Source organism: Caballeronia temeraria, assembly GCF_001544795.2.
In the GTDB taxonomy this organism is placed as follows: domain Bacteria; phylum Pseudomonadota; class Gammaproteobacteria; order Burkholderiales; family Burkholderiaceae; genus Caballeronia; species Caballeronia temeraria.
The window spans coordinates 1-57,460 of record NZ_FCOI02000028.1; the positions used below are offsets into that span (position 1 = coordinate 1).

Sequence of the window (57,460 nt, forward strand, 5' to 3'; positions counted from 1 at the left end):
TTATGCCCCCAAGTCGTTGATTTGCTAATAGTACTCCTCAACGTCACTATGAGCTGGGGTTTTGCAGAGGTTCCTTAGCAGGGTTGTGACTTTCTCGAGGCCGCGTAGGGTACCCAACTCAAACTCGCGACATCGGAAGTGCGCTTCCATCAACCGACAAATTGATTCCCATTCTGCTGTCGAGACTCGCGAATGAATGCCTCGGTCTGCGATGATTTCAACGTCGCGGTCCGCCAATAAGACATAGATGAGAACCCCGTTGTTGTGCTCCGTGTCCCACACCCGAAGCAGAGAAAACACGTCAATTGCGCGTTCGCGCGCAGTCAATCCATCGAAAAGGGCGACACTGTGCAGCGCGCCTTCGACAACGAACCTAACCTGGCCAACATGGGCATCGTGACTCTCTCGAATGGCTTTTTCGATGGCCGATAGGATACGAGGTGGGAATGCCGCCTTGACCCGCCAATGGGTCATCATCAGATGCCGAACGATGCGCTTCAGGTTCACAGCTACCATCTCCCCGAGGCGCCACCGCCACCAAAGCCGCCTCCACCACCTCTGAAAATATCGCTATTCGAGCGGCCGCCAGGCCCGCCTGAACGGCCTCCGATGTATCGCCCACCCGCGAATGCCCCCAAGCCGCCGCCTACAAGGGTGAATACGAGGGCGATTCCTCCTGCGACGATGGCAACGAAGATGGCGCCAGAGAGCACCCACGCCAGAATGCCGATGATTCCGCCGGTCACAACGGCGCCGGTCAACCGACCGAGCAAGACGCGCAACAATCCTCCAGCAACGATTGCCATCACGAACAACACCGGCAGTAGCCGCCCAATGCCATCGGATTCGCCTCGACTTCGTGATGGTGCGGGGAGCGGTTCTCCGTTGGCGACACGGATAATACTGTCAACGCCAGCGGAAACGCCGCCATAGAAGTCACCCTGCTTGAACCTGGGGACAATCACTTCACGGATAATCCGGCTACTGGTCGCATCGTTCAGTGCGCCTTCGAGACCGTATCCGACCTCGATGCGCAGCGTGCGGTCGTTCTTCGCGACAATCAGCAGCGCCCCGTCATCAATCTTTTGCCGCCCGAGCTTCCATTGGTCCACCACGCGCATCGAATACTGCTCGATTGTCTCGGGCTGTGTGGTGGGGACAATTAGCACCGAAATCTGCGTCCCCTTGCGAGCCTCGAAGTCCTTGAGAGTTTGCTCGAGTGCAGAACGCTGCTCGCTCGTTAGTGTTCCAGTCTCGTCCGTCACGCGGGCGGTCAATGACGGGATGGGTGCTTCGGCACGTACGCCGCCATTGGCGAAGGCAAACGCCGCCACGAGCAACGCGAACAGTCGGCGCATGAAGGTCAATTGTTTGCTCCGCCCGCCGATGCAGGTGCCGCGCCAAAATCGACTCGCGGCGGCTTCGAAATCTCCTCTTCATTGGCAACTGAGAAGTTCGGCTTTTCCTGATAGCCAAACGCCTTTGCCGTCAGATTGCTCGGGAACGACCTGACCGTGGAGTTGTACTGCTGCACGGCTCTGATGTAGCGAGTGCGCGCGACCGCAATGCGGTTCTCCGTGCCTTCGAGTTGGGCCTGCAAATCCCTGAAGTTCGCGTCGGACTTCAGCTGCGGGTAGTTTTCCGATACCACGAGCAGACGGGAAAGGGACGAGGTGAGCTGGCCCTGTGCCGATTCGAATTTAGCAAACGCCTGTGGGTCGGACAGCAGGTCCGGTGTCGCGCGGATGGCGCCAACCTGAGCTCTGGCCTCGGTCACCTTCAACAGAACTTCCTTTTCCTGATTAGCGTACCCCTTCACGGTATTGACGAGATTCGGCACAAGGTCGGCGCGACGCTGGTACTGGTTCAAGACTTCCGACCAGCTTGCCTTGACCTGCTCGTCCTCTGCCTGGATAGCGTTGTATCCGCAGCCAGTGAGTATCAGTGCGGTTACAAAGAGGAGGAACCCCGTGAGTATGCGAAGCGTTCTACCGCGCCCGTCAGTTGGCTGGTCATACATTCATGGCCTCCACGTCGCCCAGTACCTTTTTCCAAGTGATTTACCCAAAAGGCGCCTTCATGCTATCGCGCAGTTGCATCCCCTTATTGACGTAAGTCAACCCTGGTTGCGTTTGAAGCGCATACGTGCGCGACGAGCGATAGCTAACCACCTCGCCCGCAGGAGCTCGAGCCCTTTCTCTGCCCCGGTTGAGCTAGGTCAAGGAACACCGGTCCGCCGGCGATAAAGTTGGACATCACTCTCGCTTGAGCACCAGAGGAAACGATGATTTTGCTCAAAAGACTCGTAATCGCCACCGTAATTCTCGGCGTCTGCCGCGTTGGAACCGGTCTGGCTGCCGAGCAGACGACCGGCGACGCGGACCACAAGGCGCATCACCCGACTGCAACCAAGCCCGTCGCGAAATCCAGCAAGACACAACGACAAATCGACGAACAGATGAAGCAGATGCAGGCAATGCACGAAAAGATGATGGACGCCAAGACGCCCGAGCAACGTGCGGCACTGATGGACGAACAGATGAAATCCATGCAGAGCAGCATGCACATGATGGATATGATGAAGCGGGACTCGGAGGCTATGCCTATGTCGGCAGATGCTCACCAAATGATGGTGAAACGTATGGACATGATGCAGATGATGATGCAGGCAATGATGGACCGTCAGTCCGCGCAGGGCCAGACACCTGGCAAGTAACGAAAACGCTCAATGGAGACGGCGATGAATGACGCCCCGCTTGCTTCACGCCCATTCTGGAAATCTCGTTCAGCTGTTGGGATGCTGGTGTTCGCCGCAATCGCAGTGTTTCTGCTGTTCTCGGAGCATCGTGCACACTTTCTCGGCGTGTTGCCTTATCTGCTGCTGCTTTCCTGTCCGCTGATGCATCTCTTCATGCACCACCACGGTCACGGGCATAGACATAACCAACCAGAAAGCAGCGAGCAGTTGCCGAAATCAGGAGGCAATCGTGACTAACATGGGGCCCGGCTACGGGCTGTGGAGTTTGGCCGTCATCAACTCCCTGGTTTTTATTATCTTTGCGTTTAGCTTCTTCAAGCCTGCGACAAAGCGGGACTGGCGGACCTTCGGCGGCTTTTCAGCGTTTATCGTTGCGCTCTTCGCTGAGATGTATGGATTTCCCCTCACCATCTACCTGCTGTCCGGATGGCTGCAGAACCATTATCCACAGACGAACCTTTTCTCACACGATTCCGGCCACATCTGGTGGATGATGACTGGCCGGCACGGCGACCCGCATTTCGGCATGCCGCACATCTTGAGTATCGTCTTCATATTCGGCGGGTTCTACCTGCTGGCCACCGCCTGGCATGTCCTGTATGACGCCCAGCGAAACGGCCAACTTGCGACCACGGGCCCCTACGCAAAGGTTCGCCATCCGCAGTACGTCGGCTTCGTGGTCATCATGTTTGGCTTTCTGCTGCAATGGCCGACGCTTGTCACGCTCCTCATGTTCCCCGTGCTGGTGTATATGTACGTGCGACTCGCGAGACAGGAAGAGCGCGACTCTGAGGCACAGTTCGGCGACGCGTGGCGCGAGTACGCAGCACGTACGCCACGCTTCATTCCGCGACTCTCACAAGACGATACGATTCACGTCCATTGATACCGGTGGCCTGCTCCGATGGTTCAATCACACACGCACGCACACGACGGCGCCCCTCATGAGAACGAGGGTGCCGTCGTGGGGCGCAGTGCTCTCCGATTGAAGGACCCGGTTTGCGGCATGCAGGTCAAAAGCGACTCGGCTCATCGCCAGACCTATCAGGGAAAAACGTACTATTTCTGCAGCAACAATTGCCGGCAAAAGTTCCAGTCGGCCCCCGACGCATACCTGCGACCGAAGACCGAAACGAAGTCGAAGACGCCAGCGCCTGAAGCTGCTACTGGCATCATTTATACCTGCCCGATGCATCCGCAGATACGGGCCACCGCGCCAGGCGCATGCCCCATATGCGGCATGGCGCTAGAGCCACTCACCCCGGTCGTAACTGAGGAGCGAAACGTCGAGCTTGAGTCGATGTCGCGGCGCTTCTGGGTGGGGCTCGTCCTGTCGGTTCCGCTGCTGTTGATGACGATGGGCAAGATGATTTTGCCATTCGACCTCGATGCGGTATTGAACGGATTGTTTTCCGGATGGCCTCACTGGATGAAGGCTTCCTGGTCCCAGTGCATTCAAGGCGTGTTGGCGACACCGGTTGTCCTGTGGGGCGGCTGGCCGTTTCTGACGCGGGGTTGGAAATCGTTCATGACCCGGCGGTTGAACATGTTCAGCCTCATCGGACTGGGGGTAGCTGCAGCCTACATATTCAGCGTCTTCGCGCTGTTCTTTCCTGACGCGTTGCCACGCGCTTTCAGACAAGGCCATGAACTCCCGCTGTACTTCGAGGCAGCGGCAGTTATCGTTACTTTGGTACTGCTTGGCCAGGTGCTCGAACTGCGCGCGCGTTCACGCACATCAAGTGCGATTCGCGACCTGCTCAAGCTTGCACCTCATACGGCAATTCGCATTCGACACGACGGCAGCGAGGAGACGGTCCCTCTCGAAACGGTCGCCGTGGGCGATTCACTGCGCGTGAAGCCCGGCTCGAAAATCCCAGTCGACGGCGTGGTCGTCGATGGGCGTTCCAGTGTCGATGAGTCGATGATTACGGGCGAATCGATTCCCGCTGAGAAGATTACGGGGAGCAAGGTCACCGGTGCGACGGTCAATCAGACTGGAACCTTTGTGATGCGCGCGGAAAAAATCGGCGCTGACACGCTGCTCGCGCGGATTGTGCAAATGGTCGCCGAGGCTGGCCGTTCACGCGCCCCCATACAGAACCTGACTGACCAGGTCTCAGGATGGTTCGTGCTCGCGGTCATCAGCATAGCGGTCGGCGCTTTCATCGTTTGGGCCGTCGCAGGGCCCGCTCCTGCGCTCGCAAACGCGCTGGTCGTTGCCATCAGCGTCCTTATCATTGCGTGCCCTTGCGCACTCGGCCTCGCGACGCCCGTGTCGATTATCGTGGGCGTCGGTCGGGGCGCGCAGGAAGGCGTACTCATCAAGGATGCGGAAGCGCTCGAACTGATGGAGAAGGTCGACACAGTCGTTGTCGACAAGACCGGGACGCTCACAGAAGGCAAACCACGTGTTCAGCAGGTGCTCGCCCTCAAGCCTGCTCAGGATTCGGCAGTCATCGGCTACGCGGCGAGCCTAGAGGGTGCCAGCGAGCATCCCCTTGTGCAGGCAATCACGTCCTACGCTAAGGAATCCGGTGAGAAGACCTCGCAGGTTGAAGCATTCGACTCCGTTCCTGGGAAGGGTGTGACCGGAAGAATCGATGGACACACCGTGTCATTGGGTAACGCTCGACTGATGGCAGACCTGGGCATCGATTGCGCATCGGTCGGAAATGAGACGGACAGATTGCGGGAGGCCGGGCAAACTGTAATGTACGTCGTGATAGACGGCGAGCTGGCTGGCTATCTGGGCGTTGCTGACCCGGTCAAGGGCACAACGCCGGAGGCCGTGCGCAAACTGAAAGCGTCCGGCGTGAACATTGTGATGCTGACCGGCGACAATCAGATTACAGCGACGGCTGTTGCGAAGTCATTGGAACTCGACGATGTCAAGGCGGGCGTTCTGCCTGAGGACAAGTATCGGCACGTGCAGGAACTGCAACAACAGGGGCGCATCGTGGCGATGGCTGGCGACGGCGTCAATGATGCCCCCGCACTCGCGCAGGCGAACGTCGGCATCGCAATGGGGACCGGCACCGACGTCGCGATGAACAGCGCTCGGATAGTGCTGGTGAAAGGTGACCTGCGCGGTATCGCCCGCGCCCGCTCGCTCAGCGTTGCGACCATGAAGAACATCAGGCAGAACCTGTTCTTCGCATTCGCCTACAACGCCATCGGCATACCGCTTGCCGCTGGCGTCCTTTATCCGTGGCTCGGCATCTTGTTAAGCCCAATTATCGCAAGCGCCGCGATGGCCTTGAGCTCGGTCTCAGTCATCGGCAATGCGCTGCGGTTACGGACTGCGCGAACATAGTCACGCAGCCGCAGCAGTTGTCACAGGGATAGGCATAATCGATGGCGGAAGCAAGCAGCGACGCGGTCTCGCAAGAGAGAGCGATTACTTCGCCGCATGCTTAGCCTGCCACCGTTGCATGAAGGCAATCTCTTCTTTTTGCGCCTTGATGATGTTTTCGCCAGCTTCTTCAACTCGGGGTCTTTTCCGTACTTGAGTCGTACTTCCGCCATGTCAACCGCGCCCCGATTATGGGGAATCATGCGAGCGACAAAGTCTTTGTCGGCATTACCGGTATAAGGCGGTGCCTGCATCCGCTGCATCATCTTCTGGTCGGCACTTTTGAGCCCCCAACCGCCACCACCCATCGACCACAGCGGCGCGCACCAACCCCGAATACCCCGTACTCACCTTCCTACGTTTCAACGCGTCTTCGCAGCGTTCATCCTGATTTTTGAGTGATGCCCCTTGGTGAAGTTGAGCCCCGCCTTATCCTAAGCGAGGCCTTCAGACACGTTCCAAGCACCATTAAGATGCCCCTCGGAGCCAGCGTCGCCCGTCAGCCGTTCGCCTCAGGGCGCTAACTTCGCCACCCTGTCCGGTGTCTCAAGACTATCCCACAGTACCGGTTGTCCCGCGACCGCTGCCGTTGATGTCCGACCAGTCGCGCGGCTGCGCCGTGGAGCGGGCAGCACTATGTATACCGCGCAGCACGGATGATGATTTCGCATTGGAAGTGCGCACGCGGAAAACTGACCACAGGCTCTGGAGGTTTGCCTGCAAAAAACATTTCAGCAGACCGGCGATGAGCTCGCGAAGATGAGCGTCGAAGCGGAAAATGACAGACCGACGTGTGCCTGATGATTTTCCGAGAGAGCCGAACCTGGGTTCTGTAACCGGGTCCAACCAAAGCTTCTCGTTCGCGAAGTCGACGGACGTTATCAAAGCGGTCTCACTGACGAGCAACTGTGGGCACGCTATGACGCGTGTGAGGGCCTTGCTAGTCAGCTATCCGCGTATGCTTCGCGAAAAATTGCTAGCTCGCGTCTGTCGCAAGACGTGGCGTTGACCCGGGCCGAGAAAGGCGTGAGATTGAAAGTCGACGCTGGCGAGTGGGACCTCTCCCGACGGGAGGTTGCTTGGGTCATGAAGCGTACGCAGCAATTGCTACTGGCTGCGGCCGACGACTAGCGAGCATACCCGCGAAATAGCCGACGCAGCATCGCGCCCTAAATGACCCAACCGCCGCTAGCTCCAGACGTCCCTCGGTGATAGCGTCCAATCGAAAGGTCGTTAGGGCCGATGTGTGCGTGGCCGTGGAGCGTCATTGCCAACTTATGCGAGTAGTTCTTCGCTTGATGAGAGAGAGTTTGAAATAGGTGGACAGCGAGCGATTGAGCACTCAAGGCTACTTCGGACGGACGACATGCCAAACGGTATTGAGCCCATCGCCATGGGTATCACCAGGCTTCTTATCCATTGCGCCGTGGTAGAGGCGCTTACCTTGATAAGCCCATTGCCGCTCGCTGCTGTCAGTTGTAGATACTAGCGACAGCTTTCCCTCTGCCTTATCGTCCGGCTGAGCAATCGCCGGTGGGAAATTTCTAGCGCAATCACCTTCGCAGGATTTGGCGTCAGGTGTCCCCGTCCCGCCAAATACGTAGAGCGTCATACCGTGTTCGTCCACCAGAATTCCGTCATTCACATGAGGTGCGGTTGCGAACGCGCTAGCTGAAACGAGAAGCGGGATGACACAAACAAGAGTCTTCACGATAGTTCTCCTTGATGTCCTAGACCGCGACTCTGAGCATCGTGAAGTTGGAGCCCGTCAGCGTCGCTTCCGTTCGTTCGTGGTTGGGCTAATGGGTAATGTCTACGCGCCTGAACACTCGCAGCAGCGTGAGGTCATATGTAATCTTTAGCACTCCGCATGCCACCAACGGCGCGCCAACATATCCCGAAGCCATCATCACTCCGGCCAGCATTGGCGCGATTGCCGCAGCGAGACTTCTAGGCACCGCGGTGAAACTGGCTGCTGCGGGCCGCTCAGGCGGCGTTACCACGGACATCACGTACGCCGTTCGTGTCGGGACATCCATCTGCGAAAGAGCACTTCGTATCAGCAAAAGCGTCAGGGTTGCCCACATTGACGAGCAAAACGCTGCGCCAATCAGACATAGACTGGAGGGAATGTGGGTGAACACCATCGTATTGAGGAGGCCAACCTTGCGAGCGAGCGGAACGGCCACCAGCTGCGAGGCTGCGGACAGCAATCCCGTCCAGAAGAAAAACTGCGCGACGATGCCCAGCGAGAGGCCGAATCGCTGCAGTAGCCAAAGTGAAAGAAGCGAATTCACAACCAGACCTCCCGCGAAGGCGTCCACGCTGAAGAGCAGCGCGAGTCGAGTGACGACGCGCCGGGAGGGACCCAATGAAACGCGAGCAGAGCTGTGAGCGGGTGGGCGCTCGGGCAGGCCACGATAGGGCCAGCACAGCATCGCTCCAGCCAGGGCATAGGCAAAAAGCATGATTCGCAGCGCAGTCAGCATTTCGACTTCGGCTCGCGAAACGAGCCATGCGGGCACGGCTGCTGCAAATGCACCGACGGCCGCTGACAGCGCACCTGCGAGACTGTAACGCGCGAAAATCACCGTTCGCGCGTCCGCCGTGGCCAACTCGGCCAGACGTGATTGTTCCAGCGGCAAGAACAGGCTGACATCCCCTGAGCTCGGGTTGAGTGTTCCGACAAACGCGATGAGCATCAGGGGCCACCACGACGACAACGAGGCAAAACCCAGTCCCGTGGCGGTCATCAGGACGGCTGCCCAAATCAGCATCCGGCGAAGCGGGTACCGGGGCCCAATCGCGCCCACCGCAATAGTCGTTAATGCCGAGCCAAACAGGGTGGCGCTGCCAGTCAGGCCGACCTCCAGTTGCCCGTAGCCCAGTGCAAGCAAGTAGACCGGCAAAAGCACTGCCACGTATCCGTCGCAAAAGCCGGGCAATGACCGTGCCGCCAGAATTCGGCCGACTCCGCCGTCGGTCCCCGAAGGCGGCACGAGGCACGAAGCAAACTGTCGAATTTTTGCGCGCAGAAGCATTTCAGCCTTTCCATCGCCAAATTTCGTCAATCATTCTTGTTCGTCCTTACTCGCTTCATCCGTTGTGCTTGCTCCGATTCGCTATCGTGAGAGTGTCCTCGAGACATCGAAGCCATCTGGTGGGGCCTCCTTTTGTTATGGAGCGAGCCCGCGGGACCGCCCGACTTGGCTTCACGCTTGGAAGAAAGGCAACCCCGACCAGTGTTCCGCGCGATTCCGGTCGAGGAAGACATGTCCTAGCGAATCGGCGTCTGCCGCTGACCAGATGACTTTCCCAAGCCTTGGCAGCGGCGGAGAACTTCTTAGCAGATACCCAGGTTTTGGTTTGCTGGGTGTTTTCGAATCGACGCTTCGAGTCACACGCCGTCAGTTCCAAGCTCACTAGCGGAAGGCTGACCTACGGATGCGACCAGAAGACACGTAGCACTGGCTTACCAGCCACGTCCCTTAGCGGAAAATATGAAATGTGCGTGTCGCTGTCGACTGCCACGACATGCGCATTCGAACCGATATAGCCGTCGCCGATTTTGGACACTGCGTCCCGCCCGATGCGGTACATGGACACGACGCCAGCCTCGCCAGCAACATATAGGAGGCCGTGACGTTCATCGTACGCTAAGACATCAGGGTCCTTTCCCGTCCCGAACATGGCTTTCACCGCCCTCGTTCGCAGGTCGAGTACAACAAGCCGGTTGTTGTCTTCGCAGGCGATGAAGGCCAGGTGCTGTGCCGGGTCGATGAGTAACCCATGGTTTCCTTTCGCACCTGGCAACGGAATTCGGGCTATGACTTGGTCCCTTTCTGGGTCTACTTCCACCAACTCCGAATGCGTCTGTTCGTTGACGAAAATGTGTTTTGAAACAGAGTCATATTGCGCGTTACCAACCTCTCCCCCAAGTGGAATCGATGCAACCGGCCGATTTGAGCCGACGTCGATGACGGTCGCGGTGCCACCGTTTTTGTCCGACACATAGAGCTTGCGTGCTTCAGGTGCATAAGCCATTCCGTCGGGGTATGCGCCGGTTGGAACGCGCGCTGTCACTTGCAGCGTACCGATGTCGATAACGACGACTTCGTTCGCGCCCGTGGCTGTCGCATACACGCGCCCTAATTGGGAAATCGCAAGCACGCCATGAACAGATTCGATGTTTGGGATGCGGCCAACAACGCGAGAGGTGATGGTATTGAAAACAATTAACTCGCTGTCACCAAGGTGCGCAAGAAACAGCAAATGTCGGCCCGCATCCAGGCTCGCGTAGTCAAAACGGGTGGGGCGACCCCCCAGAGGGATGTCGGCTATCTTTTGCAATGGCAGACCTGATACCGAAGGAGAGGCCACTGGAGCCGAAAGGGAATCGGCGCTCGCACCGAGAATGAACACTGTCAAAGCAAGTGGACCGAGAAATCGCCAGTTCGCAACCAGCGTCAAGTACGTTGCTCTAGCGTTTGGCATGGCAAAACTTATTTCGCAGGCGGCCAGCTGTGCACTTCGCTCTGACAGTCGCGGCACCAGGCGTAGAGCGCGTCATACATCACCATGCCGTGTGAAAGTATCTCCTGGTCGTCGGGAAAGATTCGTGAAAGGCCAAGCGACAACGCCAGGAGCCCCGCCGCCTGCGGAGCGAGGTCGAGCCTCGCGGTATCTGCGCCTCGCACAATGATTGCAAGCCTGGCCAACACTGGGTCCGACAATTGATACTCGTTCAAGAAAGTATCGAAACTGCAAAGGTCGCCGTTATGCGAGAGTTTCACTCCCGGCACATCGAACGGCAAGGCACCATCGCGCTCGGCGACTGCCAGAACCTGGTCTGCAGGCACAAACAGGAACTCCGGCGAGGAATCCAGGAATCGGCGAACGAGCCAGGGACACGCGATGCGGTCGATTTTCGGACGTTCTCGGGTGACCCATTTCATGTCAACCTCCGTGTCGACTGTACGGTGCTGAACCGTTGCCCGGCATTCTCCCAATTCAGCAACGTGAATAGCTGGGTCAGATAGTCGTTGCGTTTGTTCTGGTATCTCAGGTAGTACGCGTGCTCGAAGACATCGAGGACGAGAATGGGCGGCACGCCCCACGCGGTCAGCTTCTGATGATTTTCACACTGCAACACCATCAGCTTGCCGGTCGCAGGATGGTATCCGACAACACCCCAACCTGAAGCCTCCACGTTCATCGAATTGGCGAACAGTTGCGCCTTGAACTTTGCATATGAGCCGAAATTCTTATCGATTGCTTTGGCTAGTTCGCCGCTTGGTTCAGCACCTTTACCAGAGATGCTCGTCCAGTAAATCGTATGCAGGATGTGGCTAGAGAGTTGGAAGGACAACTCTTTCTCATAAAATTTCACAAGCGCAAAGTCGTTGGAATCCCGAGCCTTCGTCAACGCCTCCTCTGCTTTGTTCGCCGCAACTACAGCCGGCTTGTGATGGAAGTTGTAGTGCACCTCGACGGTACGGGAATCAATAATCGGTTCCAAGGCATCGTATGCAAAGGGCAGCGGCGCCGCCCAGTATTTGCCGTCCGCGTCTACGAGCTTGTCACTGTAACCGGTCGGCTCAGCCGCCTGCAGTACGCTGCCAGTCGAAGCCAAAACAAGGCCCGCCCCCACCGTTGTCGCTTCGGTCAGAAACTGTCTTCGTGCAGTCACATGCGCCTCCCGTTTTTTGCCGGATAGCGAAACACGCCCACTTGAGGCGCACTGAACCTCCGCCTTTGCGATTCGAAACAGCCTTGTCCTGCGACGGATGGTAGGCACAAAAGACACGCAACGCAAAATTAATTTGTAACGCGCGTAACTGTGGAGTAGTGTACGCAACATGAATCATTTGACTCAATGGCTGCTTCTCGTGCTCACCCTTCCGACCGACAATGCCACCGCGCGTATGCGGTACTGGCGCGCGTTAAAAGCGAAAGGGTGTGCTGTACTGCGCGATGGGGTGTACCTGCTCCCGGACGAAGAGAGCGCGGGCGTCGAGATGACCGAGATGTCCGAAGGCATTAGTCAGGCAGGCGGGACGTCTTATCTATTGCGGTTCGGCAGTCGCGACAGCGCCCAAGATTCAGAATTCCAGTTGCTGTTCGACCGGAGTGACGACTACGGAACGTTACGCCGGTCATTGGATGAAACCCGCAAAACGCTCACAAGCCTCACACCTGCCGAAATCACCAAACTCCTGCGCAAGACCCGTAAAGAGTTTGAAGCGATTGCGGGGATTGATTTCTTTCCGAACGAGGCATCCGTTCGTGCGCAGTCTGCCTGGCAAGATTTTGTCGCGGCCGCCGATGCCGTGTTGTCCCCAGGTGAGCCACATCAGGCGGACGGCAGGATAAAGCTTGTAAAGCGAGCGGACTACCAGGGCAGGGTCTGGGCGACTCGGAGGAAGCTTTGGGTGGACCGCGTCGCCAGCGCGTGGCTCGTTCGGCGATTTATCGACGGCGAAGCGCGATTCCTGTGGCTCGCAACCCCGGAGGATTGTCCAGAAAACGCAGTGGGCTTCGATTTCGACGGCGCGACTTTCTCACACATCAACGACCGCGTTACGTTCGAGGTGTTGGCCGCCAGCTTCGGCATCGAAGATGAGCCAGGTATGGCTGGACTCTCTAGCATGGTTCATTCGCTCGACGTGGGCGGCGTCACAGTCCCTGAAGCTGCCGGGTTCGAAGCGGTGATGACGGGAGCGAGTCAGCGCGGCTTAAGCGACGACGCGCTGCTAACCGAGATGAGCCCGACGCTCGACTCACTCCTCGCTCACTTTGCTGCGCAAGAGAAAGCAGCAGCCAAGCGGCGGCGATGAGCGCACCCGCATGCGTTCTGATACTGAGTTAATGGGTCCGTTACGCGTGGTCGGTTCGCGGCTGCGATTTGGCCAGCCTTGGCTTGCAACGCGCGCTGAGTTGATTGCAGCGAAATACCGTGGCGTGGCCACTTGCCGACCATCCGTTACTACCGCCTGTGGAGTATCAAGTGCAACAGACTAAGATGGCGCAAGACAACGAAATACGCAACGAGCGAATCAATGCCGTCGAGGCCGTGAGCCTCGGTCAAGCACTGTGGTATTGGCTCAAGCTCGGCCTTATCAGCTTCGGAGGGCCAGCGGGTCAGATTGCCATCATGCATCAGGACCTGGTCGAGCGAAAACGCTGGATTTCCGAGAAGCGATTCCTGCACGCATTGAATTATTGCATGGTGCTCCCTGGACCGGAGGCGCAACAGCTCGCTACCTACATCGGTTGGCTAATGCATCGGACGTGGGGTGGTGTAATCGCAGGCGGCCTCTTTGTACTGCCGTCGCTTTTCATACTGATAGGGCTGTCTTGGGTCTACATGGCTTTCGGCAGTGTCCCAGCCGTTGCAGGCGTGCTTTACGGCATTAAGCCAGCGGTCACCGCCATTGTCGTCTTCGCGGCGTACAGAATTGGCTCTCGTGCATTGAAGAACGCCTGGCTGTGGTCTATTGCAGCGGCGGCGTTCCTCGCCATCTTCCTGGCCAATGTCCCGTTCCCTTTCATCGTCCTGGTAGCCGGCATCATCGGGCATTTTGGGGGTAAATATGCTCCGTCCAGATTCGTGGTCGGAGGCGGACACAAGTCGGGCGACAAGGGGTTTGGTCCCGCACTTCTTGACGACGACACGCCCACCCCACGGCATGCGCTCTTCACATGGAAGCGATTCGCCCTCGTGCTTGGGGTCTTCCTGCTGATATGGCTTGCGGCCATTGGAGCGCTTTCCCTCGTGTACGGCTGGAGTGGAACGCTTACGCAGATGGCCTGGTTCTTCACGAAAGCCGCGTTGCTCACTTTCGGGGGCGCGTATGCGGTGTTGCCGTATGTTTACCAAGGCGCCGTCGATAACTATCACTGGCTTACCGGGTTGGAAATGATAGATGGCCTGGCGCTCGGAGAGACGACGCCTGGACCACTTATCATGGTCGTTTCCTTCGTCGGGTTCGTAGGTGGCTGGACCAAGGCTGTGTTCGGACCAGATGCAATTCTCGCCTCGGCTGTCGCCGCATCCGTCGTCGTGACGTTCTTTACTTTCCTACCGTCCTTCCTGTTCATTCTGCTCGGCGGTCCCTTCATCGAAACGACCCACGGCAATCTCAAATTTACTGCGCCGTTGACAGCTATCACTTCCGCCGTGGTCGGCGTCATCGTCAACCTCGCCGTATTTTTTGCGCTTCACGTATTGTGGCCACATGGTATGCAAGGCGGATTCGAATGGCCCTCGCTGTTAATCGGTCTGGTCGCCGGTATTGCGCTGTTCCGGTTCAAGGTCGGGGTAATACCGGTCGTGCTTGCTTCTGGTGTAGTCGGACTCGCACTTAAACTGTTTGTCTCCTGAGATGCTTCGCACCCGCATCGGTCGCGGATGCCGCCAAAGCTACGACACGTCAGACGGCATTGTCCGTTTCTGTATGGCCGATGCGTCAATGGGTATGGCGGTGGTGAATATCAGGGAAATGCGCGTGCGTATGGCTAATCGGCGCGTGCTGATGGGGATGCGTATGCGGTTCCTCCCCGTCCCACTCAAAATCGTGCGTGTGTTGATGGTGCTCGTCGTGTCGGTGTCGATGGTTATGGTCTAGGACTTCGTGAGTGTGCGGATGCTCGTGCCGCTCACGGATATGGAGCCAGATTCCCAAAGCCATGAGCACAGCCGCAATCCAGAAAGACAGTGATGGCACCTCGGGCCAGAAGACTAGCGACAAGGCAACGCCGAATATCGGGGCGACAGAAAAGTACGCGCCGGTTCGGGCGGTGCCGAGATTTCGCAGGGCGACAACAAAAAGAACCAGGCTGACGCCGTAGCCAGCGAAGCCTGTGACCATCGCAGCCGCCATCTTCGCAACGCCGGGCAGATGTGCACCGAGCAGCAGCGCGATGCATAAGTTGACTGAGCCAGCGACAAGACCTTTCAGGCACGCAATGACCATTGCGTCGTTCGCCGACACCTTCCGCGTCAAATTATTATCGATAGCCCACGCACCGCAGGCTGCTGCCACGAGAAGCGCCCCAGGCGAGACACCAGCGGTGCCCGGCTGCCACGAAAGCACAACGCCGCCCAGCACTATCGCGACCATCCCTAGAAATATCTGCAGGTCTACATTTTCACGAAATACCACCCAAGCGATGACCGCCGTGAAAACGCCTTCGAGGTTCAATAGCAGGGAACTGGTTGCAGCAGGAGTCGAGCTGAGGCCGAGCATGAGCAGTGCAGGCCCGGCTACCCCGCCCGCTGCGATTGCCCCGAAAAGCCACGGCACTTCAGCAACCTGAATTCGGCTTTCGTTTTGTCTATCGCCGGTGGTACGCCGAAGACGTCGCACGAGAATTCCCACGGCGAGTCCCACACCGCTACCAAGGTAGAACAAGCCCGCGACCATGAAAGGTGAAAGGGACCCAAGCAGAGTCTTAGCGAGAGGCGTCGTTGCGCCGAACAATGCGGCTGCGAGCAGCGCGGTGAATGCGGCGTCGTGACTTGAGTTCATGGATTGACGGGCTACAAACATCAGTCGAGTTTGAGAAGTATCCGGCGAAATCCGCTAGAACGGAGAAGTTCATGTGCAAATATATACCCCCACCCCCTATGGTACACTTGAAGGATTATATACCCCATAGGGGTATCTGGAGAGCGCGATGAGTCATACGGTTCAGGAAAAACAAAAACTTCTTAACAGGGTTCGTCGTATCAAGGGGCAGGTCGAAGCAATCGAGCGCGCCCTCGAGGAAGAGCATGGTTGCTCGGATGTTTTGCAGCGAATTACGAGTTGTCGCGGGGCGATGAATGGCCTGCTGGCTGTCGTGCTGGAAGACCACATCAGAAACCACCTTGTCGATGCGGATAACGGTGAGGACCACGGTGGCAGCGCAACGGAACAACTCGTCGAAGTTGTTCACAGCTATTTCAAATAGAGTCAAAAAATGAGTGATTCCAAAAGCGCCGCGTTCGGCGCGGGACATGACCACATCTTTCTGGGTGCCGGTCATGAAAAGAACGAGCGCAAGACATGGGCTGTGATTGCGCTGTGCAGCGCGATGATGCTGATTGAAATCGTTGGCGGCAGTATGTTCGGCTCGCTTGCGCTTGTCGCCGACGGCCTGCATATGTCGACGCACGCTGGAGCAATGCTGATTGCAGCGCTGGCGTACACCTACGCGCGCAGGCATGCCACCGACTCCCGCTTCGTGTTCGGTACCGGCAAGCTCGGTGACCTTGCAGGGTTCACGAGTGCCATCGTGCTTGCGATGATTGCTTTGCTGATTGGGTACGAGGCGGTGTCTCGTTTTCTGTCGCCGGTACCCATTCACTTCGGCGAAGCGATTCCTATCGCTGTGGTCGGCTTGCTAGTCAACCTCGCAAGCGTGTGGCTGCTAAGCGGTGGCGACCACGGACACAGCCATGGTCATAGTTACGGCCACAGTCATGGTCACGGCCACAGTCATGGTCACGACGACCATGCTCACGAAGACGAGGTGCACAAGATTTTCGCGCCTTCCGGTGTGTTTGCCGTTTCCATCTTCGAGGATGGAGTGCCGCCCGTTTTCCGGATTGCGCCGACGACGGGCGGTTCAAGGCTGGACGCTTCTGGGACGTCCGTCACTACGGTCCGACCCGGCGGGACTCGACAGGTATTCGCGCTGGCTGACCGTGGCGACTATCTGGAATCGAAGGAATACATTCCTGAACCGCACGCCTTCAAAGCCATCGTGCGAGTGCCGGAAGGCGAGCACGAAGTCGAATTTGAAGAACATGAGCACCACGACGACGCGCATGAGGCAGCGACCCGAGACCACAACATCCGGTCGGCCTACATTCACGTGATGGCTGATGCGGCGGTCTCCGTGCTGGCTATCATCGGGCTGGTGCTGGCGCGCGCGTTCGGCTGGTTATGGATGGACCCCCTGGCCGGCGTGATTGGTGCGCTCGTGATTGCAAACTGGTCGTACGGCTTGATGCGGGACACCGGTGCAATTCTTCTCGACATGAATCCCGACCGGCGCATGGCAGAGAATGTCCGTGCTGCTATCGAGGACCATGGCGACAAGGTTATTGACCTGCATGTCTGGCGGGTGGGACCTGGCCACATGAGCGCGGTGGTGTCGGTCTCGAGCAGTGAGCCTGCACGAGATTCGCGCTTCTATCATGGGGTGCTCGAACGCTTCAAGCGACTGTCCCATGTCACGGTGGAAGTGCAACTGTCGCAGGCGGCCGCCTGACCGCTCCCAGTTAGCGCATCGTGTTCCGACATTTGCACATTTGATGGCAAGTCCAAAGTATGCGTTGGATGGTTTTGCGCACGCGGTACCCTTTGCGCAGGCGAGCCTGCCCACAGCGGAATTTCTCATCCCGCCCTTGCAGCGATAAAAGCAAGTTGCTCCTGCGTCCATCGCGGTGAGCCGTGAATCAACATTTCAAACGCGGAGGCGTTGTGCCAGGTCGATATGTGGAACAGCATCGTCTGGACTCCATTGGCTGGTTGCCGTCGCCGTCCGGGGCGCCAATGACGGGATTGTCTCCACGGCGAGTTTCGTCGCCCGTGTAGCCTCCGCGCACACTGCTCGCCACTGACGACATCCTCCAGTATGCCGAGAAAGAGCCGTACGCCGCCAATCACCCGCGCGCCACTCACGAGCAGGTTGCGGACCCCAATGCGCGCGTAGAGCGGACGCCAGGTCATGTTTTGCCGCTGCGTTTGATTGTACCGGTCGACAGCGCGAACAGCGTTGCAACGCAGAATCCCGCCCCGGCATAAAACGTAGCGCTTGCTCCGAATCGGTCCCAGAGTTCACCGGCCACGAAACTCGCGGCAAGCATCGCCAGCCCACTCATGAGATTGAAAAAGCCGAACGCGGTACCTTTCAAGTCGGGCGGTGCTGACTTCGCAACCATGGTCGCCAGCAGACCCTGCGTCAGCCCCATGTGCAGCCCCCAAAGGGCCACGCCGACTGTCACGACGGGCCATGAGCTGCCGTGAGCTAGCACAATGTCAGATGCGATAAGCACCATGAGGCCGGCAGACAGGAGCTTTGTATGGCTCATCGAGTCGGCGAGCTTCCCGAACGGATACGCCGAGACGGCGTACACGATGTTCATCGCCACCATGACAAGGGGGACGAGCGCAATCGGAACGCCTCCCTGCATCGCACGCAGTACAAGAAAGGCTTCGCTAAACCGTGAGAGCGTGAACACTGCCCCGACACATACGACCCACCAGTATGCCGCCGATAGTTTCTTCAGGTTGTCGAACGTGACTGGGTTGACGCGCTTCGTTCCCTGCTTCCGGTCGGGTTCCGTGATACCGAAGGCCAGTATTGCGACCGCGATGAGCCCGGGGACCACCGCCACCCAGAAAACCCTGCGAAAGTTGTCTGCCCAGAGCAGCATCAGCACAACCGCTAGCAGTGGTCCAAGAAACGCGCCGACAGTGTCGAGCGCTTGCCGTAGGCCGAAGGCCGCGCCACGCAGATGTGCGGGCGTGATGTCGGCTACGAGAGCGTCCCGTGGCGCACCCCGAATGCCTTTGCCAATACGGTCGATTACCCTTGCAGTCAAGACGAAGCCCGCTGCGGGCGCCAGTGCAAACAGCGGTTTGCTCAATGCCCCCATCCCATATCCGACGACCGCGAGCCACTTGCGGTTACCAAGGTAGTCACTCAGCGCCCCGGAGAACACCTTGACGATGGGCGAAGCGGCCTCGGCGACGCCTTCAATCAGGCCGACCATCGCGGCACTTGCACCGAGACTCGTCACAAGGAACATCGGCAGGAGGCTGTGGATGATTTCCGACGAGATGTCCATGAACATGCTCACGAAGCCGAGCATCCAGATGCCGCGAGGAATTTGACGGAGCGTGCCGGGGCGCTCGATGGGTGAATCAGTCTGCACGTGTCCTCGTTGCGGTGGAAAGTTAGCTCAAAGCTCTGCAATGTCGCGCTTTAATGCAACGGGACAATGAAGCGAACTGCAGCATGCCACGTGGTTCTATTGTAGTCCCGACCTATGATGCCTTCCGAAGTTGTCGCTCGCGCCGATATACCTAGAGCGCTGGCAGCAGGTTTGTGCTGAGCAAGCCACTCCATACGAGCCCACCAAGTAGCGTGTGTCCGCGGTACTTCTCAGTCTGCATATGCTGACCTCTACGATTTCTGCATTTACGCCTACAACCTGACCCGCCGAGTGTCGACGCCAACCGTCCTGAGCGCTGCGTCAATCATCTTCGGCCTCCTGGCCGAAGTCGAGCGCTCACTCCTCGTCATCGCACCGCACGGTCATGCCGTTGTGCAACGAGATGAGACGGCGCGCCGTGTAAGCATCGTTTCATGCAAAGACCCAGCGGCGTTCTGCAACGCATTTCTCTGTAGCAAACATCCTGTATTTCTGTGAATGCCCCTTGGTGAAGTTGAGCCCCGCCTTATCCTGAACGGGGCCTTCAGACACATACCGAAGCATCTTGAGATGCCCCTCGGAGCCAGCGTCGCCCGTCAGCCGTTCGCCTCAGGGCGCTAACTTCGCCACCCTGTCCGGTATCTCAAGGCTATCCCACAGAACCGGCTATCCCGCGACCGCTGCCGTTGATGTCCGACCAGTCGCGCGGCTGCACCGCGGAACGGGCAGCACTATGTATACCGCGCAACCGGGGTGATGATTTCGCATCGGAAGGACGCGCTCGGAAATCTGGCCGCGTGCGCGGGAAATTTGGCTGCAAAAAAATTCAGGCGGAGTCGCGGCGAGGAGGTGATGCAGGAAATCTCTACGGAAATCGAACAGGTGCCAGACCAGCGATAACAACAATATTTGCCATCCGGTCATGCAGCGCTTGTCTACGCGAATTGAACGGAACCCATAGAAATCCCGCTCCGCATGTAGCGAAGGTGAGCATGTAGCCGGCTGTGCGCAAGCAAGCTTGTTTGACCGTCATCGGCTGCCCCGCATCTGCACCCACGATTTGCAATCGCAAGGCGCGCTTACCGGGAGATGTGCCCCATACGGCCCAAAGAATGCCAGTCACGAGAATCGGGACGCACTGGCCAACCAGCAGCCAAAACACAACAGTCGAAGCAAAGGCGTCAGGCGCCAGCAGCAGGTCTTGAGTTGAAGGTCCGAGAGGCACGAAAAGCACGATGACGGTCCACCAAATCGAATCAATGAACAAGGCCCGAGCGCGCTGGGAATAGGTGGCGTAGCGCATGGTAATGTCGGATTGTCCGGGCGATTGCGGCATCAATCAGTTCCCCTCGTCGAGCGATTCATCTTAGCCTGAGCAGGCGCCGCGGATGCAATGTCCTCGTTGCCGGACCGATTGAGGCGTATGGTATTTGTAATATTATGATGGCGTCGTCAACACGAAAGCGTCTCCAGCCCCTTATTCAATGCCTCATTCTGTTGAAGTTTCTGCCGCCGTTATCTTTGCCCTTGCGCTCATTCACACGTTCGCCGTAGCACGCATTGAGAAGCTGTCGCACCGCTTCCCGCGGCATGCCGGCGTCTTCCACTTTCTCGCGGAGGTGGAGGTCGTCTTCGGATTCTGGGCGCTGATTCTGTGTCTCGTGATGTGGGTGCTCGTCGGGTCACACGCAACCATCGAGTACCTGGAGCATCGTGAGTTCACGGAGGCGCTGTTCGTCTTTGTCATTATGGTGGTCGCCGCGAGTCGACCCATTCTCGAACTGGTAACGACCATTGTGATGCGGCTCGCGCGGTTTCTGCCTGTTCGCACCGAGGTTGCCGTAATCTGGTTCTCCCTGTCCGCCGTTCCCCTTCTGGGCTCCGTCATCACAGAACCTGCGGCAATGACACTCGCCGCACTATTGCTGCGCGACACGCTGTTCTCCGCGCGAAGTTCGGAGCGGGTGAAGTATTTCGGGCTGGCGCTGCTCTTCGTGAATGTGTCCATCGGTGGGGTGATGACGGCGTACGCAGCACCGCCGGTGTTGATGGTCGCGAGTGCCTGGGGTTGGAGCACCGGCTTTATGGCAGCCACCTTCGGATGGAAAGCGGCGCTTGCAGTTGTTTTCAATGCGACGGCTTTCGTCGCCCTGATTGCCAAGAGCGTGCCGACGTCCCTAGGGAGCGAGGGTGATACAACCTCACCGTCCCAACATGTTCCGGTCGGCGTCACGCTAGTTCATCTCGGGTTTCTCGCGCTGGTCGTCATCAACTCGCATCACGCTGTCGTGTTCATCGGGGCGTTCCTCTTTTTCCTGGGCTACACACACGCTTACGAGCGTCACCAGTCGCCTCTCATGCTGCGCGAAAGCCTTCTGGTCGCCTTTTTCCTTGGTGGCCTGGTTGTGCTCGGCGGTCTACAACAATGGTGGCTTCAGCCGATTGTGCGTTCCATGGATGCGATGACACTGTATTTCGGCGCAACAGGCCTGACGGCAATCATGGACAACGCTGCCATCACGTATCTCGGGTCGCTCATACCTGGCTTATCAGATAGCGCAAAGTACCTGCTCGTGGCAGGAGCGGTGACGGGCGGAGGACTGACGGTGATTGCAAATGCTCCGAACCCGGCCGGCCTCGCGATACTTGGAAGCCGGTTTTCAGGAGGCGCAGTCAGTCCGATGAAGCTGCTTGGCGCTGCGCTCATGCCTACGATAATCGCAGGCTTAGCCTTTCTGGTTTTATAGGCAGGTCGAACTAAAAACGACTCTAGCGGCCGTAGCGTTCAGCTGTCCGCATGCCATGTGTGCGAACAGTCAGCAAGGAACCATCGGTGGTCACGCCACTGATGGTCGCTCATTGTGTGCAGACGTGGTTCTCCCCGAGCCCGGCAGGCCGCCGAAGACTGGGGCTACGGGAAAGGCAACACAAACTCCAAGCCCTTGTCCGTTGAGGCCGGAGTCGAATTTCATCTCGCTTCCACAGCGAGTGGCAATACGGGAAACGATAGAAAGGCCCAACCCACTACCGCTTGCTGTCGCGGACGAGCCCCTAAAGAATCGGTCTGCGAGGCGGTTCATCTCCTCGGCACTTACCCCGGGGCCATCATCGCGCACGGTCAAACGAACAGACCGTGAGTCCGTGTCGAGATTGAAGTCAACGGTCCCTCCGCTCCTTCCGTACTTAATCGCGTTGTCAAGGAGATTGTCGACCAGGACGCGCAAGAGAACTCGGTCCGCGTAGACTTCAGCGCCTCCGTCGCCCGTAATTTGCAGGCTTATCGACTTGTCATTGGCGATTTGTCGTCTGAACGCTATGGCCTCAGCAACAACATCGCGGAGTACGAACGTTGACAATTTGAGTCCTGCATCCTCATCGAGACGTGCGAGCAACAGCAATTGCTCGACGAGGTGAGCGCTCCGGTCCACGCCGAGGACGACCCGCTCAAGTGCCTGACGCTGTTGTCCGGCATCTTTCGAAGCCATGGCCACTTGTGCCTGCACTTTAATGGCAGCAAGCGGCGTTTTCAGTTCGTGCGCTGCATCTGCCGTGAAGGTCCGCTCTCGCGCGAGTGAGATGCGCAGGCGCTCGAGAAGGGCATTCGTGGCAGTCACGACTGCGCTAATTTCGCTTGGAGAGCGCGAAATTTCGATGGGGCGAAGGTTCTGACCGTCACGCGCCTGCACCGCTTTCAAAAACAACGCGAAGGGTCGTAGCCCAATCCCTATGCTGAACCAGACCAACGCCATCATGACGGGAAGGATGAAAAGAACAGGACGCGCAATACGTGCCGCTACGCCGCTCACGAGGTCGCTGTGCTCGTTGACGGGTTCCATAAGGCTAATGGTTCTCCCGCTTCGGGCATCGCGAGCGGTGTATAGCAGCCATTTTCCACCTTTCACGTCGACGTCGGTCACGGCGTTACGAGGGAAGGCGGCCGAGTCGATAGCTGGGAAGTCACTGCTTCTGGCGATTGTTCCGCCATCCCGGTCAATCACGTAGAAGTGCACAAAGCGGTCTCCGAAATCAGAGTCACGCTCCACGGAACGAGAATGATGAGGAATCTCGTTACGAGCATCGATGCCATGCTCTGCCAACTTCGCGAGGTCGCCGGCGTCGAGCCTGGAAAGAAGTGGAACAAGTTGAACAAGTCGAGTTTCGTCCCATTGGAAGACTTCATGGCGAGCAGCGTGGAAGCTCCATGCAAACATCGCAGCCCAAGATAGACCGACGCTCAGCAAAACGAGCCACATCAAGCGGTTTCGGATGGACGGCTCGGTCATGCTCACGGTTTCTCTATCACGTAACCCACTCCACGAATCGTTCGTATCGTATCGGCACCAATCTTCTTTCTGAGCGTAGAGACGTGGACCTCAATGGCATTACTTTCCACTTCCTCATCCCAACCGTAGATACTTTCCTCGATTTTGGCCTTTCGTTGCGGTTCGCCAGCATGCACGAGCAGATGAACCAAAATGCCAAACTCGCGTGTATTGAGTTGGAGCGGCACCTCACCCCTCGAAGCGGTCATCGTCGCGGGATTCACTGTCAGGTCGCGCCACACGAGTACCTCGGAGGCACGACTTTGCGAGCGTCTCATCAGGGCGCGACAGCGCGAGATGACCTCGCCGAGGTCGAAGGGCTTTCCAACATAGTCGTCGGCACCGGCATCCAATCCTGCTATTCGGTCTTCCGTGGTGTCCTTCGCCGTCAGCACGAGAATAGGAACGGGATTACCTTGTGCGCGCAAATGTTCGAGCAGACTTGTTCCCGAAAGACCAGGAAGCCCCAGGTCGAGCACAACCATGTCGTAGCGCGTGGTCGACAGCGCGAGCTTGGCGTGTTGTCCATTCTTCGCCCAATCCACCGCGAAAGACGCGTTGCGCAGGCCTGTCTCAAGGCCGCTTCCAATGAGGTCATCATCTTCAACCAATAGTATGCGCATGTGGCTTCCACCAGGTCTGCAACCAAGAATCGTGTCGGTAGTCTAAGCGGTTATTCTTGCAGTTGGGACATCTTCCGTTAAGGCTGTTTTCAGGTTTGACGCGCTACTATCGTTACCTCGTCTTTCTCCAGGAGCTGGACCAACGTGGTTGAGAATCATTCGCAGAGTTACGTGTACAGTCCATTCGCTCGTCTGCTTCATTGGCTTATTGCCGGCCTCATCTTTGCTCAGCTCATCATCGGTTGGACGATGCCCGATGTGCATCACGATACCTTGCCGACGGGCGAAATTGCGTGGCACTTGGGCGTGGGTGCAGCGATTGTCGCAGTGATGGCGATTCGAATCATCTGGCGGATGACTCACGCGCCGGAACCGGCTGAGCTCTCGCCGCAGTTAAGGTTCGCGTCAAACGCAACTCATTGGCTTTTATACACCCTGTTGCTGGTCGTACCGCTTGCTGGATGGGCGAACGCATCCGCACGGGGTTGGATGGTGAATCTCCTTGGCGTACTTCCGTACCCGGCCCTCGCGCCGAAAGGGTCATCCACCGGAATGGCGCTGGGCGACATTCACAGCGTGCTCGCGTGGGTGTTGCTCGCGGTGATTGCTCTGCACATCGCGGCTGCCTTGTTTCATCGCTTTGTCTTTCGTGACTCGGTGCTTAAACGTATGCTCTAAACTGCGTGTGAAGCGTGTCGTCGAAGTAGGTTGGACGACAAGCCAGGTCGTTGTCCGAATGGGTTTCTGTTTCCGGGCGACCAGTCGAACGACTGGCCGCCCGTTTTCACGCATGCGCTAGGGATAACTGTTGCAACACGCAGATTTAGAATTATTTCTATTCTCATCTAAGGCTTTGCGTCTTTTTTAGCGGTGAGCGGAAGGCGTCACGTCAACGAATTGCTGCAATGGATGATTAAATGGCTTCCGCGCAAGAGCTCCGAAAATTTCGAGCAAACCTCGCCGACGAACTTCACAGTGCAGCAATCTACGAGACGCTCGCACAGGTCGAGCGAGATGAATCCCGCAAGCAGGTGTTCAGTGAGCTCGCGGCGTCCGAGCGTATGCACGCACGAGTCTGGGCAGATAAGCTGAAAGCTCATGGCAGAACGGCGCCATCCGGCTTCAACGCCAAGACGTATCTGATGAAGGGCCTCGTGCATCTGCTCGGGCCGCGATTCGTCCTTCCGTCTCTCGCGGCCGCCGAGTTTGCAGACCGGAACAAGTACGCCGGCAACCCCGATACCGCACGCATGTCGGAGGACGAGCACGAACATGCGAACGTTGTCCAAGCCATGGCGAACGCCGGAAAGCCCGCCGCTGCTCAGGGCGCCGACATCGCCCAGGCAGAGTCGTGGCATCGCGGCGTCACGTCCGGTAACGACCTGCGTGCCGCCGTGCTTGGTGCCAATGACGGCTTAGTCTCGAACTTCTGTCTAATTATGGGCGTGGCAGGCGCTGGGACCGGCAACAAAGCTATTCTGCTGACGGCGCTCGCCGGACTCATTGCCGGCGCTTGCTCGATGGCGCTCGGTGAATGGCTATCGGTGACCAACGCGCGCGAGTTGGCGCAGGCTCAAGTCTCGAAGGAAGCGAACGAGCTTGAGCATAGCCCCGAATCCGAAGAGCACGAACTCGCGCTTATCTACAAGGCAAAGGGATTGAGCGCTGACGAAGCGAAGCGAGTCGCATCACAACTCATGCAGGACAAGGACAAAGCTCTGGACGCGCTCGTTCGCGAGGAACTGGGACTAGACCCAGCCGAGCTTGGCGGCAATCCGTGGTCCGCGGCGGGTGTATCCTTTTGCTTATTCGCGATTGGCGCAATCTTCCCTGCTATGCCGTTCCTATGGTCGTCGGGGATGCCTGCCATCGTGCAGTGCATTGGCTTCAGTGTGCTGGCCCTTGCCGCCATCGGCGTGTTCACATCGCTGTTCAATGGTCGCAGTGCGGGCTTTTCGGCTGTTCGACAGGTACTCGTTGGACTTGCCGCCGCTGCGTTCACGTTCGGCGTTGGCCGGGTCCTAGGAGTGGCGACTTCGTAGAATTTGCGACTTTCTCGCGAGACCGCGTGACGCAAACCGGAGTGTGACGCAGCGGGCCCGTACAAAGTGATTCCCCAAAGCTTCGATAGCGCTCGTCTTCATCGCTGATGGACGCCTGCAACGCGGCACCGACGACGAACATGAACTGCTAGCGCATTGAAGACAGGGCCTCGCCACTGCCCGCCGCGTTTTTCGTCATCGAGCGGTTTCTCACCCTTTGCGGCGACGACTGACGTGGGAGGGCGCGTCCAGGGTCTACTTCAACGTCCGGACAGCTCTGGCCGCTGCTGGGATTCAACAGAAGTTGCGGCTTACTGTGTTCAAACGGCCCAACAGATGAGACATGTCGACAAGCCGTTGTGCGACCAGATGTCGAACCTCACCTTCGCATTGCCACGTGCCGTACACACCGAGCAACGCCGCGCCGAGTGCTTCTCGCCGCTGACGCTCTAGCAGCGACGGCCAGATGATGACGTTCACATTGCCCGTCTCGTCTTCAATTGTCACGAACATGACGCCTTTCGCCGTACCAGGCCTCTGACGTACGGTAACCAGGCCGCAACCACGAGCAAGCCGACCATTGCGGTACGTCATCAAGGTCGAGGCTGGCATTAACCGCTGCTCGAGCAGCGTCGAGCGAAGTAGCGCGAGCGGGTGTCGCCCGAGCGTGAGTCCTGTCGAGTTGTAATCAGCGACGATGTTCTCGGCCTCTGACGGCGCACCAAGCACCGGGGTTTCATCATCAATACGCGCTTCGGCAAGGATGTCGCGGTCCGGGACTGCCGCGACTGATTGCCAAAGCGCCTCGCGCCGGTTCCCGGCGAGCGACGAGAGTGCATTTGCTGCGGCCAGCACCTGCAGGTCACGCCGGTCCAGTTGCGCACGCCTTGCAAGGTCGCTGACGCTCGAGAATTGCTTCACGGCTCGCGCTGCCTCAATGCGTTCTGCCGCACCATCCTTCATGCCTTTCATGAGCGAGAGTCCGAGGCGCACGGCCACAGAACCGTCAGCTTGCTTTTCGAGAACAGAGTCCCACCCGCTGATGGTCACATCAACAGGAACGACCTTCACGCCATGACGAGTGGCGTCCTGCAATAGCTGCGACGGAGAATAGAAGCCCATCGGTTGACTGTTGAGCATCGCAGCGAGGAAGGCAGCGGGTTCGTGACATTTCAACCAGCTGCTTGCATACACGAGAAGCGCAAAACTGGCTGCGTGGCTCTCTGGGAAACCGTATTCGCCGAAGCCGTGAATCTGCTGGAAGATGGACTCAGCGAATTCCTTTTCGTAGCCTCGTTGGAGCATGCCGCCAACGATACGGTCATAGTATTTGTCTAAGCCGCCCTTGCGTTTCCACGCTGCCATTGCCCGGCGAAGCTGGTCTGCTTCGCCCGGTGTGAAGCCGGCAGCCAGAATGGCGACTTGCATGACCTGCTCTTGGAAGATAGGCACACCGAGCGTCCTACCGAGCGCTGTTTTCAACGCTTCGCTTGGGTAGCTTACGGGCTCGAGGCCTTGCCTACGTCGCAAATAAGGGTGAACGGCGCCGCCTTGAATAGGACCTGGACGCACGATAGCGACCTCGATGACGAGGTCGTAAAACTCACGCGGCTTCATCCGCGGCAGCATGCTCATTTGGGCGCGCGATTCAATCTGGAATACGCCCACCGTGTCGGCGCGCGAAATCAAGTTGTACGTCGCTTCGTCTTCGGCAGGAATGTCCTGCATCTCGAAGCGCTCGCCACGCTGCTCGGACACGATGTCGAGCGTGCGACGGATTGCAGACAGCATGCCGAGCGCGAGCACGTCAATCTTCAACAAGCCAAGCGCCTCCAAGTCGTCCTTGTCCCATTGAATCGCGCTGCGGTCTTGCATGGCGGCATTCTCAACAGGCACGAGCCGCGTAAGTTTGCCGCGACTGATGACAAAGCCACCCGAGTGCTGAGACAAATGGCGTGGGAAGTTCAGTATTTGCGCGGCCAGCGTCGCCCACATCGCAATGAGTGGATTGGAAGGGTCGAGGCCGGATTCCTCGAACCGCCGGAGCAGGTCCTGTGAATGGTCGAACCACTGGTGCGATTTGGCGACCTTGTCGACGATTTGTGGGTCGATGCCGAGCGCCTTCCCTGTTTCGCGCAGTGCCCCGCGCGGACGGTAAGTCGAAACAGCAGCGGCAATCGCGGCGCGGTCGCGACCGTACTTGCGATAGATGTACTGGATGACCTCTTCGCGACGCTGGTGCTCGAAGTCGACGTCGATGTCAGGCGGCTCGCCGCGCTCTTTCGAGATGAAACGTTCGAATAGCATGTTGCCGCGAGAAGGGTCGACCTCGGTCACGCCGAGGCAGTAGCACACGGCGCTGTTAGCAGCGGAACCGCGCCCCTGGCAGAGGATGTGCTGGCTGCGAGCGAACCGGACGATGTCGTAAACCGTGAGGAAGTACGCCTCATATTGCAGTTCGCGTATGAGTTGCAGTTCATGCTCGATTTGCTCCTGTACCGCATGCGGTATGCCGGAGGGAAACCGGCGGTGTGCACCGATATAGGTCTCCTGTCGCAGATAGGCCTCGTGCGTGAACCCTTCTGGCACGAGCTCATCGGGATATTCGTATCGCAGCTCGTCTAACGAGAAATTGCATCGCTCAAGGATGTTCAGCGTCTCGGACAGCGTGTGAGCGGGGTACAGATTCGCCAGGCGCAATCGCGAGCGCAGATGCCCCTCCGCATTAGGCGCGAGGTCGTAGCCGCACTCGGCAACGGGCTTTCCGATTCGAATCGCCGTCATCGTGTCTTGCAGCGGCTTCCTCGAGCGGACATGCATGACGACGTTCCCGGTTGCAACGACCGGAACACGAAACTGGTCGGCGATGTACTCGACCACACCGCGGTGGATGTCGTCCATCGCGCGCTGATGCAGAGTGAGACCGACCCACGCCCGCTCGGCGAAGACGTCGTTCATCCACTCAAGTTGAGCCGCGAGCGCATCTTCCTTTGCCGGAAAATCCGGAATTAGAATAGCGAGGCAATCGGGCATGGCTCTCAGATGTGCGTATTCTCTCTCGGGCCTTGAGATGTCATTCGGGGTCAGCAGGTACTCGCCCTTGGCTGCCCGCATGCGGCCCAGCGTGATGAGTTCGGAGAGGTTGCCGTAGCCATTGCGGTTTTGAGCCAGCAAGATGAGCCCGAACGCCGGACTCTTGTCCGCATTCACAAGCCGGAAAAACGAGCCAATGATAAGCGGGAGCTTCTCTTCTTTCGCCTGGACGTGAGCGCGCACTACACCCGCCAGCGAGCACTCATCCGTAATGGCGAGCGCGGAGTAGCCGAGTTGCGATGCGCGCAGCACCAATTCCTCGCCGTGTGAAGCGCCATGGAGGAAAGAGAAGTTGGTGAATGCGAATAGCTCCGCGTAGTCCGGCAACGCCGACGAGGGGAAGTCCACGACGACACCTGCTTATCCGAACAGGCCGTGGAGGAACCATCGGACTTCTTCCGTCTTCACGCTCGGGCGTTCGCGGTATATCCAGTAGCAGCTCTTGTCGCTCGCCTCGGCGACATAGTAGTCGCGTGTCACCAACTCGCCATCATGCCAACCTGCTTCGATTCGTTCGCCGGTTGAGACGAGTTTGAGCGGGGAGCCGTAGAAAGGTCGATGATTCTTCATCATCAGGCGTAGCGGCTCGTCGAGCAGCCAGGTCGGACGCGGCAGACCGTCCGGTGGTACCGACAACTTCGCATCATCCTGGACGGACACCCAGCGGTTCGCGAGCTCGGGCCGGTGGTCGAACGTTGGCGCCGGGCGCAGCACGTTCTCCGCACCCAGTCTTGCGACTAGCAGTTCAAGGAGGCGGTTGTGGTCCTCTGCCGAACCGCCCGGGTCGGGGAATAAGTCGTCCGACGGCGGCTCGGCAGGCTGGACCTTCGACGCGGTCAAGCGCACTGCGATAACTGCCGCCTGTAACTCCGTGCGACCGAGCCGTTCTTTCAGCAAACGAACGAGATGCTCCTCGTGCCACGTTGGCTCTGCGAGTGCAATTTCCAGGACGGTCGGCTCGACCGCCTGTCGACCGCGCTCGTGTTCGAGCGACACCGTCGCATGCGTGAGCGCGAGCTGTTGTGCGCTCAGCCAGCCGCAGAGCTGCACGATAAGCCGACGTGCCGAGAACAGCACCGCTTCGGCATGCTCGACGCGGTCCGGAAGCTCGGTGCGCGCGCTGAAGTTAGGCGGGACCTCGAGCCATTCAAATAGCTCCGGTGACAGACCATAAGCACGGTCGAGAGAATCCAACAAATCCACACCACACCTCTTCTTCAGTCCAGCGCGCGGCAGGCGCCGGATGTCACTCAACGCTCGGCAGCCAAGACCGTGAAACCAGTCAGCGAATGCGCGGACTTCCTGTACGACCACAAACGGTAACGAGTCAAGATGCCGCTCAAGCGAGCGCATCTTGAGTACGCGGCAACGGCCGCGTTTGGCAAGCAGCCAGGCGCCTTGCCCGGTGGGCGCCACGCTCATGCGAACCGTTACGCCTATCGACTTCACGACGCTTCGGATTTGCGAGCAGACGCTTCGAATGCCGCCGAAGAGTCGCAGGCTGGCGGTCACGTCCATGACGATGGTTTGTTCGTCGCATAGCGCGACCTGTGGGGAGAAGCGCAGCAGGCCGAAGGCGACTGCACGCTGCATCTCCGCCTCGAGCTGGACGCTCCGGTCGTACACCGCCGCGTCCGGGGCGAGCGTCGTCACCCCGCCTCGTTTCATCCCCGGTAGAACGCCTGCTTCTCGTGCCGCCGCATCCATCACAATTACCTTGTCGCGTTCAAGCACCGCACACCCGTGTTCAATCGGAGGTAACCACCTCGGACGAAATACCTCCAGCGAAAGCCGGGGCAGGAAGATGGCGACGAACACGGCCATAAGGGCTCAAGAGAATCGGCGATGGTTGCAAAGAGACGGACAGCTGTTCGGTTTTAGTTGGGCCTCGTCGTTTCACCACATCAACGACGAGGCCGCCATCAGCGGGTCTCACTCCGAGCCGCAGCGTTGCGGGCGAGGCGTCTTGCGCGCTCGCCAACGGCCGGATGAGCACGAGCAAGGTTTCGGTCGCTTGAGCAGCCAGGTGAAGACGCCGAAGCGCTTCAGCCCTGATGTGCTGCTGCCAGAACACCAGCGCACCGCAGCTCTTGGCTTGCAGCACGCGTTCCGCGCACCAGAGGGCGTCCGCGGTCTTGGGCGCCTGCAATCTCAACACCTTGTTCAACAGCAAACCTAGATACGAGAACGCTAACGCGTTCGGAACGTGTGGCGCCTGCAGCAGCACGACGGGGCGTGCACTGCATTCCTGGAGAGCCGGCTTCAAGAGCCGCATCTCGCCAGTCCCTGGCTGCTGAACAAGCAGCTCCACCAGCGCGCCCAGCGGCCAGCCTCCGCCCGGCAACTCGGCCGACAGCGCGGCGTATCCGGTGTCGACTGTCTTGCCGTACGCACGGGCGAGCTGAGACCCGCGCCAAAGGCTCGGATGAATCGACTCGATATGTTGAGGTAGAGCGGCCATCTTTCTAGAACACTGTATGGATGTACAGTATCGTAACGCAAAAAATGAAGCAGTGAATTGCCCCTTTTAAGTCGCTCCCGGGGCGTCGAATGGATATGCTCGTGTGAAGGTACCCTACGCCCGAGGTCGCCGAATTCGTAGCACGGCTGGGCGAAGCCTTTGGCGACGCGGCCATCGACGAAACTGTGGCAGGCGGGAAGCTGGTGAGCCGACATTCTTCTCGCAAGGGAACGCGCGCACCATTGGTAAGAGGTTGATTAAGGACGACAATCGATGGAGGGTCGATGGGAGCTTCCGAGACCGCCATCATTGCAAGGGGTGCGGCAGTTCTTGCGTCGGAACGACAACGCGGTGTAGTCAGCGCGGAGGATTGAAGGATTGACGGCGCCGACCGGTTGAACGGCACGTCGTCGACCGAACCATCACCGACTGCACCAAAGCTCGAGCAAGGAGAACAAACGGGTCGCAGAGAATGGATAAACTTAATATAGACGAAGTGCCGGGCGCGCGCGCCGATTTGCTGTGCTTCCTGGTGGCAACCGTCGCTGCGTCGCACACACTGACGAGTGAATGGCGCATTGACCATGTCGTCGAGAGCAGTCGACTTTGGCTCGCGAGAAGCGGCGTATCGATGCATTGGCTTAACCGAGTGCTGCTTGGGCAGCTTGCGCTGAAGATTGCCAAGCGCGAGTTGAAGGCCGCTGGCATCGCGGTACGGCAGAGCGACGTGCAGGTGCTGTTCACCGGTGAAATGAAGCTCAACCACGCGAGCGCGGTCGTTCAGAAGATGATGAAACTGTGCAAGCAATCGCTCTGAGCTGTGGCCAATCAATCGACCAAGGAAGACCACGCATGTGCTACTCGGCCCAAATTCAGGCGGACTATCGCAAGTATGTGAAGACATTCGGTGCACACATGGACATCGAGGAATTCGCGCGCCTGTACTTCGAGCGGGCCGAGGGGAGCAAGGCGAAGATTCCCAAAGCGGTCGACGACGCGTTTCGCGAACCGCAGACGGATGCCGAGAGCGAGATAAAAGCGTTAATCGACCGGTACAACCAAGACCAGACGACGAAGCTTGAGAAGGAGCTATTCAAGCAGCGAACCCGCCTTGCGGATGCCGAGCGCACATTGCAGTCGAAAGTTACGAAGGCGGCCACCGAGAGCATGCGCATTGCGACCGCCAAAATCGAGGCCTCGCTACGCCGACTCGAGGACATCAATCGGACCAATCCAGAACCGCGCGACTCACGCATCTTCCCCGGCACTTACGCGCCCGTGCTTGTGATGGAAAACGGCAAGTTCGTGGTCAAGCCAATGCGCTACCAATGCCGAATTGCAGGCAAGCCGGCGAACTACGACGTGAAGTATCCAGGGACCTACAACGCACGGCGCGATAATCTCGAAGGGTTCTGGAAGCCGTGTTTTGGCTACACACATGGCGTGCTGCTCGTCGAAGTTTTCTATGAGAACGTCAGCAAAGCCAAGATGGAAGGCACGCTACTGGAGACTCATGAGAAAGACGAGAATGTCGTCCTTGAGTTTCGCCCAAACAACGGCCAGTTGATGCACGTCGCTTGCCTTTGGTCGAAATGGACTGCGCCAGGGCGACCCGACCTGCTGTCCTTCACTGCCATAACTGATGAGCCGCCGCCAGAAGTCGAGGCTGCCGGCCACGACAGATGCATCGTGCCAATCAAGGCTGGGAACATCGACGCGTGGCTCAACCCGGATGCGTCAAACCTAGAAGCGATGTACGCGATACTCGATGACAGGGACCGGCCATACTACGAGCATCGACTGGCTGCATAGTAGCCGGCGTAAATGTTCATTCGTGTTTCGCAGCTACCAAGGTCCGTATCACGTCGAAGGAGAAGACTTGATACTCTCTCGGCACGTCTTTTAACGATGGCGGAAACGACATGGCATTGTTCGAAATTAGCGGCGACGATTTGCAGGCTGTTCCGTTGGGTACCTTTGGGACGCTTGGACTACGTGAGCGCGCTGACATTCAGCGAGCAGTGCGTGCAAACATCAACGCAATCACGCCGGGCGTCAAGACGATGGTGCTCGCAGAGGAATTCGGAGATTGGGCAGGCGCCAATCGAAGAATCGACCTTCTGTGCGTCGATGAAGACAAGAATCTAGTGGTTGTCGAGTTAAAGCGCGACGATGGCGCTCACATGGACCTCCAGGCGCTGCGCTACGCCGCGATGATTTCGACGATGCGGTTTGACCAAGCGATAGAAGCGCATCGCAAGTATCTCGCCGATTCCGGCTCTGACGTCGACCCGGAGCAGGCAATCCGTGAGTTCCTCGAGGTTGAAGACGGTCCGGTGACGTTTGCCAAAACCGTTCGAATCGTTCTAGCATCCGCCAACTTCTCTTCAGAGCTGACTACAGCGGTGTTATGGCTCAACGAGCAAGGAGACCTTGACATCCGCTGCGTCCAGATGCGCCCGCACGCCGTCGACTCCAGAGTGCTACTGGACATTCAACAGGTCATCCCTCTTCCAGAAGCAGCGCAGTACACGGTCGCGCTACGGGAAAAGACAAATGAGCAGGAACGGGTTCGCGCAACTACCTCCGCAGCGCGCGACACGGCCCGCTACGACCTGTCCATTGGGCAGACTTTCATCCCCAACCTGGCAAAGCGCCGGCTGATTCTTGCTCTCGTCACCGAAGCAATCAAGCAAGGTAAGTCACCAGAGCAAATTACCGATGCAATCCCTTGGAGGCGGAGGAACCTTTTTGCTTCGGCGCCTGGCGTGGCCGATGAGAATAAATTTCAAGAGCTTCTTCCAGGGAAGAACCTGAGGTACTTCTTTGCCGATGACGAGAGGTTTTTGATTAACGGGAAGACCTACGTCCTGAACAGGGCATGGGGCGACCAATCCCTCGTCGCAGCGGAAAACGTCCGTCAGCTCTTGAACAACGCTGACGAGGTTAGCTGGGAGCCGACATCGGAAGTGCCAGATGAAGTGACCTATGAGGGCTACACCATCAGACGTCGCGAAAAAGGTGCGATTGACATTGAGTGTGACGGTCGACAAATATCACCCGTCATTGCGACGCTTAGAGAGCTCGCACCACAGCTGGGTGTTGCGACAGAACACGCGTCCGGCAGAGATGTCAACACGCAGCAGCTCGGCGCACGGGTTATGCAAGCTATCAACTCTCTGTGATTCATGCTTGCGCTACCTGGTGAGGTGGCGTCGACCGCTCTGCCTTGCCCGCGCGGCAAAGTCAAAAGTGGCAGACGGCGAAGACGCGGTTCGCTCTCGGAACTGCTCAGCGCCCTGCTCGCGTGGTGTTATTGGGCCGCCAGGAAAGGAGATGTGGCGGCGAGTATTCTTGCTTGGTTCCAATAATCAACATACTGGCCCGCACTCCCTTACTTGCGCGCACACGTGGCGTATCTCGGTTGCGTCACCATCCCTCGACGTGCGCACTTGTAAGGTTCGCCTGCCGCGAGCTTCCAGAAAGGACTTGCCCATTTGCATTTTCAGTAACGCCGACCATAATAAACGGTCAACTTGTCGCTCGTAGGCCGCCATCCCTCCCAGACGGAGGCGCAATAAATGTCATGTCTTCGAGTGCTGCTGTTGGTCCTCTGGGTACTTTGGGTTACCGCTGCTACTGGCGCAGCCGAACCGTCCGCAGCGATACCGAACATCGGGTCCCCGCACGGGCCGGAAGCGCACTCGTTCTCACCGCCACCTATAGACCCGGCCTGCACGAATGCGGAGCCGGAGTGGGACGACACTGAGCGAAATCTTTGGTGGTCGGTTTGCCAGTCTGGCTCGAATCAGGTCGCGAGTAACCTGCGGCTGCTGTTCCCGCCACCACGATGGAAAGACTGCCATAAGTTCGTTCCAGTAAAAGCCGAGTTTATTTCAACTCTATTATCAAAAGCCCCCTACAAGAAGCGCTTGGAAGAAACTGGTTTGCGCCTCGATAGTGTGGCAATAGATGGCGATATGGTATTTGGCGACCAACCCATACCAGGGAATATTACAATTACTTGTTTTAAGTTCAACGGAAGTTTTAAGCTTGTGAATATGGCCATCAACGGTTCAATGCAATTCATTGCGGGTCAATTCAATCGTTCTCTTATTTTGAAAGATACACACATTCACGGCGCCCTCAGGCTGGCTGAGACCTCCGGTGCTTCTTATTTTATGGCCGGTACAATAGTCGACAATGACTTGGAGATGAAAGGGGATATTATTCCTGGGCACGTAATGTTGGGTGATGTGCGCGCGAATAATGTTTTAATTGATATTGATGCGGAAGCTATTTACGCGACTGACTTGGAGACCAGAGGGAGCGCGTCATTTTTCAGAATTCGTTCTACCGGCAGGGTCTTTCCGACCTTGGACTTACGTGACGCAAAAATTGGCGGAAGTTTATTCATCGAAAATTCGAGATTTTCGCGATTAAATTTGGGTTACGCCTACGTTCACGACAGCGCAGAAATAGATTACTTGCCGTCGGACCTGAATGCGCCTGGGTTGCGAGTTGATGGAACGTTTACAGTGTCATACCCTGAAGATGGGGTTAAAGAGCTCGCAAAGAAATTGCGAAAAGTTCAGAATTTAAAGGAAAACGAAAGGCCGCGGTTTATTCCTTATGAGTGTTACCAGGAAATGAATGCAAACACTCGTAGTGCGCTTTTTCACGCGACGGGGAACTGCGCTGGCCCTGGGGCGTTTTCATCACTCGCAAATATACCTTTAATAGGTCGGTTATTTAGAGACCCATGTGAAAATGAAACCTTCTGGTCGCTTAATTCGAAGTTTAATCTGAAAGATGCGCGTTTGCACATCATCGAGGTTTCCGGTAGTTTTGACCCGTCAGACGCCATGCTGGTTTGGCCTCTCCGAATTGATAACGCGAATATGACGTTTGATGTAGTTAGACACTCGGCGAAGGGGCAGGAGAAACTATATTCAGCCCAATGGTATGTTTGCTGGCTAGAGCGCGGCGAGACTCGCTTTGACCAGCGCAACTACAAGCAGGTAGCGGACTTCCTGCAAAGTAGGGGATATTCGGCGTCGGCCGATACCGTTCGCATAGCAGGGAAAAACCGGGAATTATATGAAACCTGCACGAACGGGCTGAATTTTATCGTTGATTGCATGTACATGACGTTGTCGTGGGCCGCAGTGGGATATGGCTTTCGGATGTATTTGCCATTAATTTATCTTGTTATTTTCGTTACAATCGGCGCGTTTGTTTTTGGCTCGTCCTCGGCGACGTTCAATTATTTAGAGGATGCGGATTTTCAAAGTCCGTTAAGTAGAGGGGTTACAACGAAAGGAGACCTTGCCCGCGAAGCGTGGCTGATTATTCAGCGCGGCTTCCCATATAGCCTTGACATGTTTTTGCCGCTTATCCGTTTAAATGACGACCACTACACGGTTAAGTTGGAGGGAAAGAGACTGACGTACCTCTATTTTCACAAGTTCATGGGCTGGTTACTCAGCGCCTATGTCGTGGCCGCTGTCACGGGCCTCACTAAGTCAGGAAGCCTTTAGTTGTCCGCTTCATCGCACGGGCGGGCGTCTGCGTGCTGCCTTGTCTAAGAAAATAAACCTCTCTTAAACCACATCAACCCGCATCGGTGGTCACTTGAGCAAGGGCGCGTTGTTCGAGGACTCCCGCAGCCGAGCGCCGCGAACTTCTAGCGCATCGCATATCTCGTTCGAGAGCTGACGAAGCCGGCCGCAGTACAGCGGGAGGCACGCGCGCAAATAGCGCGAAGCGGCTTGGGCGACGATGAGCGGCGGACTAGCAGAGACGCCATTACCGGCACATCAGTGCAGAGGGAACTCAACATCGGTATCAATTCAGTAAAACCGGCCGCATTTTGGTCTCTTTTCGGCTGATTGCGGGCTCATTCACAGTCATAGACTGTGAATCCCTTATGTTGAAGGCGACGCAAAATGGACGGCTCTGGAGAACTGCTCGCACTCAACAATGCTTCCGCGCCCGAACAGGTTGAAGGTGCACAGGGGGTCGCAGACGACCTGGCAGCAAAGAAGCTCCAGCGTCTTCGCAAAGAGAAACGCGACCTGGTCGACTCGCTGGCCAGCGGAGACTTCTCAACGCAGAGAGCACGCGTTGCATACATTCTGAATTTGTACCCAGCTGCGCGAAACAGCGATGTCACGTTGGCGCTTAAGTATTGGGAGGAGTTTCAACCGGCTTTCTTCAATCCTGAAGGCATCAAGCCTGAACACCTGTTTGAGCTTGAGCACGTTCCACTCCTCGTTCGCGCTCGTGCAAAGATTCAGAACGAGTACGAACTCTTCCAAGCTGATGTCAAAGTCCGCCGTCGCCGGAGAGGCCGCGAAGACGAGATTCGCGACGCTGTTCTTGGAGACGCTGCGCCGAGGCAAACGCTCCAGGTGTTCGCCGATGAGACCGGGAAGACCGAGGCACATGTCATTGTGGGCGCAGTGTGGGTGTTAAACGGCCGCGCAGTATTCGATGTGTCGCAAGCCATAAACTCATGGAAGGCCCAGTCTACGTTTGCGAAGCGCGAGGTGCACTTCGCAAGATTCGGAAAAGGCGACATCGGAGCGGTAGCCGAGTATCTTGGTGTCATCAGCGCCAACCGCGAGTTCCTGAGCTTTAAGTTCATTGCGGTTCGACGAGAAAATCTGAAGCGGAGCATCGAAGATACTGTTCAACGTCTGCACGAATTCATGCTGCTGAAGGGTTTGGAGCATGAGGTCGATACCGGACGTGTTGGGCTTCCTCGCTTTGTCACCTTGACCCTCGACGAAGAACAATCTCTCGACCAGATTGCAATTGAAGTCATGAAGCAGCGAATGAGCGATGGACTTCAGAACCGTCACGGAGACGGATTGGTTCTGGAATCGGTTGTGGCCGTGTCTTCGAAGAACAGTGCTCTTGTCCAGCTCGCGGACGTCATTGCGGGCTCGGTAAACCGCCGACTAAATTTCTCGGGCACTCGAAATCACAAAGACGACATCGCCGACCTTGTAATCGAGAGGCTCGGAATCGGGTTAAACCGCGACGAAGTTGACGCCGACTTGGATGCCACCGTCATGTTCCGCATCTGAGTGACGCTTAGCGCCGGCACCGGCTGGGAAGAGGCGCGGAACCCTCCTAGGGTCGTCCGCGTTGAACGACGTCCAGCGCTTCAACTTGTCCTGCCCGACCAAGGACTCTGAGCGTCGTCGCCTCCTCTGAAATTCAAGGCCAGTGTGGTCCGGAGGCAAGCGACGTCCGATTTCGGTACACAGTTGTGAGATTCTGCAAATCTCCCAGACGCGAAGTGTCTCAAACAGCGAGTACGCTGCTTGACCACAAACGTACTTGGCGCGCGGAACCAAATATTACATAGGGAAAGCTATATTACGACCCCTGTGCCCCAAACGGCGCGGACTTTCTGCCGCTTTTCTGACATGCAAAAACGCCGCGCTTCCAACACCGACTCGGCGTTCTCAGATTGGAGCGGTCGGAACTAATGTCGCAGTCTTTGCGATTCGCTGACCTTAACCAAAGTCCGCATAGGAACCTAGCTGTCTTTAGGAAAAAGACCGCCCTTTTTGAGGGGTAATACGTTCGCGCAAATTTGGCGAACAAAGCCGTGGACGAAGAAAGCTTAGAGCCTTACGCAGTAAGGCTCACGGTCCGCAGCGACCCCCTCAAAAAACCGTTTTCTGCTCGGTTTAGAAAGCATTCTATTTGAGGCCCACACTTCTTTCTCAGACGACCGGCCGGCTTATTCCACCGTCACCGACTTCGCCAGATTTCTCGGCTTATCGACATCCGTCCCGCGCGCGCACGCCGTGTGATACGCGAGCAACTGCAACGGCACGACGTGCAGAATCGGCGACAACGCCCCGTAATGCTCCGGCATGCGGATCACGTGAATGCCGTCTTCGCTGACGATGCGCGTATCCGCATCCGCGAACACATACAGCTCGCCGCCGCGCGCACGCACTTCCTGCATGTTCGACTTCAGCTTTTCGAGCAGCGCGTCGTTCGGCGCGACGGTCACGACCGGCATCGCCTCGGTCACGAGCGCGAGCGGGCCGTGCTTCAGTTCGCCCGCCGGATATGCTTCGGCGTGAATGTACGAGATTTCCTTGAGCTTCAACGCACCTTCGAGCGCGATCGGATAATGCAGCCCGCGCCCGAGGAACAGCGCATTTTCCTTGCGCGCAAACTCTTCGGACCACGCGATGATCTGCGGCTCCAGCGCGAGCACGCTGTTCAACGCCGCCGGCAAGTGGCGCAGTTGCGTGAAGTACGCGGCTTCGCGCTTCGCATCGACGTGACCGCGCAGCTTCGCGAGCGTCACCGCCAGCACGAAGAGACCGACGAGCTGCGTCGTGAACGCCTTCGTCGATGCCACGCCGATCTCCGTCCCCGCGTGCGTGAGGAACGCGAGTTCGGTCAGGCGCACCATCGCGCTTGTCGCGACGTTGCACACCGCGAGCGTGTGTTTGTGGCCGAGCGATTGCGCGTGCTTGAGCGCGGCGAGCGTATCGGCGGTTTCGCCCGATTGCGAGATCACGACGACGAGCGCCTTCGGATTCGGCACCGACTCGCGATATCGATACTCGCTCGCGATCTCGACCTGCGTCGGAATCTTCGCGATCGATTCGAGCCAGTACTTCGCCGTCACGCCCGAGTAATAGCTCGTGCCGCACGCGAGAATCAGGATGCTGTCGACCTGCGAGAATGCATCGCGCGCGGCGTCGCCGAAGAGCGCCGGATCGAACTGATCGGCTTGCGGAATCGTGTCGGTGATTGCGCGCGGCTGCTCGAAGATTTCCTTCTGCATGAAATGACGATACGGCCCGAGCTCGACCGCGCCGCCGTACGCCGTCACGACGCGCACTTCGCGCTCGGCGGGCAGGCCTTCACGATCGACGATCTTCACGCCTTCGAGACCGATCTCCACGACATCGCCTTCTTCGAGGAACGCAAAGCGGTCCGTGCTGCCGGCGAGCGCGAGCGCATCGGATGCGAGGAAGTTCTCGCCTTCGCCCACACCGACGACGAGCGGCGAACCCTGGCGCGCGCCCACGACCGTATGCGGCTGATTCTTGTGCATCACCGCGATCGCATAGGCGCCGTGCAGTTGCTTCACGGCCTCGCGCACGGTTTGAAAGAGGTCGCCGCGATACATGCTGTGAATCAGATGCGCGATGACTTCGGTATCGGTCTGCGAGACGAACTCGTAGCCCTTGCCTTTGAGCATCTCGCGCAGCGTTTCGTAGTTCTCGATGATGCCGTTGTGCACGAGCGCGACGGTATCGCGCGAGAAGATCGGGTGCGCGTTGTCCGTGACGGGCGCGCCGTGCGTGGCCCAGCGCGTATGCGCGATGCCGGTCATGCCGCCGAGATTCGAGTCGCGCACTTGCGCGTCGAGATCGGACACGCGCGCGACGCTGCGCGCACGGCGCGGCTCGCCGTTGCTCAGAACGGCCACGCCGCACGAGTCGTAGCCGCGATATTCGAGCCGGCGCAGACCTTCCACCAGCACCGGGACGATGTTACGTTGCGCTACCGCGCCGACGATTCCGCACATGACGTTCTTCCTTTGAAACTTGCATTCGAAAGCGCGATGCCCGAAGCACCGCGCGCGTTGGGCTGAATCTGAACGACAGCCTTACGACTTCTTCTTCACCGGGCGCACGTAGCCCGACTTGCTGACTTGCGTTTTCTCGTTGAGCACGAGCTCGCCTTCGCCGACGTCCTTCCACACCGTGGTGCCCGCCGCGATGGTCACGCCGCGGCCCACGCGCACCGGCGCAACCAGTTGCGTATCCGAGCCGACGAACACGTCGTCGTCGATCACCGTGCGATGCTTGTTCGCGCCGTCGTAATTGCAGGTGATGGTGCCCGCGCCGATATTCACGCGCGCCCCGATATCCGAATCGCCGATATAGCTGAGATGGTTCGCCTTCGAGCCGCGCCCGAGCACCGCGTTCTTCACTTCGACGAAGTTGCCGACGTGCGCCTCGTCGCCGAGCGTCGCGCCCGGACGCAGCCGCGCGTACGGACCGAGCACGACGTTCGCGCCGGTCGTGCCGCCTTCGATATGCGTGTACGCATCGACGCGCGTGCCCGCGCCGATCGTCGCGTCGCGGATCACGCAGTTCGGGCCGATCGTCACGTTGTCGGCGATCGTCACGCGCCCTTCGAACACGCAGTTCACGTCGATGGACACATCCGCGCCGCATTCGAGCGTGCCGCGCACGTCGATGCGCGCCGGGTCCATCAACGTGACGCCCGCATCGAGCAACGCGTTCGCGACGTTGCGCTGATGGATGCGCTCGAGTTCCGCGAGCTGAATCTTGCTGTTCACGCCGAGCGTTTCCCATTCGGCGTCCGGCTGCGCGGTGACGACTTCGACGCCCGCTTCGATCGCGCGCTCGACGACGTCCGTCAGATAGAACTCGCCCTGCGCGTTGTTGTTCTTCAGCGACGCGAGCCAGGTTTCGAGCGTGCGCGTCGGCGTGATGACGATGCCCGTGTTGATCTCCGCGATACGGCGCTCTTCCTCGCTCGCATCTTTCTGCTCGACGATCTTTTTCACTTTGCCCGCGGCGTCGCGCACGATGCGGCCGTAACCCGTCGGATCGCCCACGTCCACGGTCAGGACGCCGTAGCGCTCGCTGCCGGCGACATCGATCAGGCGCTGGAGCGTGCTTGCGCGCGTGAGCGGCACGTCGCCGTACAGCACGAGCGTCGGCACAGACGGATCGAGCAGTGGCAGCGCCTGCTGCACGGCGTGTCCCGTGCCGAGCTGCTTGTCCTGCAGCGCGAACTGGACGTCCGGCGCGCCGACGGCTTCGCGAACCTTGTCCGCGCCATGCCCGACGACGACGACGAGCCGCGTCGGCGACAGCGCGCGGGCCGTATCGATGACATGCGCGAGCAATGGCTTGCCCGCCAGTGAATGGAGTACTTTCGGCAGAGCAGAGCGCATGCGCTTGCCCATGCCGGCAGCCAGAATAACGATGTTCATCGCTGGAAGCCTTGCTGGGTATGACGAGCCGCCAATCTATCACGCGACGCTTTGGCGCAGTGCGGCGAAACCCACGCAGCGCCTTATTGGATAAAGGTTACAGGTCGTCGAACTGCACAATTGAAACCGCGCCCGGCGATCCTGACGGTTCGCTCGCACACGGTTCCTCGTCAAAGGCGATATCGCCTTGCGGGTCGGCCTCGCCCGTCGCGCGCAGTCCGGCGAATGGGAAAAGTTTGCTGTCCATCAGATGCGACGGCACCACGTTCGACAACGCGTTGAACATGTTTTCCACGCGCCCCGGAAAACGCTTGTCCCATTCGCGGACCAGCGCCTTCATTTCCGCGCGCTTCAGATTCGGCTGGCTGCCGCACAGATTGCACGGAATGATCGGGAATTCGCGCAGTTCGGCGTACTTTTCGAGATCGACTTCCTTCACGTAGGCGAGCGGACGGATCACGACGTTCTTGCCGTCATCGGATTGCAGCTTGGGCGGCATGCCCTTCAGCTTGCCGCCGTAGAACATGTTGAGCAGCAGCGTCTGCAAAATGTCGTCGCGATGATGACCGAGCGCGATCTTGGTCGCCCCGAGCTCGCCCGCGACGCGATACAGAATGCCGCGCCGCAGTCGCGAACAGAGCGAGCACGTGGTCTTGCCTTCCGGCACGAGCCGCTTGACGATGCTGTACGTGTCCTGATTCTCGATGTGAAACGGAATATCGAGCTTCGACAGATACTCCGGCAGCACGTGCTCCGGAAAGCCCGGCTGCTTCTGGTCGAGATTGACGGCGACGATATCGAAGTTGATCGGCGCGCGCTCGCGCAGGCGCATGAGGATCTCGAGCATCGCATAGCTGTCCTTGCCGCCGGACAGGCACACCATGACCTTGTCGCCTTCCTCGATCATGTTGAAGTCGCCGATCGCCTCGCCGACCTGCCGCACGATGCGCTTGAACAGCTTGTTGTTCTCGTACGCTTCCTTTTGCTGGCGCTTCGTCAGCGCCTCGCGCACGGGCTTCGGCGCCTCCGCGGTTTCGGCTGCGGCTTCGATCGTGTCGCGCGCGTTCATGCTCGTTCCTCCTTGATGCGGAAGACTTCGACGCCGACCGCGTCGCAATCGGGATAGACGTCGGGCTTTTCCGTCGATACGGCCACCGCACGCACGTTCGGATGCGCGAGCAGAGCCGCGGCGACGTCGTCGCACAGCGTTTCCTGCAAGTGGATGTGGCCGCGCTTCACGCGCTCGGCGATGGTCGAGCGCATGAAATCGTAATCGACGACTTCGGCCAGCTTGTCCGCGACCGGCGTCGACAACGCGAGCGGCACGTAAAGCTCGACGTTGATCACGACGCGTTGCTCGCCGCGCTTTTCGAAGTCATGTACGCCGATGTTGATGCGCACTTCGTAGTTGCGCAGAAAAAGCCGCCGGCAATCGGTCAGCCGGGGATGCGAAAGTGCGGCAAGCATGTAGGTTCCAATATTCAGTAAACGCGTTTCAGGGCTGGCGCGTGCCGATCATAAACATCACGTCGCGCGGGCTCGGCACGAGATGCTGGCCGCCATCGACCACGAGCGTCGTGCCGGTCACGCCGTGCGCGTTCGCGAGATAGCACGCGGCTTGCGCGACGTCATCGACCGTCGATGCCCGGTTGAGCGGCGTCACGCGATGCGCCGCCTCGAACGATGTGGGCGTCTGCCCGGCGGAAATCAGCGTCAGGCCGGGCGCCAGGCCGACCACGCGCAATTTCGGACCCAGCGCCTGCGCGAGCGCGACGGTGGCGTTTTCGAGCGCCGCCTTCGTCAGCGTGTACGACAGGTAGTCAGGATTCATGTTGTACAGCTTCTGGTCCAGCACGTTGATGACAACGCCGCGTTGCGCGTCGTCCGCGACGGCGGCTTCGGGCGTGATCTCGTGCAGCATGCGTGCGAGCGTCAGCGGCGCGGCGACGTTGACGGCGGTCATTTCCAGCAGCTTCGCGTAGCCGAAGTCGGTGGCCGTGTCTTCGTCGAAGCGCGACGCGCAGTTCACGACGCAATGCAGCCCGCCGAACGCCTCGGCGCACGCGGGCATGAGAAGTTCGACTTCGGCCTCGACGCCCAGATCCGCCTTCAGCGCGACCGCGCGCCGCCCGAGCGCTTCGATATCCGCGACGGTTTCGCGCGCTTCATGCTCCGACGCGCCGTAGTGCACGGCGACATTCCAGCCCTGCCGTGCGAATTCCAGCGCGACGCCGCGCCCGATGCGCTTCGCCGCGCCGGTCACGAGCACGGCGCGGGAGCGCGAAACCGAACCTGAAGACGGCGAGTTGACGGAAGAAAACGGCGTGGAAGCGCTCATTTACAATACTGGGATGAATCCAAATGCCAGACAATCCGATAGTTTACCTGCTCCGGGCGCCGACGCGCTCGCGCAATCCGAAGCGCTGGCCGACCTGATCCGGGGTCGCATCGCGGCGGCGGGCGGCTGGCTGCCGTTCGACCGCTATATGGATCTCGCGCTCTACGCGCCCGGCCTTGGCTACTACAGTGGCGGCGCGATGAAATTCGGCCGTCGCGCGGACGATGGCAGCGACTTCGTCACCGCACCCGAACTGTCCCCGCTTTTCGCGACGACGCTCGCGCGTCCTGTCGCGCAGGCGTTGCAACAAAGCGACACTCGGCGGTTGATGGAGTTCGGCGCGGGCACCGGCAAGCTCGCGGCGGGTTTGCTGACGGCGCTCGCCGATCTCGACGTGGCGTTCGACAGTTACGCGATCGTCGATCTTTCGGGCGAGTTGCGCGAGCGTCAGCGCGAGACGATCGAGAAGCTGGCGCCGGCGCTCGCGGCGAAGGTGACCTGGCTCGACGCGTTGCCCGAAGCGTTCGACGGCGTGGTGATCGGCAACGAAGTGCTCGACGCGATGCCTGTGCGGCTCGTCGTGCGCAAGTTGGGCGCGTGGCACGAGCGCGGCGTGGTGATGCTGGACGACCGCTTCGCTTTCGATGACCGTCCGATCGCGCCGGATGCGCAGGTCGATCTGATCGATGCCGCCATCGACGAAGCCAGCGATGAGCCGTTCGTCGAATACATCACTGAGACGCACGAAGCGGCGCTCGCGTTCACGAAGACCATCTGCACGATGCTTACGCGCGGCGCGGCGTTTTTCATCGACTATGGCTTTCCGCGACGCGAGTTCTATCATGCGCAGCGCGCGGGCGGGACGTTGATGTGCCATTACCGGCATCGCGCGCACGCGGACCCGTTTCTGTATCCGGGCTTGCAGGACATCACGGCGCACGTCGAGTTTACGGGCATCGCGGAGGCAGGCGTCGAGACGGGCGCCGATTTGCTCGGATTCACGTCGCAGGCGCGGTTTCTGATGAACGCCGGCATCACCGATGTGTTGAGCGATCTCGATCCGTCGGATGTGAAGCGGTTTCTGCCTGCTGCGAATGCTGTGCAGAAGCTGCTTTCGGAAGCGGAGATGGGCGAGCTTTTCAAGGTGATCGCGTTTTCACGCGGCATTCCCGGGACGCTCGACGCATTCGCGACGGGTGATCGTTCTCACACGCTATGAGTCCGCGATCATGATCCGCTGGCTGCTTACGACGTTTATCGCGCTTGCGATTCTTTCCGGGTCGTTGCCGTGGTTGAGGAAATTTGGGATTGGGCGGTTGCCCGGGGATTTCACTTTGCGGATTTTTGGGCGGGAGTACTCGTTTCCGTTTATGTCTACGCTTGTTTTGTCGGTTTTGTTGTCGTTGATTGTTCGGGCGCTTTGAGGGGTTTTTTGTCGTTGGATCCCGGTATGCTTTTGGTCTATTAGCGATGCCAATAGACTAAAACGAAAACGGGATCCGGCAGCGACAAAAGCATCACCCCCCCAAAGCCCCTTTCACAGCCAAAACCCGCGCATCATGCACGGCATCCTTGATCCTGGAAGGCTCGGAAGCAAACCGCTCCGCCACGGCCCCCGCATCGACCGCCCGCGCGGCAACGAGCGCCTCCCGCAACCGCTCCGCCTGCGGATAAGTCTGCTGCTCCAGCCCGAGCCTCCCCCGCGCATCGGCGAGACATGCCTGTAGCGCTTCAGCAAAACGCGCCGGCTTACGCAACGCATCCGACCGCTCGAACAATCTGACAAGCGCCGTAGCACCCATCTCCATCACGCGATGAATATTGCCGTGCTCCCGCGCGACAAGCATCGCCAGATCGCGGCATTCGTTCGGCACGCGCAAGCGCTCGCACAAAGGCCGCAAGAGATCGACACTGCGTCCCTCATGCCCAATGTGCCGCGGCAGAATATCCTCCGGCGTCGTCGCCTTGCCGAGATCATGCGTGAGCGCCGCAAAGCGCACCGGCAACGCAAATCCCTGCGACGCGGCATAGTCCACGACCATCATCACGTGCACGCCCGTGTCCACTTCCGGGTGATAATCCGCGCGCTGCGGCACGCCCCACAACGCATCGACTTCGGGGAGAATCCGCGCGAGCGCGCCGCATTCACGCAACACCTCGAACATGCGCGACGGCTTTTTCTCCATCAGCCCGCGCGACACTTCCTGCCACACGCGCTCGGGAACGAGCGCATCGACTTCGCCGGCCGCGACCATCTTCTTCATCAGCTCGGCGGTTTCGGGCGCGACATCGAAATCGGCGAAACGCGCCGCAAAACGCGCAAGACGCAGGATGCGCACCGGATCTTCGATAAACGCATCGCCCACATGCCTGAACAATTTGTTCTTCAGATCGCTGCGGCCATCGAACGGATCGATCACCGGGCCGGTCAGCTCGCCAGCGGGCGTGACTTCGCGCGCCATCGCGTTGATCGTGAGATCGCGCCGCGCGAGGTCTTCCTCGAGCGTCACATCCGGCGAATAGTAAAACTGGAATCCGTGATAACCCGCCGCCGTCTTGCGCTCGGTGCGCGCGAGCGCGTATTCCTCGTGCGTCTGCGGATGCAAAAAAACCGGAAAATCCTTGCCCACCGGCCGATAACCCTGCGCCACCATCTGCTCCGGCGTCGCGCCGACGACCACATAGTCGCGATCCACCACCGGCACGCCGAGCAACTCGTCGCGGATCGCACCGCCCACTGCGTAGATATTCATCGCGCTTCCTCGCGCGCGCCGTCGATCCACGCCGCGACCGCCGGCAACGCCGTCACGCGCTTCGCATAGTCGAGCGACGTCGCGCCGAGTTCCGGCGCGTAAGTGTTGAAGCGCATGACGACCGGCGCGAACATCGCGTCGGCGATGCCAAACTCGCCGAACAAAAACGGCCCGCCCGACCTGGCCAGGCATTCCGCCCAGATCGCCTCGATGCGCGCGACGTTCGCGAGCGCGCCCGGCGTCCGGCCGATTCCCGGCGCGTGCGTGGTGATTTCCATCGGCATGTTCTGGCGCAAGTCCGCGAAACCGGCGTGCATCTCCGCGCTGACGCTGCGGGCGCGCGCGCGGGCGGCGGGCTCGCGCGGCCACATCGCGTGTTCGGGATGCATTTCAGCGATCGTTTCGACGATCGCGAGCGATTCCCAGATCGACTCGCCCGCATCGGTGACGAGGCACGGCACCTTGCCGGACGGCGAGACGTCGAGAATCTTCGCTTTCGTGTCGGGCTGGCCGAGGCGGATCAGCGTCTCGTCGAACGGGATGCCGAAATGTTTGAGCAGCACCCACGGACGCATCGACCAGGAAGAGTTGAACTTGTCACCGATAACGAGTTTCATTCGATCAAAAAAGAAGATTAACGATGCGCCGTCGCGCGAAAAGCGTTGAAGCGCGAACGCGGCGAGTTGCCGCTGAGATACAGCGGCGCGATGGTCTCGATGCTCGCCGGCTCGTCGATGCCCAACTCCGGCGCAAGCGGCCCGCTCGCGATGCTCGGCGTTTTCATCGAATCGAGATTGTCGCGCGAGATGACGGGCTGGCCGGGCGCCATTTCCATGGTCATCGCCTGAAGGCGGCCGAGGCTCTCCGGCAGCTTGATGATGCGCGAATGCTTGCCGATAGTCGCGCCCGCGAAACGCACCAGCTCCGCGAGCGTGTAGACGCCCGGCCCGGCGAGCTCGTAGACGTGGCCGTTGGCGGCGTCGAGATCGAGCACGTTGACCATCGCCTTCGCCACGTCGCCGACGAAAACCGGCTGGAACTGCGCGTCGGCGCAAGCGAGCGGAATCACCGGGAACACGCGCTCCAGAAACGCGAACTGATTGAGCAGATTGTCCTCGGGACCGAACACGACGGAACTGCGGAAGATCGTCCAGTCGAGTCCCGATTCCCGGATGATCTTCTCGCCGTCGCCCTTCGAACGCAGATACATGCTCGGTCCGGACGGATCGGCGCCGATCGCGCTCATGTGCAACAGACGCCGCACGCCCTTCGCCTCGCACGCCGCGGCGATCTTGTGCGGCAGCTCGACATGCGCCTTCGCGAACTCCGGCCCGTACGGATCGTCGCGCCGCCCCTGAAGTACGCCGACGAGATTGATCACCGCATCGGTCTGATCGATGAACGCGGCGAGCTTCACGGGATCGTGCACATCGGTTTCGATGACATCGACGGGCAACAGCGTGAGATGCGCGGCGTTCGCGCGCCGCCGCGTCGCGATGCGCACGGTCTTGCCGAGATCGACGAGCGCATTGACGAGATGACTGCCGATGAATCCCGAACCGCCGATCAGCGCTACATGTTGGTGTCGCATAGTTCGCCTCTTGGGTCGCGGCCTGACGAATGCGGCTTCAGTTCAGAACGGCGGCCGAAATGAAAACGCCCGCGCGTCCTGTCGTTCGACGCGCGGGCGTGAGGTTTCGCTGCAGGACGGTCAGGGAGCGATGTAGCCCAGACGCGCCTTCAACGACTGCGGACGGCCTTCGAACAATGCCGCGTAGTAGACGGTGTTCGACAGCACGTTCTTCACGTAATCGCGAGTCTCGGTGAAAGGGATCGTTTCAGCAAAAACCGCGCCCTCGACGGGTGCGCGCAAATCCTGACGCCACTGTCTCGGCCGCCCCGGGCCGGCGTTGTAACCGGCGGTGGCGAGCACGGGCGAGTTGTCGAATTGATTGTAGATCATCGACAGGTAATTCGTGCCGAGCAGGATATTGGTGTTGATGTCGTTCATCTGCGCGCGCGACACCGTGCCGAGACCGATCTTCTTCGCGACGAGCTGCGCCGTGCCGGGCATCAGCTGCATCAGGCCGCCCGCGCCGACTTCCGAGCGCGCGTTGATGATGAAGCGCGACTCCTGGCGAATCAGCCCGTACGCCCATTCGATATCGAGACCGGTGTTCTGCGCGTCGCGCTCGACGATATCGCGGAACGGCGACAGATAGCGCAGCGAGAAATCGTGCTCGGCCTTCGTCTTGTCGGCGGTGTTCACGGTGCGGTCGAACATCTCGATGCGCTTCGCATACTGCGCGGCGGCGAGCAGTTGACGGTCCGTCATCGTGCGCAGCGGCCAGTTCCATTCGCGATTACCTTCGAGCCGCATGTTCAGCGCGTAGAAACGCTGCGACAGCGCGAAGCCCGGCACCGATTGCATCTGCGTGATTTCGGCGTCGGACACCGTGGTGCGCGGCGGCACCGTGATCTTCTGACCGAGCTCTTCGAGCGCGAGCTGGCCGTAGAAGTTGTACTGATCCGCGATGGTCTGGAATTCCTGATTCGCCGTGGCCGTGTCGCCGGCCTGCTTCACGGCGCGCCCGTGCCAGTAGACCCACGACGGCTGCGCGCGCAGCGTCGGCGGCATCTGTTCGATGGACCAGCGCACCATGTTCCAGTCGCCCGCGAGCAGCGCGCTGCGGGTGCGCCATTCGTATGCCGGGTTCGACAATTGCGCGTTCGCCGAGAGCCGGTACCAGTCCGCCGCCGCCGGCATGCGCTTGAGCGCCGCCTGATAGCCGATGGTGCCCCAGCCGATTGCGCGCTCCGCCGGCGTGAGGCTCGGCGCGACGGAACTGAACGTGGCGGCGGCCATCGCCGGATCGTTGCGGGCCATGCGCGTGATCGCGAGCAGCGTGAGCTGATGCGCCGGCGTGTTGGGCATCACGCCGCGCGCGAGATAGAGCGGCGGCTTGTTGACGGCGTCGTCGAGAAGCGTGTCCTTCGGCTTTTCCTGGCCGAGCGCTTCGACGATATTCGAGCCCGTCGACGTGTAGTTCTGTTCGTAGGCGAGACGGATCTGCTGCCAGATGTCGTCGCTCGTGAACTGGCGCGACTCCGCGAGCATGCCGATCAGATCGACGCAGCCGTCGCCGTACCATTTCGGCTCGACGAGCAGCGCGCGCGCCGCGTCGGCGACGTTCTCGCCGCGCGACAGACGCGCTTCGAGCGCGTAGCACTTGACCTGCGTGTCGTCGTTGAGAACGAAACGCGAATACTGCTGCTCGAAGTTCTTCCAGTCGTGACGGCTGCCGAGCACGACGAGATAGTCGTTGCGCAGACGGTCGGCGATGGCCTGGCCGTCGTAGCGCTGCAGGAACGACAGCACCGGCGCGTCGGGCGCGTCGATGCGCGCGTGGCCTTGCGAATCGAAGAGCTGCGGCTTGATCGTGAAGTATTCGACGTAGCCCGGCGCCGGATAATCCGGAATCTGCGACGCGAGCAACGCGGCTTTGCCGGCATCGTTCGCGCGCGCGGCATCGCGCAACTGCAGGAAGACGCGGTCGTCGGAGGTGGGCGGGAGGTCGGCGTCGGGACGGACGGCGGAAGCCGTGCCGCAAGCGACGAGCGTCGCGGCGGCAAGGGCTGCACCGACCGCGAGATATACTCGTTTGAGGCGTTTTGACATCTTTGTTTCTGGAGCGCGAATGGTCTTGAACCGGGTCCTGAGATCGGAGGAAAGCATAGCACGCAACGTTTGCCATGAAGCCAAGAGCGAGCCGAAAAGCGCCTTGCGCGCACGGCTTCTCGCCACGCGCGAGGCGCAAAGCGAACAGGCCGGACAGTCCGCGAGAAACGAGGCGCTCGCGATCCGCATCCGCGAGGTGCTCGCGCGGCACGAGGCGCGCTGCGTCGGCGTCTACTGGCCGGTCGCGGGCGAGTTCGACGCACGCGATGCAGTCGCGCGCTGGCTCGCCGTCGACGAATCGCGTGGCGCCGCGCTGCCGGTGGTCGTGACACCGCACGCGCGGATGGTCTTCCACGCCTGGCGCGCCGATACGCCGATGAAGGAAGGCCGCTACCGGATTCCGGTGCCCGCCGAAGAAGTCGTCGTGGTGCCGGACCTGTTGCTGATTCCGTGCGTCGGATTCGATTCGGATCGGTACCGGCTGGGCTACGGCGGCGGCTATTACGACCGCACGCTCGCCGCCTGGCCGAACGGCGCGCGGCCGGTGACGATCGGCATCGCGTATGAATCGGGTAGAAGCCGCGCATTGCCGCGCGAAACGCACGACATGCCGCTCGACGCAATCGTCACGGAATCGGCTATCTATTAAAGGGAAGCCGCGGCGCGCGCGGCGGTATCGTAGAGGCCGGAGGCATTGCGCATGAGTTGCGCGGCCTCGCCGATCTGCTCGTTGGTGAGGCCGCTTTCGCGCAGCGTTTCGATGAGGCACGCCTCGCGCACTTCGCGATACTTGCCGCACAGCTCGCGCCCCGCCGGCGTCGCGGAAAAGAACACTTCCTTGCCGGATTTCTCGCTCTGCACATAACCGCGAGCGACGAGTTTCTTCAGTGCATACGTGGCAACGTGCGTGTCCTCGATGTTCAGCACGAAGCAGATGTCGGCGAGCTTCTTCTTGCGGTCGCGATGGCTCACGTGGTGCAGCAGCGACACTTCCACCGCCGTCATGTCCTTCGCGCCCGCCGCGGACATGCAGCGCACCATCCAGCGATTGAACGCGTTGCCCGCCATGATGAGGCCGTACTCGAACTCCGACAGTTCCGCGCTGGCTTCGGAGACGAGATGCTCGGACGAGACGATCTTGGTGGGATGGCGCGGCATGGCGGTGACCGGTTGAAGTGCGTTTAGGATGGATCGCAACGTCGGTTCGATGAGCGACGAAGCCCTCGGCAGAAACCTGTATTGATAATTTCTTGATAATTTATTGACAATGTAACATTCTGCGACGGTGCGGAGTTCATCGGATCGAACGAATTTCGCGCATCGCAAAGGCAAAGTTGACGCATGACAAGACCACGTATCCATTCGCTCGGCGACACCGCGCTCGTGTGCGAAGCCGCGCCGCCCGCCACGCTCGACTGCCAGCGCCGCATCTGGGCGCTGGCGGAACACGCGCGTCTCATGCCGCACGTCGTCGAAGTCGTGCCGGGCATGAACAATCTGACGATCGTGTTCGATCCGCTGGAAGCGGACTACGAAACGCTCGCCGCGCAGCTCGAAAGCGGCTGGGACGCCGCCGAAGCCGCCGACATGCGGAGCGCCGAAATCGAGATTCCGGTGCGCTACGGCGGCGCCGACGGCCCGGATCTCGCCGCGCTCGCGAGTCACACGGGCTTTTCCGTCGACGAAGTGGTGAAGCGGCATACGCAGGCCGAATACGTCGTGTTTTTTCTCGGCTTTCAGCCGGGCTTCGCCTATCTCGGCGGGCTCGACGCCGCGCTCGCGATGCCGCGCCGCGCCGAACCGCGTCTCGAAGTGCCGGCGGGATCGGTGGGAATCGGCGGGGCGCAGACGGGCATTTATCCGGCGGCGTCGCCGGGCGGCTGGCAGTTGCTCGGGCGCACCGAGCTGAAACTCTTCGATCCGGCCAGAAATCCGCCGACGCTCATGCAGCCCGGCGACCGCGTGCGCTTCACGGCGCTGGAGGTGCGCGCATGATCGACGTGATTCGCGCGGGCGTGCTCACTTCCGTCCAGGATCTCGGCCGGCGCGGCTACCGGCATCTCGGCGTGAGTTCGGGCGGAGCGCTGGATGCGCTGTCGCTGGAAATCGGCAATCGCATCGTCGGGAACCGGCCGGACGCGGCGGGCATCGAGATCACGTTCGGGCCGACGGTGCTGCGCTTCAAGCACGCGACGCGCATTGCCATCACTGGAACCGATTTCGGCGCGACGCTCGACGACAAACCGGTGTATTCGTGGTGGAGCCTGCCGGTGCGCGCGGGCCAGGAGCTGACGCTGCGCGCGGCGAAGCGCGGCATGCGCTGCTACGTGGCGATCGCGGGCGGCATCGACGTTCTGCCGATGCTCGGCTCGCGCTCGACCGATCTCGCCGCGTGCTTCGGCGGCCTCGGCGGGCGGGCGCTGCGCGACGGCGACCGCTTGCCGGTCGGCGTGCCGCAGCCGCACAAGGGCATTGCGTTTTCGCCGGAAGAACCCGCGTTCGGCGTGAAGGCGCCGGCGTGGTGCAAGTTCGTGCTCGTCGACGAACCCGTGCGGCGCGGGCGCCATTCGCCGAGCCTCGCGTGGGCGGTGCCGATACGCGCGCTGCGCGGTCCGGAATATGCGAGTTTCAGCGACGCCGCGCAGCACGGTTTCTGGAACCAGGAATGGACCATCACGCCGAACAGCAACCGCATGGGCTTTCGCCTCGCGGGCGTGGCGCTGGAGCGGCGCGAGAAGATCGAACTGCTGTCGCATGCCGTGTTGCCCGGCACGATCCAGGTGCCGCCGAACGGCCAGCCGATCGTCCTGATGGGCGACGCGCAGACCACGGGCGGCTATCCGAAGATCGGCGCGGTCATCAAGGCGGATGTGTGGAAGCTCGCGCAAGTGCGGTTGAACGGTGGTGTGCGTTTCATCGAGACGTCCGTGGAAGAGGCGCGTCACGCGCTCGCCGATGAACGTCAGTACGTGAGCCAGGTGGAAACGGCCATCGCGATGCACGAGGAGCGCGTCGCGCGTGCCGGCGCATGACACGCAAGCCGCGCGGACGACGCGGCGCATCACACTCAACATCCAACGGAACGACTGCAAAATCATGGAAATCGATCTCAATGCCGATCTCGGCGAAGGCTGCGGCACCGACGAAGCACTGCTCGATCTCGTGAGTTCCGCGAACATCGCGTGCGGCTGGCATGCGGGCGGCGCCACCGCGATGCGCGACTGCGTGCGCTGGGCCGTGGAGAAAGGCGTGGCCATCGGCGCGCATCCGAGCTTCAACGATCCCGAGAACTTCGGCCGCAAGGAAATGGATCTGCCGCCGGAGGAAATCTACGCGGGCGTGCTGTATCAGCTCGGCGCGCTTTCGGCGATCGCGCAGGCGGAAGGCGGGCGCATCGCGCACGTGAAGCCGCACGGCGCGCTCTACAACCAGGCGGCGAGAAGCACGGAAATCGCCGATGCCATCGTTTCCGCCGTGCACGACTTCGATCCGTCGCTGCTCGTGTTCGGGCTCGCGAACAGCGAGTTCATCGAAGCGGCGCGGCGCGCGGGGCTGATCGCGATCGAAGAAGTGTTCGCGGATCGCGGTTATCGGGCGGACGGTTCGCTCGTGCCGCGCAAGGAGCCGGGCGCCCTGCTCGACGACGAAAACGTCGTGCTCGACCGCACTCTCGCGATGGTGCGCGAGCAGCGCGTGAAGGCCGTGTCGGGCGAATGGGTGCCGCTCAACGCGCAGACGATCTGCCTGCACGGCGACGGCGCGCACGCGCTGGAATTCGCACGACGCATTCGCGGCGCGCTGGCCGATGCGGGCATCGAAGTCCGCGCCGCGCACGCCGCCGCCTGACGCGGTAGAAGAAGAATCGAACGCCCCGCCCCGCCGGGGCGTTTTAACGAGCGGCCAAGGCAGGTCGAAGAGCCGCGAGTAGTGAAACCACGCGCCCGAGGCGAGGCGCGACGTCAATATTGTTTGGAGAACTCATGGCAACCCCTGTCAACTTGTGGCCGCTCATCGGCGTGGCCGTCATCATCGTAGGCTTCGTGCTGCGCTTCAATCCGATGCTGATCGTCGCGGCCGCCGCGATCATCACCGGCTTTGCGGCGCACTTTCCCATCGAAAAAATCCTGACCGCGATCGGAACCGGCTTTCTCAAGACGCGCAACATTCCGCTCATCATCCTGTTGCCGCTGGCGGTGATCGGCCTGCTCGAACGGCACGGCCTGCGCGAACGCGCGCAGATGTGGATTTCGAGCATCAAGGCCGCGACGGCCGGGCGTCTGCTGATCGTCTATCTGTTCGTGCGGGAGATCACGGCGGCGGTCGGTCTGACGGGTCTCGGCGGTCATCCGCAGATGGTGCGCCCGCTGCTCGCGCCGATGGCCGAAGGCGCCACCGAAGCACGTTACGGCAAGCTCTCCGACGCGACGCGCCACAAATTGCGCGCGTACTCGGCGGCGACCGACAACGTGGGCCTGTTCTTCGGCGAGGACATTTTCGTGGCGTTCGGCGCGATCGTGCTGATGGTCACGTTCCTGAAGGAAGCGGGCATCGTCGTGGAGCCGATGCACGTGGCCGTGTGGGGCATTCCCACGGCGATCTGCGCGTTCCTGATCCACGGCTTCCGGCTGTGGCTGCTCGACCGCAGGCTCGCGCGCGAGCTCGACGCGCTCACGCGCAACGTCGCGGGAGAAAAAGCATGACGCTCACGATCAACTATCTGTTCTATCTCGTCGGCATCATCCTGCTGGTGGTCGGCGGGATGATCATCACGGACAAGTCGCATCCGCGGCGGCTGACCGCGGGCGGCTTCTGGCTGATCTACGCGCTGATCTTTCTTGCCGGCGACTGGATTCCGGTGACGGTGGTCGGCGTGCTCGTCGTGGCGATGGCACTGATCGCGGGCTTCGGCGGCGTGACCGGCGCGAAGCCGAAAATGCTTTCCGATGAAACGCGCCGTCAGAGCGCCGTGCGTCTGGGCAACAAGCTTTTCGTGCCGGCGCTGACGATTCCCGTTGTTACGGTCATTCTCACGTTGGGCGCGAAATATCTCGTGTTCGGCGGCGTGCCGCTGATCGAGTTGAAGAACGTGACGCTGATCGGCTTCGGCGTCGGATGCGTGATCGCGCTCGCGATCGCGTGCGTGATGACGCGCGATACCGTCGGCCAGTCGATGCGCGAAACGCGCCGTCTCATCGATGCGCTCTCGTGGGCCGCCGTGCTGCCGCAGATGCTCGGCATGCTCGGGCTCGTGTTCTCCGATGCGGGCGTCGGCAAGGCGGTCGCGCATGTGACGACGGCTTACGTCAACCTGGATTACCGGCTCGTGGCGGTGGCCGTGTATGTCGTCGGCATGGCGCTTTTCACGATGGTCATGGGCAATGGTTTTGCCGCGTTTCCGGTGATGACGGGTGGCGTCGGCGTGCCGATTCTCGTCGGCGTATTCCACGGCAATCCCGCGACGATGGCCGCGATCGGGATGTTTTCGGGATATTGCGGCACGCTCATGACACCGATGGCCGCGAACTTCAATATCGTGCCGGCGGCGTTGCTGGAATTGCCGGATAAGAATGCGGTGATCAAGGTGCAGGTGCCGACGGCGGTGACGCTTTTGGTGGCTAATGTATTTTTGCTTAATTGGTTGATGTTTATCTGAATGAATAGATAAATGTAAGATAAAGATATCTAGCGTGAGAAAACTTTAGCGTACTTCAGGTAAATTTCCTGAGTACGCTTTTTTATTTTCCAAACGCTCCCCTTCGGCTGCGGACGCCCGTCCGGCTTACCTTACAGGCAAACACACCGTCGCACTTGAAAGGCTACGGCGCTCGCCTGCGCGCAAATTACGCCTTCCATTCTTCAGGATATTGCAACCTTTCGACCGAAGCGTGCAGATGCAGCAATTAGGACGGCGCTTATATCTGCCGAACGGCTGCTTGATAGAGACTCCTATGCCTTGGTCAGCGATCCGAGATTGTTTCCGTTCCCCCCAATATTCGCGGTTTAAATGTTCCGCGGATGCCGCAAACGGTCCTCGAATCGCAACGCAATTACCCCGACCCGGAATTAGTTCGATGTCTTCTCCTTCGTG

General features: G+C 59.7%; 50 protein-coding genes and 1 pseudogene. 24 read left to right on the forward strand and 27 right to left on the reverse strand.

Going from position 1 to position 57,460, the window contains the following annotated elements:
• Positions 1-24: 24 nt before the first annotated feature.
• Genes AWB76_RS29435 through AWB76_RS29445 form a run of 3 tightly spaced genes read right to left on the reverse strand, consistent with a single transcriptional unit; the run spans position 25 to position 2,020 of the window.
• On the reverse strand, positions 25-516 hold the full coding sequence (locus AWB76_RS29435) for a TPM domain-containing protein (protein WP_061163633.1): 492 nt from the start codon (positions 514-516) through the stop codon (positions 25-27).
• Positions 510-1,358: a TPM domain-containing protein gene (locus AWB76_RS29440; protein WP_061163702.1), complete on the reverse strand. Its 849-nt coding sequence runs from the start codon at positions 1,356-1,358 to the stop codon at positions 510-512. Before AWB76_RS29440 ends, AWB76_RS29435 begins: the two co-directional genes overlap by 7 nt.
• 5 nt (positions 1,359-1,363) lie before the next feature.
• Positions 1,364-2,020, reverse strand: coding sequence for a LemA family protein (locus AWB76_RS29445; protein ID WP_061163634.1), 657 nt, complete (start codon positions 2,018-2,020; stop codon positions 1,364-1,366).
• A gap of 264 nt (positions 2,021-2,284) precedes the next feature.
• On the opposite strand from AWB76_RS29445, the gene AWB76_RS29450 reads away from it, so the two are divergent.
• From AWB76_RS29450 to AWB76_RS29465, 4 genes are read left to right on the forward strand one after another with little or no spacing between them, the layout of a single operon-like run.
• Positions 2,285-2,716: a hypothetical protein gene (locus tag AWB76_RS29450; RefSeq protein WP_061163635.1), complete on the forward strand. Its 432-nt coding sequence runs from the start codon at positions 2,285-2,287 to the stop codon at positions 2,714-2,716.
• Between the two features lie 24 nt (positions 2,717-2,740).
• On the forward strand, positions 2,741-2,995 hold the full coding sequence (locus AWB76_RS29455; RefSeq protein WP_061163703.1) for a DUF2933 domain-containing protein: 255 nt from the start codon (positions 2,741-2,743) through the stop codon (positions 2,993-2,995).
• Position 2,996: 1 nt separating this feature from the next.
• Positions 2,997-3,644, forward strand: a complete 648-nt coding sequence (locus tag AWB76_RS29460) for a methyltransferase family protein (protein ID WP_061163636.1) — start codon at positions 2,997-2,999, stop codon at positions 3,642-3,644.
• Positions 3,645-3,662: 18 nt separating this feature from the next.
• Positions 3,663-6,074, forward strand: a complete 2,412-nt coding sequence (locus tag AWB76_RS29465) for a heavy metal translocating P-type ATPase (protein WP_061163637.1) — start codon at positions 3,663-3,665, stop codon at positions 6,072-6,074.
• A gap of 84 nt (positions 6,075-6,158) precedes the next feature.
• Here AWB76_RS29465 and copM read toward each other — a convergent pair.
• The 6 genes and pseudogenes from copM to AWB76_RS29490 all read right to left on the reverse strand — a co-directional run.
• Positions 6,159-6,397 (reverse strand): annotated as a pseudogene (gene copM / locus AWB76_RS39500) (CopM family metallochaperone); the annotation flags it as partial.
• 1,064 nt (positions 6,398-7,461) lie between these two features.
• Positions 7,462-7,824, reverse strand: coding sequence for a COG4315 family predicted lipoprotein (locus tag AWB76_RS39505; RefSeq protein WP_082864559.1), 363 nt, complete (start codon positions 7,822-7,824; stop codon positions 7,462-7,464).
• An 88-nt stretch (positions 7,825-7,912) separates the two neighbouring features.
• Positions 7,913-9,154, reverse strand: a complete 1,242-nt coding sequence (locus AWB76_RS29475; RefSeq protein WP_061163638.1) for an MFS transporter — start codon at positions 9,152-9,154, stop codon at positions 7,913-7,915.
• A 397-nt stretch (positions 9,155-9,551) separates the two neighbouring features.
• Positions 9,552-10,583, reverse strand: a complete 1,032-nt coding sequence (locus AWB76_RS29480) for a YncE family protein (RefSeq protein ID WP_374729958.1) — start codon at positions 10,581-10,583, stop codon at positions 9,552-9,554.
• Between the two features lie 32 nt (positions 10,584-10,615).
• Positions 10,616-11,068: a chromate resistance protein ChrB domain-containing protein gene (locus AWB76_RS29485; protein ID WP_061163640.1), complete on the reverse strand. Its 453-nt coding sequence runs from the start codon at positions 11,066-11,068 to the stop codon at positions 10,616-10,618.
• On the reverse strand, positions 11,065-11,802 hold the full coding sequence (locus AWB76_RS29490; protein ID WP_244173495.1) for a superoxide dismutase: 738 nt from the start codon (positions 11,800-11,802) through the stop codon (positions 11,065-11,067). Before AWB76_RS29490 ends, AWB76_RS29485 begins: the two co-directional genes overlap by 4 nt.
• 169 nt (positions 11,803-11,971) lie before the next feature.
• On the opposite strand from AWB76_RS29490, the gene AWB76_RS29495 reads away from it, so the two are divergent.
• Positions 11,972-12,949: a chromate resistance protein ChrB domain-containing protein gene (locus tag AWB76_RS29495; protein ID WP_061163641.1), complete on the forward strand. Its 978-nt coding sequence runs from the start codon at positions 11,972-11,974 to the stop codon at positions 12,947-12,949.
• 185 nt (positions 12,950-13,134) lie between these two features.
• The gene (gene chrA, locus AWB76_RS29500) at positions 13,135-14,496 is read left to right on the forward strand and encodes a chromate efflux transporter (RefSeq protein ID WP_061163642.1); all 1,362 of its coding nucleotides are present in this window, start codon (positions 13,135-13,137) and stop codon (positions 14,494-14,496) included.
• A gap of 85 nt (positions 14,497-14,581) precedes the next feature.
• Here the strand turns inward: chrA and AWB76_RS29505 are convergent, their stop codons facing one another.
• Positions 14,582-15,643 (reverse strand): DMT family transporter, encoded by a 1,062-nt coding sequence (locus AWB76_RS29505; protein ID WP_061163705.1) that lies wholly within the window; start codon positions 15,641-15,643, stop codon positions 14,582-14,584.
• Between the two features lie 148 nt (positions 15,644-15,791).
• Here AWB76_RS29505 and AWB76_RS39510 point away from each other — a divergent pair, with 148 nt between their 5' ends.
• Complete coding sequence (locus tag AWB76_RS39510) at positions 15,792-16,067, forward strand: metal/formaldehyde-sensitive transcriptional repressor (protein WP_074171433.1); 276 nt, start codon at positions 15,792-15,794, stop codon at positions 16,065-16,067.
• A gap of 9 nt (positions 16,068-16,076) precedes the next feature.
• Positions 16,077-17,372, forward strand: coding sequence for a CDF family Co(II)/Ni(II) efflux transporter DmeF (gene dmeF, locus AWB76_RS29515; RefSeq protein WP_061163644.1), 1,296 nt, complete (start codon positions 16,077-16,079; stop codon positions 17,370-17,372).
• 457 nt (positions 17,373-17,829) lie between these two features.
• Here the strand turns inward: dmeF and AWB76_RS29520 are convergent, their stop codons facing one another.
• Together AWB76_RS29520 and AWB76_RS29525 are read right to left on the reverse strand one after the other, a co-directional pair.
• Positions 17,830-19,041: an MFS transporter gene (locus AWB76_RS29520; protein WP_061163645.1), complete on the reverse strand. Its 1,212-nt coding sequence runs from the start codon at positions 19,039-19,041 to the stop codon at positions 17,830-17,832.
• A gap of 865 nt (positions 19,042-19,906) precedes the next feature.
• On the reverse strand, positions 19,907-20,377 hold the full coding sequence (locus AWB76_RS29525; RefSeq protein WP_244173497.1) for an RDD family protein: 471 nt from the start codon (positions 20,375-20,377) through the stop codon (positions 19,907-19,909).
• Between the two features lie 148 nt (positions 20,378-20,525).
• On the opposite strand from AWB76_RS29525, the gene AWB76_RS29530 reads away from it, so the two are divergent.
• Positions 20,526-21,788: a putative Na+/H+ antiporter gene (locus AWB76_RS29530; protein WP_061163646.1), complete on the forward strand. Its 1,263-nt coding sequence runs from the start codon at positions 20,526-20,528 to the stop codon at positions 21,786-21,788.
• Between the two features lie 90 nt (positions 21,789-21,878).
• Here the strand turns inward: AWB76_RS29530 and AWB76_RS29535 are convergent, their stop codons facing one another.
• Together AWB76_RS29535 and AWB76_RS29540 are read right to left on the reverse strand one after the other, a co-directional pair.
• The gene (locus AWB76_RS29535; RefSeq protein WP_061163647.1) at positions 21,879-23,324 is read right to left on the reverse strand and encodes an ATP-binding protein; all 1,446 of its coding nucleotides are present in this window, start codon (positions 23,322-23,324) and stop codon (positions 21,879-21,881) included.
• Positions 23,325-23,326: 2 nt separating this feature from the next.
• A complete protein-coding gene (locus tag AWB76_RS29540; protein ID WP_061163648.1) occupies positions 23,327-23,986 on the reverse strand; it encodes a response regulator in 660 nt (219 codons plus the stop codon).
• A 144-nt stretch (positions 23,987-24,130) separates the two neighbouring features.
• On the opposite strand from AWB76_RS29540, the gene AWB76_RS29545 reads away from it, so the two are divergent.
• Both AWB76_RS29545 and AWB76_RS29550 read left to right on the forward strand, forming a co-directional pair.
• Entirely contained in the window at positions 24,131-24,664 is a 534-nt protein-coding gene (locus AWB76_RS29545) for a cytochrome b (protein WP_061163649.1), read from the forward strand.
• Positions 24,665-24,903: 239 nt separating this feature from the next.
• Positions 24,904-26,028: a VIT1/CCC1 transporter family protein gene (locus AWB76_RS29550; RefSeq protein WP_061163650.1), complete on the forward strand. Its 1,125-nt coding sequence runs from the start codon at positions 24,904-24,906 to the stop codon at positions 26,026-26,028.
• 294 nt (positions 26,029-26,322) lie between these two features.
• Here AWB76_RS29550 and AWB76_RS29555 read toward each other — a convergent pair whose 3' ends face one another.
• The 3 genes from AWB76_RS29555 to imuA are packed head-to-tail and all read right to left on the reverse strand — an operon-like array spanning position 26,323 to position 31,582.
• Positions 26,323-29,469: an error-prone DNA polymerase gene (locus tag AWB76_RS29555; RefSeq protein WP_061163651.1), complete on the reverse strand. Its 3,147-nt coding sequence runs from the start codon at positions 29,467-29,469 to the stop codon at positions 26,323-26,325.
• Between the two features lie 12 nt (positions 29,470-29,481).
• Entirely contained in the window at positions 29,482-30,945 is a 1,464-nt protein-coding gene (locus tag AWB76_RS29560) for a Y-family DNA polymerase (protein WP_074171434.1), read from the reverse strand.
• The gene (gene imuA / locus AWB76_RS29565) at positions 30,869-31,582 is read right to left on the reverse strand and encodes a translesion DNA synthesis-associated protein ImuA (RefSeq protein ID WP_061163652.1); all 714 of its coding nucleotides are present in this window, start codon (positions 31,580-31,582) and stop codon (positions 30,869-30,871) included. The genes AWB76_RS29560 and imuA overlap by 77 nt, the downstream gene beginning before the upstream one ends.
• A 472-nt stretch (positions 31,583-32,054) precedes the next feature.
• Here imuA and AWB76_RS29570 point away from each other — a divergent pair, with 472 nt between their 5' ends.
• From AWB76_RS29570 to AWB76_RS29590, 5 genes are all read left to right on the forward strand, one after another.
• Entirely contained in the window at positions 32,055-32,399 is a 345-nt protein-coding gene (locus tag AWB76_RS29570) for a hypothetical protein (protein ID WP_061163653.1), read from the forward strand.
• A gap of 35 nt (positions 32,400-32,434) precedes the next feature.
• Positions 32,435-33,394, forward strand: coding sequence for an SOS response-associated peptidase family protein (locus AWB76_RS29575; RefSeq protein ID WP_061163654.1), 960 nt, complete (start codon positions 32,435-32,437; stop codon positions 33,392-33,394).
• Positions 33,395-33,504: 110 nt separating this feature from the next.
• The gene (locus tag AWB76_RS29580; RefSeq protein ID WP_061163655.1) at positions 33,505-34,767 is read left to right on the forward strand and encodes a PDDEXK family nuclease; all 1,263 of its coding nucleotides are present in this window, start codon (positions 33,505-33,507) and stop codon (positions 34,765-34,767) included.
• Positions 34,768-35,163: 396 nt separating this feature from the next.
• Entirely contained in the window at positions 35,164-37,122 is a 1,959-nt protein-coding gene (locus tag AWB76_RS41195) for a hypothetical protein (protein ID WP_157696236.1), read from the forward strand.
• A 408-nt stretch (positions 37,123-37,530) separates the two neighbouring features.
• Positions 37,531-38,676, forward strand: coding sequence for a DUF3800 domain-containing protein (locus tag AWB76_RS29590; RefSeq protein WP_082864560.1), 1,146 nt, complete (start codon positions 37,531-37,533; stop codon positions 38,674-38,676).
• A gap of 665 nt (positions 38,677-39,341) precedes the next feature.
• On the opposite strand, the gene glmS is transcribed toward AWB76_RS29590, so the two are convergent.
• The 5 genes from glmS to AWB76_RS29615 all read right to left on the reverse strand — a co-directional run bounded on the left by glmS (position 39,342) and on the right by AWB76_RS29615 (position 44,940).
• Positions 39,342-41,159 carry a glutamine--fructose-6-phosphate transaminase (isomerizing) gene (gene glmS / locus AWB76_RS29595; protein WP_061163657.1) on the reverse strand — a complete coding sequence of 606 codons (1,818 nt, stop codon included), beginning with the start codon at positions 41,157-41,159 and terminating at the stop codon, positions 39,342-39,344.
• Positions 41,160-41,240: 81 nt separating this feature from the next.
• The gene (gene glmU, locus AWB76_RS29600) at positions 41,241-42,602 is read right to left on the reverse strand and encodes a bifunctional UDP-N-acetylglucosamine diphosphorylase/glucosamine-1-phosphate N-acetyltransferase GlmU (protein WP_061163658.1); all 1,362 of its coding nucleotides are present in this window, start codon (positions 42,600-42,602) and stop codon (positions 41,241-41,243) included.
• A 97-nt stretch (positions 42,603-42,699) separates the two neighbouring features.
• Positions 42,700-43,671: a tRNA 2-thiocytidine(32) synthetase TtcA gene (gene ttcA / locus AWB76_RS29605; protein WP_061163659.1), complete on the reverse strand. Its 972-nt coding sequence runs from the start codon at positions 43,669-43,671 to the stop codon at positions 42,700-42,702.
• Positions 43,668-44,069, reverse strand: a complete 402-nt coding sequence (locus tag AWB76_RS29610) for a dihydroneopterin aldolase (protein WP_008352641.1) — start codon at positions 44,067-44,069, stop codon at positions 43,668-43,670. The genes ttcA and AWB76_RS29610 overlap by 4 nt, the downstream gene beginning before the upstream one ends.
• A gap of 28 nt (positions 44,070-44,097) precedes the next feature.
• Positions 44,098-44,940, reverse strand: coding sequence for an SDR family oxidoreductase (locus AWB76_RS29615; RefSeq protein WP_061163660.1), 843 nt, complete (start codon positions 44,938-44,940; stop codon positions 44,098-44,100).
• A 13-nt stretch (positions 44,941-44,953) separates the two neighbouring features.
• On the opposite strand from AWB76_RS29615, the gene AWB76_RS29620 reads away from it, so the two are divergent.
• Positions 44,954-46,159 (forward strand): class I SAM-dependent methyltransferase, encoded by a 1,206-nt coding sequence (locus tag AWB76_RS29620; protein ID WP_061163661.1) that lies wholly within the window; start codon positions 44,954-44,956, stop codon positions 46,157-46,159.
• 10 nt (positions 46,160-46,169) lie between these two features.
• A complete protein-coding gene (locus AWB76_RS29625) occupies positions 46,170-46,364 on the forward strand; it encodes a DUF2905 domain-containing protein (protein ID WP_061163662.1) in 195 nt (64 codons plus the stop codon).
• Between the two features lie 93 nt (positions 46,365-46,457).
• On the opposite strand, the gene AWB76_RS29630 is transcribed toward AWB76_RS29625, so the two are convergent.
• From AWB76_RS29630 to AWB76_RS29645, 4 genes are all read right to left on the reverse strand, one after another.
• Positions 46,458-47,693, reverse strand: a complete 1,236-nt coding sequence (locus AWB76_RS29630) for a multifunctional CCA addition/repair protein (RefSeq protein WP_061163663.1) — start codon at positions 47,691-47,693, stop codon at positions 46,458-46,460.
• Positions 47,690-48,310: a glutathione S-transferase family protein gene (locus AWB76_RS29635; protein WP_061163664.1), complete on the reverse strand. Its 621-nt coding sequence runs from the start codon at positions 48,308-48,310 to the stop codon at positions 47,690-47,692. The genes AWB76_RS29630 and AWB76_RS29635 overlap by 4 nt, the downstream gene beginning before the upstream one ends.
• A gap of 17 nt (positions 48,311-48,327) precedes the next feature.
• Positions 48,328-49,284 carry a complex I NDUFA9 subunit family protein gene (locus AWB76_RS29640; RefSeq protein WP_061163665.1) on the reverse strand — a complete coding sequence of 319 codons (957 nt, stop codon included), beginning with the start codon at positions 49,282-49,284 and terminating at the stop codon, positions 48,328-48,330.
• A gap of 120 nt (positions 49,285-49,404) precedes the next feature.
• The gene (locus tag AWB76_RS29645; RefSeq protein WP_061163666.1) at positions 49,405-51,372 is read right to left on the reverse strand and encodes a lytic transglycosylase domain-containing protein; all 1,968 of its coding nucleotides are present in this window, start codon (positions 51,370-51,372) and stop codon (positions 49,405-49,407) included.
• Positions 51,373-51,391: 19 nt separating this feature from the next.
• On the opposite strand from AWB76_RS29645, the gene AWB76_RS29650 reads away from it, so the two are divergent.
• Entirely contained in the window at positions 51,392-52,021 is a 630-nt protein-coding gene (locus AWB76_RS29650; protein ID WP_082864561.1) for a 5-formyltetrahydrofolate cyclo-ligase, read from the forward strand.
• Here the strand turns inward: AWB76_RS29650 and AWB76_RS29655 are convergent.
• A complete protein-coding gene (locus AWB76_RS29655) occupies positions 52,018-52,530 on the reverse strand; it encodes a winged helix DNA-binding protein (RefSeq protein WP_008352632.1) in 513 nt (170 codons plus the stop codon). The genes AWB76_RS29650 and AWB76_RS29655 overlap by 4 nt on opposite strands.
• Before the next feature lie 183 nt (positions 52,531-52,713).
• Here AWB76_RS29655 and pxpB point away from each other — a divergent pair, with 183 nt between their 5' ends.
• The 5 genes from pxpB to AWB76_RS29680 all read left to right on the forward strand — a co-directional run bounded on the left by pxpB (position 52,714) and on the right by AWB76_RS29680 (position 57,025).
• A complete protein-coding gene (gene pxpB, locus AWB76_RS29660; RefSeq protein WP_061163667.1) occupies positions 52,714-53,367 on the forward strand; it encodes a 5-oxoprolinase subunit PxpB in 654 nt (217 codons plus the stop codon).
• Positions 53,364-54,404, forward strand: a complete 1,041-nt coding sequence (locus tag AWB76_RS29665; protein WP_061163668.1) for a 5-oxoprolinase subunit C family protein — start codon at positions 53,364-53,366, stop codon at positions 54,402-54,404. The genes pxpB and AWB76_RS29665 overlap by 4 nt, the downstream gene beginning before the upstream one ends.
• Positions 54,405-54,468: 64 nt before the next feature.
• Positions 54,469-55,218: a 5-oxoprolinase subunit PxpA gene (pxpA, locus tag AWB76_RS29670; protein WP_061163710.1), complete on the forward strand. Its 750-nt coding sequence runs from the start codon at positions 54,469-54,471 to the stop codon at positions 55,216-55,218.
• Between the two features lie 134 nt (positions 55,219-55,352).
• Positions 55,353-56,072: a DUF969 domain-containing protein gene (locus tag AWB76_RS29675; RefSeq protein ID WP_061163669.1), complete on the forward strand. Its 720-nt coding sequence runs from the start codon at positions 55,353-55,355 to the stop codon at positions 56,070-56,072.
• Positions 56,069-57,025: a DUF979 domain-containing protein gene (locus AWB76_RS29680; RefSeq protein WP_061163670.1), complete on the forward strand. Its 957-nt coding sequence runs from the start codon at positions 56,069-56,071 to the stop codon at positions 57,023-57,025. Before AWB76_RS29675 ends, AWB76_RS29680 begins: the two co-directional genes overlap by 4 nt.
• Positions 57,026-57,460 lie beyond the last annotated feature (435 nt).

Bases quoted from the DNA above. Each gene is read 5' to 3' on its own strand.
- AWB76_RS29435 (WP_061163633.1), bottom strand. From the start codon at position 516: ATGGTAGCTGTGAACCTGAAGCGCATCGTTCGGCATCTGATGATGACC.
- AWB76_RS29440 (WP_061163702.1), bottom strand. From the start codon at position 1,358: ATGCGCCGACTGTTCGCGTTGCTCGTGGCGGCGTTTGCCTTCGCCAAT.
- AWB76_RS29445 (WP_061163634.1), bottom strand. From the start codon at position 2,020: ATGTATGACCAGCCAACTGACGGGCGCGGTAGAACGCTTCGCATACTC.
- AWB76_RS29450 (WP_061163635.1), top strand. From the start codon at position 2,285: ATGATTTTGCTCAAAAGACTCGTAATCGCCACCGTAATTCTCGGCGTC.
- AWB76_RS29455 (WP_061163703.1), top strand. From the start codon at position 2,741: ATGAATGACGCCCCGCTTGCTTCACGCCCATTCTGGAAATCTCGTTCA.
- AWB76_RS29460 (WP_061163636.1), top strand. From the start codon at position 2,997: ATGGGGCCCGGCTACGGGCTGTGGAGTTTGGCCGTCATCAACTCCCTG.
- AWB76_RS29465 (WP_061163637.1), top strand. From the start codon at position 3,663: ATGGTTCAATCACACACGCACGCACACGACGGCGCCCCTCATGAGAAC.
- AWB76_RS29475 (WP_061163638.1), bottom strand. From the start codon at position 9,154: ATGCTTCTGCGCGCAAAAATTCGACAGTTTGCTTCGTGCCTCGTGCCG.
- AWB76_RS29485 (WP_061163640.1), bottom strand. From the start codon at position 11,068: ATGAAATGGGTCACCCGAGAACGTCCGAAAATCGACCGCATCGCGTGT.
- AWB76_RS29495 (WP_061163641.1), top strand. From the start codon at position 11,972: ATGAATCATTTGACTCAATGGCTGCTTCTCGTGCTCACCCTTCCGACC.
- chrA (WP_061163642.1), top strand. From the start codon at position 13,135: ATGGCGCAAGACAACGAAATACGCAACGAGCGAATCAATGCCGTCGAG.
- AWB76_RS29505 (WP_061163705.1), bottom strand. From the start codon at position 15,643: ATGAACTCAAGTCACGACGCCGCATTCACCGCGCTGCTCGCAGCCGCA.
- AWB76_RS39510 (WP_074171433.1), top strand. From the start codon at position 15,792: ATGAGTCATACGGTTCAGGAAAAACAAAAACTTCTTAACAGGGTTCGT.
- dmeF (WP_061163644.1), top strand. From the start codon at position 16,077: ATGAGTGATTCCAAAAGCGCCGCGTTCGGCGCGGGACATGACCACATC.
- AWB76_RS29525 (WP_244173497.1), bottom strand. From the start codon at position 20,377: ATGCCGCAATCGCCCGGACAATCCGACATTACCATGCGCTACGCCACC.
- AWB76_RS29530 (WP_061163646.1), top strand. From the start codon at position 20,526: ATGCCTCATTCTGTTGAAGTTTCTGCCGCCGTTATCTTTGCCCTTGCG.
- AWB76_RS29535 (WP_061163647.1), bottom strand. From the start codon at position 23,324: ATGACCGAGCCGTCCATCCGAAACCGCTTGATGTGGCTCGTTTTGCTG.
- AWB76_RS29540 (WP_061163648.1), bottom strand. From the start codon at position 23,986: ATGCGCATACTATTGGTTGAAGATGATGACCTCATTGGAAGCGGCCTT.
- AWB76_RS29550 (WP_061163650.1), top strand. From the start codon at position 24,904: ATGGCTTCCGCGCAAGAGCTCCGAAAATTTCGAGCAAACCTCGCCGAC.
- AWB76_RS29560 (WP_074171434.1), bottom strand. From the start codon at position 30,945: ATGGCCGTGTTCGTCGCCATCTTCCTGCCCCGGCTTTCGCTGGAGGTA.
- imuA (WP_061163652.1), bottom strand. From the start codon at position 31,582: ATGGCCGCTCTACCTCAACATATCGAGTCGATTCATCCGAGCCTTTGG.
- AWB76_RS29570 (WP_061163653.1), top strand. From the start codon at position 32,055: ATGGATAAACTTAATATAGACGAAGTGCCGGGCGCGCGCGCCGATTTG.
- AWB76_RS29575 (WP_061163654.1), top strand. From the start codon at position 32,435: ATGTGCTACTCGGCCCAAATTCAGGCGGACTATCGCAAGTATGTGAAG.
- AWB76_RS29580 (WP_061163655.1), top strand. From the start codon at position 33,505: ATGGCATTGTTCGAAATTAGCGGCGACGATTTGCAGGCTGTTCCGTTG.
- AWB76_RS41195 (WP_157696236.1), top strand. From the start codon at position 35,164: ATGTCATGTCTTCGAGTGCTGCTGTTGGTCCTCTGGGTACTTTGGGTT.
- AWB76_RS29590 (WP_082864560.1), top strand. From the start codon at position 37,531: ATGGACGGCTCTGGAGAACTGCTCGCACTCAACAATGCTTCCGCGCCC.
- glmS (WP_061163657.1), bottom strand. From the start codon at position 41,159: ATGTGCGGAATCGTCGGCGCGGTAGCGCAACGTAACATCGTCCCGGTG.
- glmU (WP_061163658.1), bottom strand. From the start codon at position 42,602: ATGAACATCGTTATTCTGGCTGCCGGCATGGGCAAGCGCATGCGCTCT.
- ttcA (WP_061163659.1), bottom strand. From the start codon at position 43,671: ATGAACGCGCGCGACACGATCGAAGCCGCAGCCGAAACCGCGGAGGCG.
- AWB76_RS29610 (WP_008352641.1), bottom strand. From the start codon at position 44,069: ATGCTTGCCGCACTTTCGCATCCCCGGCTGACCGATTGCCGGCGGCTT.
- AWB76_RS29615 (WP_061163660.1), bottom strand. From the start codon at position 44,940: ATGAGCGCTTCCACGCCGTTTTCTTCCGTCAACTCGCCGTCTTCAGGT.
- AWB76_RS29620 (WP_061163661.1), top strand. From the start codon at position 44,954: ATGAATCCAAATGCCAGACAATCCGATAGTTTACCTGCTCCGGGCGCC.
- AWB76_RS29625 (WP_061163662.1), top strand. From the start codon at position 46,170: ATGATCCGCTGGCTGCTTACGACGTTTATCGCGCTTGCGATTCTTTCC.
- AWB76_RS29630 (WP_061163663.1), bottom strand. From the start codon at position 47,693: ATGAATATCTACGCAGTGGGCGGTGCGATCCGCGACGAGTTGCTCGGC.
- AWB76_RS29635 (WP_061163664.1), bottom strand. From the start codon at position 48,310: ATGAAACTCGTTATCGGTGACAAGTTCAACTCTTCCTGGTCGATGCGT.
- AWB76_RS29640 (WP_061163665.1), bottom strand. From the start codon at position 49,284: ATGCGACACCAACATGTAGCGCTGATCGGCGGTTCGGGATTCATCGGC.
- AWB76_RS29645 (WP_061163666.1), bottom strand. From the start codon at position 51,372: ATGTCAAAACGCCTCAAACGAGTATATCTCGCGGTCGGTGCAGCCCTT.
- AWB76_RS29650 (WP_082864561.1), top strand. From the start codon at position 51,392: ATGGTCTTGAACCGGGTCCTGAGATCGGAGGAAAGCATAGCACGCAAC.
- AWB76_RS29655 (WP_008352632.1), bottom strand. From the start codon at position 52,530: ATGCCGCGCCATCCCACCAAGATCGTCTCGTCCGAGCATCTCGTCTCC.
- pxpB (WP_061163667.1), top strand. From the start codon at position 52,714: ATGACAAGACCACGTATCCATTCGCTCGGCGACACCGCGCTCGTGTGC.
- AWB76_RS29665 (WP_061163668.1), top strand. From the start codon at position 53,364: ATGATCGACGTGATTCGCGCGGGCGTGCTCACTTCCGTCCAGGATCTC.
- pxpA (WP_061163710.1), top strand. From the start codon at position 54,469: ATGGAAATCGATCTCAATGCCGATCTCGGCGAAGGCTGCGGCACCGAC.
- AWB76_RS29675 (WP_061163669.1), top strand. From the start codon at position 55,353: ATGGCAACCCCTGTCAACTTGTGGCCGCTCATCGGCGTGGCCGTCATC.
- AWB76_RS29680 (WP_061163670.1), top strand. From the start codon at position 56,069: ATGACGCTCACGATCAACTATCTGTTCTATCTCGTCGGCATCATCCTG.